Origin of the sequence: Clostridium sp. Marseille-Q5894 (assembly GCF_946902305.1) — a bacterium.
Taxonomy (GTDB): Bacteria; Bacillota_I; Bacilli_A; order Erysipelotrichales; family Coprobacillaceae; genus Thomasclavelia.
This window is the reverse complement of sequence record NZ_CAMPPT010000008.1, coordinates 1-57,671: the sequence shown is the minus strand read 5'-3', so window position 1 is coordinate 57,671 and position 57,671 is coordinate 1. Positions and strand designations below refer to the sequence as shown.

Sequence of the window (57,671 nt, the reverse complement as noted above, 5' to 3'; positions counted from 1 at the left end):
CCGCCAGCCCAAAGTCACTCATTCCATAAATAATTCCAAAATTAACAGCTTTAGCATTTCTTCGCATTTGTGAAGTAACATCTTCTTCAGGGACTCCAAAAACAACACTTGCAGTATGACGGTGAATGTCTTTATCTTCATTAAAAGCCTGAATCAAAGATTGTACATGAGCTAAATTTGCAAGAACTCGTAATTCAATTTGGGAGTAATCAAATGAAACAAGATAATCATTTTCAGGAATAAAAGCTTTTCTAATCAACTTTCCTTCTTCTGTTTTTACGGGAATATTTTGTAAATTAGGATCGGTTGAAGAAAGTCTTCCCGTTTGCGTTAATGCCTGATTATACATCGTATGGATCTTTTTATCAATAAACACTTGATCTTGTAACCCCACTATATAAGTTGATACAAGTTTTGTAAGCATCCGATACTCTAAAACCTTATCAATAATAGGATGGATATCCTTTAATTTATTTAAGACATCAACAGACGTTGAATAACCGGTCTTGTTTTTTTTAGCATGTGGCAGCTGGAGATCTTCAAATAACACTTCTCCTAACTGTTTAGGCGAAGAAATATTAAATTCTTTATGCGCTAATAAATAAATATCCCTTTGCAAAACATCGATTTGCTTAGAAAAATCAGCTTCTAACTGTTTTAAAACCGTTAAATCTATTTTTGCCCCTTGAAATTCCATTTCTGCTAAGATTCGTGAAACCGGCATTTCAACATCTTTATACAATTCATACTGTTCCTTAGCTTTAAGTTTTTCAATAGCCTGATCCTTTAAATCATAAATTGCTTTTGCTTGTTTAATCAAGTGTTTAGCAAGTTCTTCAGTTTCAGGAAGATGTTTTTTGGCTCCTTTGCCATAAACCTGTTCATCATATAACACATCATAGTATTGATAAAACTCGCAAACACTTTTAATTTCATCTTTTAATGATGGATTGAGAATATATGAAGCTAACTGCAGATCAAATGTGTACCCTCTGAGTTTTAAACCGTTCCAAGCACAGGCATTAACACATTTTTTAATATCATAACCATATTTTTCAATCTTCTCATCTTCTAAATATGCTTTAAACTGCTCACATTTATAAGCATCATCAAAAGAAATATAATAACTGCATTCATCGTTATAAATAGCAAATCCTAAAACTGGTGATTTATGATAATTAGTATCATAAACACTAACAACCAAACTAGCTGGTTTATCAATTATTGGTAAGTGATCAACGATTTGCACTTCAATTTCATCTTTCTTTTCCACTTGATGACTTAAAGACATTCTTTTTAATAAAGAATTCATATCATAGCGTCGATAGAAATCAGCCAACTCTTCATAATCATGACCTTCATAATGCCATTTTTCTAAATCTAATTCGATCGGAACATCTAAACAGATCGTTGCAATCTGTTTAGAAAGAACACCAAGTTCAATATTAGTTCGAACTTTTTCGCCCATTTTTCCTTTTAGATCAGCCATATGCTCTTGTAAATTTTCAATTGATTCATATTGATGTAAAAGCTTTAATGCTGTTTTTTCTCCAATTCCAGGAATTCCTGGAATATTATCAGCAGTGTCGCCCATCAACCCTAATAGATCAGTCATTTGTTGAGGCTGTAACTGGTACTTTTCATAAAAGCTCTCAGGTGTAATAATTTCATATTCATCGCTTTTTTGCGGCTTTTTATACTGATAAACAGATTCATTAACAAGCTGCATCATATCCTTATCATTAGAATAAATAGCAACTTTTAAGCCGGCATCTTTAGCTTTTTTAGATAAAGTTCCAATAATATCATCACCTTCATATCCCTCAAGTTCTAAATAAGGAATGTTATGAGCGCGCAAATATTCTCTAACCATTGAAAACTGACAAATCAGCTCTTCTGGTGTTTCTTTTCTTGTTCCTTTATAATTTTCTAATAATTCACTTCTAAATGTTTTCCCTTTGGCATCAAAAGCCACCACGATATATTCGGGATTTTTTCTTAATAAACTTTCTAAACGATTAGCAAAACCATATACCGCATTTGTCGGTACACCATCTTTATTGACCATCAAGTTTCCCATTGCTGCTGTTGCATAATAACAACTAAACAGCCAAAAATTTCCATCTATTAATACAAATTCTTTCATCCTCTATCCATCCTTAACGTACATTTTTAGCCTGGTTTATTACCAGCGATAATTTATCGCGGAAATTCACTTTTCCTTCAATCAAACAAATTTCTCCACGAACTAAGATCTTTTTTAAAACCTGAAAACTACTTGCAAAAACAACTCCATCAATTTCTCCAGTTTCATCATAGCCTTCAACAAAACACATTTCCTGCCCTTTTTTATCAACGATAACTTTTACCCTCGATAAAGCCATTATAACTCTAACCGGTTTATTAAGATAGTTTTTCAATTCATTTATGCTGATAATTTCCTGCTTTATATTTTCTTTTATCAAAGCGATTGGATGCATTGATAAATAAACTCCTAAAACAAGTTTCTCTTCTTCTAAAATTTTCATTCGATTATCTTTAACGATCGTTAAAATTGGCGGTTCATCAATGCCAATCGAATTCTTTAACTGCACATACTCCGTAATCTTATGTAAATTTTCCTTGATCGTACTACGGTTGAGCTTAAACTCATCAAACGCACCAGCCATGATCAAACTATCGATCATTTTACTATTAAGTTTACTTGACTCCATCCGGGAAACAAAATCAAATATATCTTTAAACAAACCTTTCTTTCTTTCTTCAACGATAGCAAGATATCCCGCATATCCAACGTTTTTGATTGCTAAAAGGGAATAACGAATATTACCATCTTCAACTTTAAAACGATTAGTCGAATAATTGATCGATGGTGGTAAAAGCCTAATTCCGTATTTTCTACCCTCTTGAATACAGCTTATCTTACTGCTGTCACTGCTTTGTTCATTAGATAATAAAGCACTAAAAAATTCTAAAGGATAATTAGCTTTTAAATAAGCTAACCAGTACGCTACGTAACCATAAGCAACTGAATGCGACTTATTAAAACCATAATTAGCAAATTTTTCAATCAAATCAAAAACTTTATTACCTTCCTCTTCACTAAAACCGTTATTAATCGCACCAGTTATAAATTCACTTTTCATCGAAGTCATTAAACTAACGGTCTTTTTCGATACGGCTTTTCTTAAAATATCAGCTTTAGCTAACGAAAATCCAGCTACTTTTCTAGCAACCTGCATGATTTGTTCCTGATAGATCATTATCCCATAAGTTGAAGATAAAATTGGTTTCAAGCATTCCAAAGGATATGTAATTGGCTCTTGACCATTTTTGCGGGCAATATAAGCCGGGATATTAGCCATTGGTCCCGGTCTAAATAAAGCAATGGCTGCAATTATATCATCTAAACAATTACACTTCATCTTAATTAAAAGATTTTTCATTCCTGGTGATTCTAATTGAAAAATACCAAAAGTATCACCACTACTAATTAATCGATATGTTTTTTGATCATCAAGATCAATTTCATTAATATTAATTTTTATATCATAATTTCTTTCAATATCTTTGATCATATAATCAATTATCGTTAAATTCTTTAATCCCAAAAAATCCATTTTTAATAATCCTACTTCTTCGATGTAATCTTTCGAATACTGGGTCATGATGCCATCATTCGGTCCCTTAACTAAAGGAACGACCTGATCTAAAGGATCATTAGATAATACTACTCCGGCTGCATGCGTAGAAATATTTCGTGGTAATTTCTCAACAGTAAAAACAGCAGGCATGATTTTTAGCAAAGCGGGATCTTTGTTGACCATAGATTGAAAATTATATGATGTTTCATATACTTCTTTAGCACTCTTGCGATTTTTATAATTAGTGGGAATATTTTTAGCTAAGAGCTCTAATTTCGGTAAAGGAACTTTTAAAACTTTACCTAAATCTTTTATCGCTACTTTAGGTCCATATGTTGAAAAAGTAACAATTTGCGCCACATGATCCTGACCATATTTATTAGTAACATAGGTAACTATTTCATCACGCCGATCATCTTGAAAATCAATATCAATATCAGGCATGCTGATTCTTTCTTCATTCAAAAAACGCTCAAACAACAAATCATATTTTAAAGGATCAACATTGGTAATTCCTAAAACATAAGCAACTAAACTGCCAGCTACAGAACCTCTTCCAGGACCTACTAAAATTTTGTTTATTTTAGCATATCTAACGTAATCAAATACAATTAAAAAATAATCATCAAAGCCCATTTTAGTAATCACATTTAATTCTTTTTTTAATCTTTCCAAATAAATCGTTTTGATCTGTTCACCTTTAAAACGTTTCTTTAACCCGACAACACATAATTGATGCAAATATTCACTTGCTTTACCATTTTTAGGAACGGGATACTTAGGTAAATGCATCTGATGAACGGGAATCGTCGCATTACATAAAGTAATAATATAATTTGTATTTTCAATATATTTTTTATCAAAGATACTTTCCATTTCATAACTTGACTTAAGATATAACTGGTCAGTTACTGGAACGTGATCTAACTCTAAAGTCGATCCTTTAGAAGATGCCTGTAACAATTCTAATGTATAAGCATCTTTACTATCGAGATAACGAACCTCATTGGAAACACAAACGGGAATATTTTCTAACAGAGACAAAGCAATCAAACGTTCATTTATTTTTTTTTGCATAGCAAGGCCATGATCTTGTAAACAAACATAGAAATATTTAAAACTTTTTTTAAATAACTGTAAATATTTCAAAGCCTCGGATTCTAATTCCTTTAAAAGCAACCGTTCAATTATTCCTTCTTTACAGGCTGATAAAACAAATAAATGCTCCTGGTATTCTATCAATTTTTCTAATGCAGCTGCTTTATTAGCATTTCGCGATATATCACTCGCTAGATGTACTAAATTAAAATATCCCGTTGTATCTTTAGCTATTAAAATCAAAGGATATATCTCCTGTTCAATTTCAATACTAGCTTCGATCCCATAAATAGGTTTAATCCCGTATTTATGACAATAGCGGGTAAACTCCATAGCCCCGAACATATTATTTTTATCAGTTAAAGCTAGTGCCTCTAAGTGGAGATCACTAGCTTTTTTACATAAGTCTTCAATTAAAATCGTGCTATCTTGAAAACTATAAGAACTATATACTTGTAAATGACCTAGCATTATCCCCACATCCTTTCAAATTGTATTGTACCACCAAATAGTCTATTTAAAAATGATTATTATAGAATTGCCCGAAATGAAAATAAAATAATCATGATTGCCAAGTATAAACAAAGACACATATAAAGCGTATCAAAAAAAGCAAATGTTGTAACTGCTAAAAGCCAGACTCTAAAACAATATAACGCCAAAACATAATAATGATACTGAACTTGTAAAACACAGAACCTTTTTTGCCAGCCAATAATAATAATTGAAAGTATGGCAGCAATCAAATGAAAGGGAATGATCCACAATGGGCATATTACCTGCATCAGTAAAATTATACCACAAATAAATTGCAATTTTTTAATTCGTATCAACATATAACCACCTATCGTATTATATGAAATTTAATAAATAAAATGAAAAGAAGTGGATAATCAAAAGATTATTCCACTACATTGCATGCTTAATAAGTGCTTTTGCTAATTGATCAGGACAACTCGTTGGCTTACTGCCACAGCGAATTCCTTGTAAACGTTCAACAATATCAGTCACTTTCATTCCTTTTGCTAAAGCTGCTACACCCTGAGTATTTCCCGAACATCCTCCAACAAACTTGACATTATTAACGATACCATTATCAACATCAATAATAATTTGTTTGGCACATACTCCTTGAGGTTGAAATTTAATTTCCATCATGACCCCTCCTTACTTATAACCATTATAATTATAAATAAAAATAATGCAACTATTTTACTTTCTAACTAACTTTACGATCGTAGTCAAGTATGAATTATGACATGATGAATCTAACGCCACGATTTTTTCTAATCGATAATTGTTTTCTAATTCAGCCAAATCTTTAGCCAAGGTTGAATATGACTGACAACAATAGATAATTGTTTTAATTTTTGCAATCTTAATACTATTTTTGATCGTCTCGCTTAACCCAAAACGTTCATTTTGAATTATCAGTGTATCATAGATTTTCTTTTTAGCATAAATAACGATTTTTTGATCAAGATCACCAGCAATAAAAGTAATATTCTCTTTACGCTTATTATTTATTTTAGCATCTTCAATATGATATTTTTTCTCATCGATAGCAACCACTTCTTCTTGATCTAAATTAGATTCTAATAATCCTATTCCACAATTTAAAGAAATGATTTTTTGACTATCTTGTAACATCGCTTTAATACATTGAATTTGTTTATGATATACAGCAATATTTTCTGGTAATTTAGACTTTGCTGAAACTAGATACTTTTTATCATCATTATATAATTCCAAATGACTAGGACCGTATAACTTTGTATAACCGGAATCATCAAACTCTTGATGTTTAGAAGTATTAATAGACATATAAACACTTGCAACATGTGGTATTTCAGTAATTTGACTTACTATTTTACGATCAATTCCATCACGTCCCGTAATAAAAACTAACTGAATCTGTTTATCAATCAATTTTACTTTAATAAATCTTAAACCTGTTTTAAATTTATCATTATAAATCTGACATTTATTACTCGTTAAAACATTTTCTAAAGCTACTAATGTTTCATTGATCAAAGGATGCTGTTTAAAACATTTTGTCATCAATGTTAAATACTTGCTATCACGCTGATAAATACCAAATGTAATCTTTCCCTTAAATTCAACGATTGGTAAATTGACACTAGTAATAAACCCTTCTTGTTTGGGTGAAGCAATAACATCTTTAAAAACAGTTTTGTTTAAATCATATTGGGTATATTTTCTAATTGCCTCGCGAACAGCTTCCTTTTTAGCTGTTAACTGCTTGTAATAATCTAAATGCAGCAAAGTACATCCCTGGCAATTATCATATGCTTTACATCGAGGAATAACACGACTTTTTGATCGTTTAATGATCTTGATCAGCTTTCCTTCATAAAATGATCTTGTCTGCTTTGTTATTTCAACTACAACTTCTTCTTCTGGCAAAGCCCCAGGAACAAAAACAATCTTTCGATCAATATATCCAATTCCTTCACCATTAATTCCTAACTTTTTAATTTCTACATTTTTTTTCATCCTACAATTTCCTCTTCATTTTCAACTTCATCAAGAATAGTCACTTTTAACTGTGCAATTCTATTTTTATGCATTTTTACTATTCTAAACAATACATTTTCTATTTTTACTTCCTCATCTATTTCTGGAACTTTTGAAATCTCTCCTAATACCAGACCACCAATTGATTCAAAATCTTCAGAATCAAAAGATGTTTTCAAACGATCATTGACTTCATTTAAATTCAAACTTCCATCAACCAAATATTCATTATCACCTAAAGAAATAATTTCTTCCTCTTCTTCTTTATCATACTCATCATCAATTTCACCAACGATCTCTTCGACAATATCTTCAAAAGTAACGATTCCACTCATTACCCCATATTCATCAAGAACGATCGCTAATGTTGCATGCTCTTTACGCATCAATGCAAAAACATCAGATACTTCATTAAATTCATAAACGACAAAAGTATCTCGCATATAATCTTTCACCGAAAACTCGTCAGGATCAATATTAAAAAATAATAGATCTTTAACATTTAATACACCAACGATTTCATCAAATGATTCACTATGTACAGGATAACGTGAAAATTGACTGCGCTGATAAATTTCCATCAATTCCTGATAAGAACAATCATCAGCAATACTTTCAACATGTATTCTTGGTGTCATAATTTCCTTGATTTCAGTTTCTCCAAATTCAAAAACATTATGAATCATTTCTTTTTCTTCTTCTTCTAAAACCCCTTCTTCATGACCAACAGTCACGATCGTTTTTAAATCTTCTTCGGTCATTGTTGGTCCATTATCACGATTACCGCCTAAAACCTTAATAAAGAAACCAGTAATTATGTTTAAGAAAAATACTACTGGTGTAAAAATAAAGCAGGCAAAAGATGTAAATCGTGATAGAAACAAAGCAATTGCATCAGCATTTTTAGTAGCAAATGATTTTGGGGTGATTTCACCAAAAATAAGTATTGTCAAAGTTACAACACCGGTTGCTATCGCGACTAAAGTACCAGAATCTCCAAAAAGAGAAATTACAAATGATGTCGTTAATGAAGAAGCGCCAATGTTCACTAAATTATTTCCTACTAGAATCGAACTGAATAAACGATCATCATTAGATAACAATTTTTCTACAATTGCTGCTTTTTTATTTCCTTCTTCTGCTAGATTACGCATTCTTATTTTATTAACAGATAAAAAAGCTGTCTCTGTACATGAAAAAACGCCTGAAAAAATAATTAAAATGACAAATATTATAATATTGACTATCTGGGTCGGGTCCACAATAAATCTTATCTCCTTATATTCATTAATTTTATCATTATCATAGTATAAACTATTTAAAAAGTCAAATTATGTTCATTTGAATCTTATATTTTAAATAAATCATAATTTTTAGGATAAAAAAGTATAGTAATTATTTGATTTTAATCCACAACAAATAAAAAACAGGCAAATAAATTTTGCCTGTTAACCTAACATAATTACGATCGTAGAACCAGCCTCTACATATTCTCCTACTCGTGGTAATTGATCGATCACCTTATCACCCTCACCAATAAATTTGAATTTCAATTCTGGATTACTCACTTCTTTTTTTGTTTTACCAATATAATTTTCTACTTTAACTGTTTTAGTATCTGTGATCGTATAAGCTTTTTGGCGCTGTGAAGAAACCTTTTCGATTCCCATGCTTGGTAAAATATCCACTAACATCTTTCTTGCAATCGGAGCAACAGTCGTTCCCCCATACTGTACACAATTTTTAGGATTATCCATAGCTACATAGAGAACAATTTGTGGATCATCAATCGGTGCAATTCCAATAAAAGAAAGAATATAACCACCATCTACATAACTACCATTTACTGCTTTTTGGGCTGTTCCCGTCTTCCCGCCAATTCGATATCCATCGATATAGGCATTTTTACCCCCACCATCGGTTACTACTGTTTCCAAGGCATCACGTATTTTTTTAGAAGCCTCTTCACTAATAACCGTCCGCAAAGCCTCAGGCTGCTTTTCATAAATAATATCATTAGTATAACTGTCGATTATTTTATCAACTAAATACGGCTGATATAATGTTCCCCCATTTACACAGGCACATACAGCTCTTACCAGCTGCATTGGTGTTACTGAAATTCCCTGGCCAAAAGCTACAGTTGCCTGTTCTAGTTCATTAAAAGCATCATAATCAAACATGATTCCTTTTGATTCTCCAGGCAGATCAATTCCCGTTTTTTCCGTCAAACCAAATTTCTTTACATACTCATATAATTTATCTTTTCCAAGACGTCGTCCTATTTCTACAAAACCAGGGTTCGAAGAATTTTGTAGTACTTCCCTAAAAGTTTGCAGCCCATGACCGCCTTTTTTCCATGACTTGATTCTTGCTCCACTAACAATTTCATATCCCTGATCATAATAAGTATCTTTATCCATATCAAATAAATTTTCATTTAATGCTGATGCAAATGTAATTATTTTAAATGTTGATCCTGGTTCATAAGTCTTCCAAATCGGAATGTTATGATTATAAACATCTTTATCAGCATTTTGGTAATCATTAGGATCAAAATCCGGCTTACATGCCATCGCTAGTATTTTACCAGTAGCTGGTTCCATCGCTAGAGCCCAGATCCCATCAGGATCATATGTGTCATAAGCATTATTTAATTCCCGTTCAACAATATCCTGAATGTCACCATCGATCGTCAACTGTAAGTTAAAACCACTAGTTGGCGCACTATAAACACTGGGATACAATGTCAAAGGATTACTCTTAGCATCCATATAATAATCGATACTACCATTATTCCCATTTAAATAACTATCATATTTTAGTTCTAATCCTAACAGCCCCTGATTATCAATTCCTACAAATCCCAATGTTTGGCCCAAATAATTACCTTTAGGATAATATCTTTTGGTATCCTTGATTAAATAAACTCCAGGTAATTTTAAACTGCTTATTTTAGCAGCAACTTCATCATCTAATTGTCGTCCTTCTGGCTGGATCCGTTGAATAGATACTTTTTTACTTAATTTTTCCTGCATGACTTTAACATCAACTTCCAAAATATCTGCTAATTTTTCAGCTGTCATCGTAACATCTTTAATTTGACTAGGAACAACTACTAATGACGATGTTGTTAAATTGGTTGCTAAAACGTTATTATCACTATCTAATATCAAGCCGCGGTTGGCTTCAACAGGAAAACTTCTTTGCCACAGATCTACCGCTTTATTATAAATATTTACACGATCAACGATTTGAATATAACCAATTTTTAAAATTATTGCTATTACAATAACGACCGTTATAATTTTTACCCATTTTATTTTATGTTTAGTTATTTCATATATCATCTTAATCACCTCTATAATATATGAAAAAAGTAAGGTCATTAGACCTTACTGTAATGTAATAGTTAAAGCATCACCGCTATGTAAAATTGTTCCTTCTGGTAAACTTTGACTGGCAACAAGACCATTTCCACCATCAATACTAATGTTTAATCCCGACAAGGAGCCAAACGTCAATACATCTTTACGCGACCAGCCTGTGAAATTTGGTAATGTAATATCCGATGATTCGGTTTTAATGAAAACACGATCATTTTTAGTGACTTTTGATTTAGCTTCAGGAAATTGTTCGATAACTGTTGAACCATTTCCAATCACTTGGACATTTAAAGTTTTTGATTCTAATTTTGATTTTACAAAATTAACACTTTGATTTATATAGGAATCTAATTTATATTCTTCTGTTGCTGTTTCATTATCAGCAGCATTATAAGAAGAAACGATAGATAAAGCTGTCGGTACTACATTTTTAATAATATTAGCCTGATGCGTAGTAGTATCATTATCAGGACCTTGAAAAACAACTATCGAGATAATTTGAGGATCATCGTACGGCGCCATTCCCGCAAATGATTTAGTATAATCAGTCGTTGAATAAGTACCATTTTCACCTACCATTTGCCCCGTCCCGGTCTTACCAATAATTTGTACACCGTTATCTAAAGCAAATTTTCTAGCTGTACCCATACTTTCATTTACTACTCCTTTTAATAGGTCACGCACTTGCGCTACTGTTGAAGATGAAAATATTTTTTCAGAAAATTGTGTCTTTCCACTATATGTAACTTCATTATTTTCTTTATCGACGATCCGATCAACTAAATATGGTTCAACCATTTTACCATCATTAGCAAAAACACTGTAAGCACGAAGTAATTGTAACATTGTAACTGTTGAACCCTGACCAAAACCTGTTGTTAAATAAGCTGCCCGGCTCTTATCGGTTTCATACAAGGCCACTCCTGAAGCTGATTCAAACCCATCGATATTACTAGATTGAAAGAACCCTAATTTTTCATATGTATCAATAAGATCATCTCGATTAGTATATCCTTTTTCTAATAAGTTACAAATAGCAACATTACTAGAACGATAAAAACCTTCATCATAACTAATACTTCCCCAACCAGCACCATTATTATGGTCTCTGATTGGTCGACTACCACCATAATCATATTTACCAGATTCATATAACGCACTGCCATCGTATAAGCCGCTTTCAATTGAACTTGCATATACGAATGATTTAAATACTGATCCACATTCATAAGCTGTATCAAAGAAAAAATTCTTATAATCTTCAATATTACGTTCATTAGGATTAAATGATGGATAACTAGATAAAGCTAAGATCTTACCAGTTTTAGCTTCCATGATCACTGCAGCTGCTTTCGTCGCCTGCGCCCCACTAGCTTCAACAGCTAGTGAATAATCCAAATCACGCTGTAAAGAACTATTCAAAGTCAAATAGATATCTTGACCATTAACGGCATCCTGCTGTTTTAATATTCCATTAGGCAAGATATATCCTTTAGCATCTTTTTGATAAACTTTGTATCCATTCTTTCCTGCTAAAGTATCATTATATATTGCTTCTAATCCCATCTCACCAACAAGACTTTTAACATTATTTTCTTCAACACTTTTAGCATAACCAACGATATAACTACAAAAATCTCCTAATGGGTAGTTACGAGAAGTCGCTTCTTCAAATTCCAAACCTGTTAATTTAGTCTCTTCGATCTGCTTCTTTTGGTTAGCACTTAAATTATTTCCATAATTTCCAAATTCTACTTGATATTTTCCTTTATCAATAGCTTCCTGCATTTTTTGCGCCATTTCTACAGGATCCATACCAATAATTGGAGCTACTTCATTAGCAGTCTTTGTAACATCCGTTACGTGCGCCTCTTTATTAGCGTAACCTGGTCTTTTACTAGAAACGACCGCAATTAATTTGAATTTTTGAACATTCGTTGCAATTACTTCATTGTCGCTAGTATAGATTTCTCCTCTAGTTGCATATTCAACGGTTTCCACTTTACCTCTACTTTTAGCAAAAGCTTTAATATCACCACTGCTAATCAAGTGTTTACCAGTTACACCTAAGTATACAATATTTACAACTAAAGAAAAAATAACTAGTGCAAAGACAACATAAGCTATCTTTGCACCTTTAAACTGACTCATTATTATTCAGCCGGCGCCTCTGTAGTAGAGGCAACTACAGATTCATTGCTATATGTATAACCTTTTTCACCTGCAATATCATTAAGACGTGAAAAAGATGCTAATTCTTGTTTTAGCATTTCTAAACTATCTATTTCATCTTGGAGCACTTTGATTTCTTTTTCTATTTGCTGTGCTTCTTGATTGCAAGAGGACTCCAATGATCTTACATAAGTGATTCCAAAAATGAAGATAACCATTGAAATGATTAAAAATCTTTGTGAAAAAGCTTCAAACTTTGTTTTCTTAACTCTATGTCTCATAATTACACCCTCTCTATTACTCTTAATTTTGCGGAATGGGCCCGATGATTTATTTCTAATTCTTCTTTTGAAGCAATAATTGCTTTTTTATTTACTAATTTATATTTAGGTAATAAATAATCTGGAATAATTGGCAATCCTGGTGGCACATCTTTTAACTTTGTTACGTCATTAAAAGTATATTTACAAATCTTATCTTCTAAACTATGAAAAGTAATCACCGCAATTCGTCCACCACTATTTAATAAAGCTAAAGAATCTTTCAACGCCCGATCAAATACGTTCAATTCATCGTTCACAGCAATTCTTAGCGCCTGAAAAGTTCTTTTAGCGGGATGCCCACCTTTCCTACGAGCGGCTGCCGGGATTGCTTCTTTAATGATTTCAACTAATTGAAACGTTGTTTCAATTGGTTTGTTTACTCGCGACTGCTCAATTTTACGCGCGATTCTTTTAGCAAATTTTTCATCAGCATATTTAAATAGAATTTCTACTAACTGTTCATACGACCAGGTATTAACGATCGTATAAGCATCAAGAGAATTATTAGTATCCATCCGCATATCTAATCTTGCGTCATAATTATAGCTAAACCCTCTTTCACCAGTATCAAATTGAGGTGAAGAAACTCCTAAATCAAATAAGATTCCATCTACTTTTGTTATTCCTAAATTACTTAATTCTGCTTTAATATTAACGAAATTTGAATATATGATCGTAAAATTATCACTTATTTCACTAAGTCGACTTCTAGCTGCTGCAATTGCCGTTTGATCTTGATCAAAGCAATACAAGTGTCCTGTAGTAAGACGTTTTAAAATGGCACAGCTGTGTCCTGCTCCACCTAGTGTACAATCAACATAAATCCCATCTTCTTTTATATTCAAACCTTCCACTGCTTCATTTAATAATACCGTTACATGATCAAACATTATTTTCTCCTATAAATCAAATCCATCTAATGACTCAGAAATTTCATCAAAATTATCTTTATTTGTATCATAATAGTCTTCCCATCGTGCTTGATTCCAAATTTCAACATGATCGCCAACACCAACTATGATACATTCTTTTTCTAATTTGCCTTCCAATCTTAAAACATTAGGAATATTAACTCTTCCTAATTTATCAAATTCACATTCACTTGCTCTAGAAGTGATAATTCTTACAAAATTACGAGCTTCTTTTTTGGTTTTGGGTAACGTTTGTAATTTTTGATAATAATCATTCCAACCTTCTTGGGTATATAAAGCTAGACAACCATCAAAACCACGAGTAATAACTACACTCTTACCACATTGTTCTCTTAACTTTGAGGGAATAATAAGGCGCCCTTTGGCGTCGATATTGTGTCTAAATTCACCCATGAACATTTTAATCACCCACTTTTTAACACTCAGTAACATAAATTAACACTTCGTACCACCATTATATACTTTCTAAACCATTTTGTATAGACTTTTCTTCAAATAAGATATTTTTGGATATTTAAACAAAAAAAGGACCAATTAACGTAAAACAACGTTAATTAGTCCAATATTTTTATTAAAAAAGCCCTTTTATGCTATTTCTTATAAAACTTTTTGCCCTTTGTAAGTACCGCAATGTTTACAAACTTTATGAGACATTTTGTATTCACCACATTCTGGACATACAACTACAGCTGGTGCTGTAAGCTTATCGTGAGTTCTTCTCTTATTTCTTCTTGTTTTTGATACTCTTCTAAATGGTACTGCCATCAGTATAACCTCCTGTTTAATCTTTAAAATAATCTTTTAATTTAGCTAATCTAGGATCAATGTATTCCTCATTATTTTCACTAGCATTGCTACTATCTAATATTCTCCAACCTTTACCTTCTGATTTAATATTAGCATCATCTTTGACTACTCTCATCGGCACTTCAAGCATAATATTTTCAAATACCACGGGAGTAAGATCAACAATATCTTTCTTCACTTCGTGAACATCTTCAAGAGGTGCCGGTTTGTCAAAAGCAAACACCTCTGTTGAATTAATCTCAAAAGGATACTCAACATCCTCTAATGTCATTGCACATGGAAGAATCATCGTCCCCTTGATATTAAGATCAACATATAAACGTTTATCTTTTAAATCAAGATTACCGGTTCCTGAGACAATAATGTCCTTCAAGTCATTAATTTGTGCATATTGGTCAAATAATTCTGAAGGAAAAGTAAGTCCTTCTTCAAATTCAAATTTTCCACGATGCTTAACAATCCATTGTAAATTGTATTTCAAAATAATCACCCTTCTATAACCGCAATGACAATTATATATAAAATAATACCATAAGTCAACCTAAAAAATACTTGTTTTTATCGTTTATTTTACACTAACATCTTATACCATCTTATCAATATCACGAGGAATTTTATTAGTTTTGATCATTGAAACTAATTTATCAATTTTCCCTGGACTGATTGATTTATTAGTCACTTTTGCTACCGAAACAATAAAATCGCGAATATCATTTTCATTATTCAAATCTTTAGATTGTAAATCATTGGCTAATTTTAATATTTCACTTTTATTAACATTAGTCTTCTTTACAACCTTATCTAAAAAAATATCTTCATCTTTCATATTATCACCACTATATAATATGAAAGAATTCAAATAACGTTACCCTTCTATCTTTAATTCCCTTTTCATCAATTGTTGAATTTCACGCTTTGGTTCATGATTATTATATAATACATTATATATTGCATTAATAATTGGTAATTCAATATCATCATATTTTTTAGCATCTTCATAAATAACTCGACAAGTTCTTATTCCCTCACAAGTCTTTTTGTTATTTTTCATAAAAGATCGGGCATCATTAGTTTTACCAATTTCAAGTCCAGCTTGAAAATTTCGCGAATGAATCGATGAACAAGTAACGATCAAATCACCAACCCCAGTAAGTCCCATATACGTTTCTAATTTTCCACCTTTTTTCATTCCGTAACGAACCATTTCAGCTAATCCCCGAGTTATTAAAGCTGCTTTTGTATTGTCACCATAACCAAGACCACTTAACACTCCGGCAGCTACCGCAATTACATTTTTAATTGCCACACCATATTCAGCTCCGACTTCATCGGTCAAACGATACACTCTGAAATAGTCATTAGAAAATAATGTCTGTACATCTTGAGCTGCTTTTTCATCCAAAGAGACTGCACAAACAGTTGTTAACATTCTAATCACTACTTCTTCTGCATGACTAGGACCAATCAAAGAAACGACCGGATTGATCAAACTTTCGTCCAAAACACTGCGGATCGTATCTGACATCCGCATATTTGTTCCTAGATCAAATCCTTTAGAAGCATTGATAACTGTAATCTTTTTCTTAATAAAAGGTTTTACCTGCTGTAATGTTTCTTTAACAAATTGGGTAGGAATCGTAATCAATAAATAATCTATATCTTTCATCGCTTCTTCTAAATTATTAGTTGCTTTAATTTCCGTTTCTAAAGACACATTTTCAAAAAAAGCACTGTTTTGATGATTGATATTTATATCATCGATTTGATTTTGATCGATTCCATACATCATTATCTCATTTTGATTATCGATTAAAACTCTACTTAAGGCAGTAGCCCAGCTGCCTGTACCTAAAACTGCAATTTTACACATTATTACACATCCTTATATTATTGTATGTATATTATAACAAACATCTTTTCAAAGTACACTACTAATCTCTTTTTCGACAAATAATGTGAATTGGTGTACCTTCAAAGCCAAAAGCTTCTCTTAAACGATTTTCTAAATAACGTTTATAACTAAAATGCAGATATTGAGGATCGTTAACAAATAAAATAAAGGTAGGTGGGCAGGTACTTACTTGATTTGCATAAAAGATCTTTAGTCTACCACCATTAAAAGTTGTTGTTGGATTGATTGCCTGAGCATCAACCAAAACATCATTTAAAACACTTGTTTGAACTCTTTTATTAGAATTAGTATAAGATTCCTGGATCATCGGGAATAACTGTTGAACTCTTTGATGAGTTTTTGCTGATAAAAAAATGATTCGTGCATAATCTAAATACTTAAACTGCGTGCGTAATTCTTTTTCTTTTTTCTGCATCGTTTTTTCATCTTTTTCAATCAAATCCCATTTATTTACAACTAAGATCACGCCTTTACCAGCTTCATGAGCATATCCAGCAACGTGTTTATCTTGTTCAATGACCCCACGATCCCCGTCGATCACAACAACAATAACATCACTTTTTTCAATTGAAGATAAAGCTCTTAAAATTGAATATTTTTCAACGTTTTCATAGACTTTACCCTTTTTTCGCATTCCTGCCGTATCAATGACCCGATACTTTTGACCATCTTTTTCAAAAGCAGTATCAATAGCATCACGTGTTGTTCCTTCGATATTTGAAACGATGACCCGCTCTTCGCCTAAAATTGCATTAGTAAGAGATGATTTACCAACATTAGGTCTACCAATGATCGAAAAACGAATCTCATCTTTATCAAATTCTTCTTCTGTGAAATCCAATTTTTTAATAATTTCATCTAATAAATCACCGATTCCAATTCCATGGCTTCCAGATACGGGAATTGGATCTCCCATCCCTAAACTATAAAAATCATAAATATCATTAATAAAAGAATTATCATCAATTTTGTTAACGGCTAATAAGATCGGTTTTTTTGTTCTTTGTAATAATCTTGCAACATATTCATCTTCTTGAGTGACACCTTCACGACCATTAACAACAAAAACAATCAAATCAGCTTCTTCAATGGCAATTTCAGCCTGCATTTTAATTTGTGCAGTAAAAGATGCATTCTTAAGTTCGATTCCACCAGTATCAATCAATCTAAATTCTTTTGTCAACCATGTAGCTGTTGCATAGATTCGATCTCTAGTTACACCAGCAACATCTTCAACGATAGAAACTCTTTCCCCAACAATTCGATTAAATATTGTAGATTTACCAACATTTGCTCTCCCTACGATTGCAACTACTCCAGCCATCTTATCCCTCACTTTCCTTTTGTTTAACTAATTTTAATACTTCATCGACTACTTCTTCAATCCTTAAATCTGAAGTATCTAAAACAATGGCATCATCAGCTTTTTTTAATGGCGAGATTTTACGATTCATATCTTGATAATCTCGTTGTTCAATATCATTTTTTATAGTTTCTAAATCAGCAGGTAGCCCCCGCTGTTTATTTTCTAAATAACGACGCATAGCTCGGGTTTCCACACTAGCACTTTGATATATTTTAAGCTCAGCATCAGGCAAAACAACAGTTCCAATATCACGACCGTCTAAGATTACACCACCAGCCTTAGCCATTTGACGCTGCTGCTTAACTAAAAATTCTCTAACATCCTGATAACTTGAAACTTTACTTGCTGACATCGACACTTTATCTTGACGAATTTCACTACTAACATCACAATCATTTAAATAAACTCGGTTTTCACTATCCATTGTAATCTTAATATCTTTTAAGACTTCAGATACAGCTTGTTCATCACCTAGATCAATATTGTTTTGTAAACAATAATAACCAACACAGCGATACATCGCTCCTGTATCAATATATACATAATCTAATTTTTTCGCAACAATTTTAGCGATACTGCTTTTACCAGCAGCACTTGGTCCATCAATTGCAATTGAAATCTTCTTCATATTATCCTCCCTCTTTCTTGAAAAAAACTAAGGTGAACCTTAGTTTAAAAGAATAACTGGTATCCTATCATACCACATAAACAAATAAATACAATAACTAAAAATATAATTACATAATTTAAAACATTAACAATACGATCATTTTTCTTTTTCTCGACCACTTCAACACGGCTCCCATCATCTTTTTCTTTACTTTCAGTTTGGACAACCGTTTCATTTTTAATCGTTTTTATATTGTCATCTTTTTCTTTTTGCTGTAAAGCTTTTTCTACTTCACGCTGATCTTTTTCCTTGATTTGGCGTAACATATCTTCTAAAGAAGCAGTTTGTTCAGGCACATCATCCTCATTTGGCTCATCTTCAAAAACATTTGTCTCTTCTTCTAAGATGATCTTTGCTTTTTTGGCATCTTCAGCCGGTGACATGCTTGCTAAACGCTCCATCAAAGTCATCTTCTTTTTAGCTTCTTTATCTTCTGGCTGTTCCGTGTTTTCTAAACTCTCAGCTTCTTTATCAGGATTTACAAAATATCCTTTAGAAAATTGAGAGGTGGCAACATTGTCAAACTTATCAATTCGAACTACTTGTTTTTCTGGTTCTCTAATTTTATTTAAAATATCCATCCTTGTATTGTATTGTGCTTCTTTTCCAACACCAGCTTTAGCACTGCGCAACGCTCGATTGATTTCTTCACTGCTTTCTTGGCGCATCTGTTCAAATGTTTTAGCTTCTGTTAGTGTATCTTCGATTTCTTTTTTTTCATCTTTATTTCCAAAAAGTCGATTGACAGATGTTAAAAATTCATCTTCTTCATCAGTATCTATCACCGCGTCAATTACATCATTCATACTATCGCGAGTTATTCCTGCTTCATCTTTCAAACCACTTCTTAAATTACGATATTTATCAATTCGTGAATTAACCACTCTTAATCACCCTTTCAACGAACATTATAGCATACTTTTTAGGTAATTCCTTTATAAAATAATGGAAAATATATTTAATTTAGGCTATAATATGAGAGTACAAAAAAGGAGGAATTTATAATGGCTAAAATTACAGTAAATGATTCTTGTATTGGTTGTGGGGCTTGTACAGCTGTTGCACCTGATGTTTTTGAATTAGGTGATGAAGGTTTAGCAGTTGTAGTTAGCGAAGATAACACTGACGGAGCTAAAGAAGCTGCTGAAAGCTGCCCTGTTGAAGCAATCGAAGTTGAATAATTTATTAAAAACCAATCGTTTTGATTGGTTTTTTTATATCTTATAAAGACTTTAATAACATTAACGCTGTTGCTTTATTTGAGGCTAATGGAATATAGTGCACATCACATAATCTCATCAAAGCATTTATATCAGGTTCATGGGGTTGCGCTGTAAGTGGATCACGGAAGAAGAAAACCATATCCATTTGGCCTAAAGCAATTAAGTTTCCAATCTGCTGATCGCCACCATATGGTCCTGATAAAAAACGTGTTACTTGTAAATCGGTATTTTCCATAATCTTTTTACCAGTTGTCCCGGTACCATATAAATTATGTTTTGCAAACAATTTTTCATTTTCTTTAACAAAATCGATCAATTCTGTTTTCTTTTGATCATGTGCTATCAAAGCAATATTCATCTTATCCCTCCTTGAATTTAGATTCTATCGGTCTTACTACATAATAAACAATAGCACTAATAACTCCTTTAATAAAGTTAAATGGGAAATAAATTATAAAAATCGCTTGTCCATAAGGAGATAAAAAATTTAAAAACCCAGGTATAGAGATATTGGTTCCATACTGCTGATTAAAAGAATTTATATCTAATGCAAAAGGTAATTCACTATACCATGTCGGTTTTTGCATTAAATATGTTGGTGTTACAAATAAATAGTTTAATATAAACAAAACAATTGCAAATATTAACATCGTTATAAACATATTTATAATATATGCCAGCCATTCTTTCTTTAATTTTAAATTTTGTGATAAAAAATAATAAACACAACAAATCGTCAAAGAAGCAATCAATGCTGTAATTTGACCAATTGCAATTGGACCAACTGGTCCTTTAAATAATATTGAAACTAAAAATTTACAAACACAAACAAATAACGCCGATTTAAAGCCCAGCATTGAAATTGCCATGATCACGACAACCTCTGATAAATCCAAATTCAGCCATGGCGCAAAAGGATATGGAATTTCCAATAATCCCAATATCATTCCTAAAGCAGCCAAAGCAGCTGATAAAACTAATTTTCTTGTCTTAGTAATTTCCATAATAATCTCTCCTTAAATAAAAAAATATCATGAAAATACTAATCTCCATGACAAAAGTACATATATCATTAACTAATAAATGTCATTCTTCCATCCAGACTTTACTGTCGGTGTAGGAATTTCACCTACTCAGCTTGCGCTCGCGGACTATACCGCCGGTCGGGAATCACACCCTGCCCTGAAGACTTTCTTTTCTTTTAGAAATATATCATATTTATCTTTCATTTACAACAAAAAGGTGCTGTTTTTACCAGCACCTAATAAATTATTGTTCTCCTAAAGTTACTTGAACTGTTTTTTCACTACCATTACGATTAATTACTACAGAAACTTTATCACCTGGTTCTTTTGCATATAATGCAGTTAAGAAACTCTTATAAGTAGTAATTTTTTCACCATCAAATTCAACGATAATATCGCCTTCTTGAATACCAGCTTGACTAGCTGCTCCACCACTACTTACTTTAACAACGTAAATACCATCTGTTAAATCTGTATTGATACGATAGTAACGTAATTGATAACTAGAATATCCAGATAAAGAAACACCAGAAATTCCAAATTGTGGTCTTGTAACTTTTCCGTTTTCAATAATTTGTTCAACACTTTTAATTACATCATTAATAGGTAAAGCAAATCCCATTCCTTCAACTGATGTATCAGATAATTTCATTGAAGTAATTCCGACTAATTCTCCAGCCATGTTGACTAAAGCTCCACCACTATTACCTGGATTAATAGCAGCGTCAGTTTGAATAACGTTCATATCCCAATCATCTTGACCATCATCATTTAAATCTACAGACACTGTACGATCTGTTCCACTAACAATACCTTGAGTAACAGTACCAGCATATTCAATTCCTAATGGACTACCAATTGCTAAAACTGTTTCTCCTTTATCTAATAAACTTGAATCACCACATTTAATTGCACTCAAATCAAAATCAGCTGTTAATTTTAAGACTGCAATATCACTATAACTATCACTACCTAAAACAGTTGCAGAAACTGATTCTTGGTTAGAAAAAACAACTTGGACTTCACTTGAGCCATCGACAACATGAGCATTAGTGATAATATAAGCTTCTTTACCATTAACGCGATATACTACACCACTTCCGCTACCACTAGCAGTTCCATTTGAATAAACTAATACTCCGACAACACTATCACTGACTTTATCAATAACATCACTTGTAGAGCTCTTAACATCATAATTAACTTGCTCAACTTTTGCTCCGCTACCTGATAAAACATTTGAACTACCATTATTCAATTGTGTAAACATAAAGACATTAACGCCTAATGAAACTACAACTAAGATTACTAAAACTATTTGGAATAATTTAAAATTATTAGATTTAGTAATTCTATCTTTATTTTTTTCTATTCTTGTTTTCATTGGCTCAGGACCAGATGATGAATTTGGCATTTCAATTTTATCATCAATCACTTTATCTGATCCATAGTTAGATGCCGCTTCATGTGAGACATTTTCATCAATCACTTTTTGAGTTTCATATCCTTTCGATGTATCTTCTTTAGTTACTTCCCCTAAAGTTTCTTCTGATTTAAAGTTAGATATTACTTCCGATGATTCACTTTCTTTTGATATATCATTTTCAATCATATCTTCTTTTATTGAAGCTTCATTACCTTCTAAATTAGACGCTACTTCTTGAGTTTCATTTTCTTTCAATACATCTTCTTTAGTTACTTCTTCTAATTTAAAGTCTGATGTTACTTCCGGTGATTCACTTCCTTTTGATATATCATTTTCAGTTACACCTTCTTTTATTGAAGCTTCTAAATTTGACACTTCTTCTTGGCTTTCGTTTTCTTTAGTTACTTCCTCTTTTGTTGAAGTCTTTTCAGCTTCTAAATTAGACATTGCCTCTTGAGTTTCTTTAGATTCTAGCGGTCTATCTTCAACTGTTTCTTTTTCATCTATTAATTCATTTGTACGATTTTTATCTTCCATCTTGAACACTCCTTTACTTTACAAAACCATCATAAATAAATAATTTGTTCAAATTATTTTTATATTGTGTGAAAAAACGGTTTACTTGTAAAGGATCTTTATTTTGTCTCTAAAATCGGCAAAGTTATTGAAAATGTTGAACCAATTCCTAGCTCACTTTCTACTTCGATCGTACCATTATTTAGTTCTACCATTCTTTTTACAATACTTAATCCTAATCCTGTTCCAAGTTTTTTGCTTCTAGATCGATCAACTTGAAAGAAACGATCAAAAATCAAAGGTATATCTGTTTTAGAAATTCCAATTCCTTCATCCTGTACTTTGATCATTAAATTTTGATCATCATCATACGCTTTTATTGAAATAACACCAGAATTAGAATACTTTATTGCATTAGAAACCAAATTATTAAGAACTGTTTTAATTATAGTATCATCCAACATCAGATCATGAGATATTTTAGTTTGATAAATCAATGACAACTGTTTATCTTTAGCAAGCGGTTCAAATAATTCTACTGTATCTTTTATTAATAAATTTACATCAATTAATTTTGGTGATAAAACTACTCGAGGCTGTTCTAAACGTGAAAGTTCCAAAATATCTTCAATAATATTTTGCATGCGATAACTTTCCTTTAAAAGTATACCCATAAATTCATCAAAAGTTTCTTTATTTTGAATTCCTTCCTTTTTTAAGATCTCAACACTACCAATAATCGCACTCATTGGTGTCTTTAATTCATGAGAAATGTCAGAAAAGAATTGTTTTTGCATTTTTTCGATTTCTTTAACTTGAGAAACATCTGTAAACAAAATAATACTGCCATCAAAAACAATATCATTTCTAAATACTGGTGTCGTTTCAATTTGATAATAGCGCTCATCAATCGTTATAACAGTTGAAAACTTACGTTCAAAGATATAACTTTGATCAACAACACTTAATAACTGTCCCTTAAAAATATCTTTATAATATTTCCCTCGCAAATGTTTTATATTAAATGCTTCTCTAAAACTTTGATTTGTAAAAATTATAGTTCCTTCTTTATTAATAAAAATCATTGGTAAATTCATTGTTTTAATTAATGAATTAAGTATTTTATGATTAAAATCTTTTTCTCCTTCAACTTCTCTTATCTCATTTTCCTTTTCACGACAATAAAAATCGATTTGATGTAAATATGTTGAATTTGTATCATAAATAATATACAACACTACCAATGTAAAACCAGCTAAATAAATAAATGCATAGCTAATATTCCATATCAATAAGATACAAACAACAATAAATGAAAAAATAACTTTTTGATAATTTTTATTCATCTTTTTTCACCAGTTTATAACCAACTCCTCTTACAGATTGAAAACAAGCTTGACTTTCTTTTAATTTAGATTTCAATTTAAAAACATGAATATCAACTAATCTAGTATCACCATCATAGTTAAAATTCCAAATTTTCATTAATAACTCCTGCCGTGACAAAACTTCTTCTTTATTATCCAAAAACATCTGTAATAGATCATATTCTACTTTAGTAAGATTTATTTTATTTTCACCAACATAAACCTCATGCTTAGTTAGATCCATTTTTATATCCAAATATTTTAAAATTCCTTTAAAATGTTTATGATAACGACGTAAATGGGCTTCTATTCTGGCAATTAAAATATTAGCTTGAAAAGGTTTCGTCAAATAATCATCAGCACCCGATTCAAGTCCCAAAATTATATCATCTTGATCACTTCTAGCAGTAAGCAGAATCATTGGTTTGATATAGCCGCTATCACGACATTCTTTAATGATTTTTATCCCATCTTTATACGGTAGCATCCAATCCACCAAAATCAAATCATAATCATTAGAAAGAATTTTTTGACACGCATCTTTACCATCATAAAGACTATCTACCTGATAGTCTTTATTTTTTAATTCATGACTTAATATTTTATTAATAGATATATCATCTTCAATAATTAATATTTTATTCATCTTTCCCTTCATACCTTTCAATAATTCTTTGAACAACAGGATGTCTTACTACATCCATCGCTGTTAAATGAACAAATGAAATTCCTTTAACATCTTTTAAAATTTTTAATGCTTTTACTAACCCCGATTCAACTCCACGTGGTAAATCAATTTGTGTAATATCTCCCGTAATAATCATTTTTGAATTAAATCCTAGACGTGTTAAAAACATCTTCATTTGATTATCTGTCGTATTTTGGGCTTCATCTAAAATAACATATGCATCTTCTAAAGTACGTCCCCGCATATAAGCAAGAGGAGCAATTTCAATCACTCCTTTTTCAATTAATCTTTCTGTCTGCTCTAAACCAAGCATATCGTGTAAAGCATCATACAATGGTCGTAAATAAGGATCGACTTTTTCTTTTAAATCACCAGGCAAAAAACCTAAATTCTCCCCTGCTTCTACAGCTGGTCTTGTAAGAACGATTTTCTTTACAATATTATTTTTTAAAGCATCAACAGCAAAAACCACAGCCAAATATGTTTTTCCTGTTCCTGCTGGTCCAATCCCAAATACGACATCGTTTCTTTTTAAAGCATAGTAGTACTCCTTCTGTCCTAAAGTTTTAGGATATATCATCTTGCCACTTGCCGTTTTAGTAATTCTAACATTATATAATTCATTAATTCTACTTAAATTATCTTCTTTAGCTAATTTCAATGCATAGACCACATCTCTACGAGTAATATTGATTCCTTTAGAAATCAGCCCCAGCAAAGCAGCAATCACGTTTTTAGCTTTTTTAAAATTATCATTATTTTCTCCAGTTAAACTTAGTTCATCACCACGAAGTGATATTTCTACTCCTAAAGCTTCTTCAATCATTTTAAAATTTTCATCATGATTTCCACAAAAATTATTTAATTGAGCTATACTATATTCTTCTAATTTAACTTGTTCTGTCATTTAATTCTCCTCTTTTGTTGCAATATCTTCAATTAATATATATTGCATTTTTAATACTCTCTTGCCATCAATTATACCATAAGATAAAACTTTTTCTCTATCTATTTTATCAATAGTACCTAATTTAGCACGAATTGTATATAATAAATAACTAAACCCCTCACCCTCATCCATTTTTTTCTTATCAATACTCGCTTCATAATCAATATAAGTATAAGCTTTGATGATTCCTTGAGTCTCTATTATCTTATCAACTTCACTGGTAGAAGTAATTGTATTAGATACTAATAAATCGCCTTTTTTTACATAATCATTAACTTTTACCATAATATTGCCGCTGCTTACATCTATCTCCTGAATTACACCATCTTTACTAGCATATATATTTTCAAAACTTTTTTCCATTTTTTTAGCACTAACACTATTAGTATATTTAATAAATAGAACACTGCCTTCTTGATAGATATTCAAATAATCTATTTTTCCTTTAAATTTTTCTTTCATATCATCATAAATATCATTCAACTGTTCATAAGAGCGTTTTTTATCACCAATACCGATATGATTATCAGATAAAACCTCATTTACTAATTTTGTCGTACTTGGATTATTCCCAATTATTTCTACTCTAAAAATAAACTGATTGCATAAAAAGATAGTTAAGATAAAACTAATAACTCCAATCATACTCAATTTACGATAAAACAATAATAATAAATAATATAAGATTCCTACACTTTTTATAACTGTTAAATGATATTTTCTAACTTGTATTCTTTGATAAATAGGAAGGTAAAATCGATATGTAAAATCATCGATTTTATTTAATTGAAACACTGTTATACGATCATCTTTAAATGACTTTAATAAAGTAATAATATCCTCTGTAACTACTTCATATAAATCATATCCAAATTTCATATAAACCTTAAGCAGTCAATCTTCCCATAAATAATAACTTCTTGATCACTATAATATCTAATTTCTAAATCTTTACCTGTTACTCTAAGAATATTATTCTTCATCTTTATTTCAATAATGTTATTTTCTAACAGCATCAAACACTCATAAAATTTAATTGATAAGCATTTATTTTCCATATATATCATCAAATCACCTATCTAATTATATGATTTATTTTTAACTAAATGCGTTTATTTCAATTAAATTCTCTTACAAACAAAAAAGGGCTTAAAAGCCCAAATTTTTTTATCTTTTACCTTTGTTGTTTTTTCTTGCTGCTTCAGATTTTAATTTTCTTTTTAAACCTGGTTTAACATAAAACTCTCTTTTACGAGCTTCTGCAAGGGTTCCTGTTCTAGAAACTTGTCTTTTGAAACGACGTAAAGCATCATCTAAAGATTCATTTTCTCTTACTACAGTTTTTGCCATCGAACTATTCCCCCCTTTAACTCTAAAGTACGTACCTATTATATATATATTTTTCGTTAATTGCAAGAAAAATAAAGAAAAAGATGAGGTAATGTTTAAAATTAACCACATTTTTGTCATTATTTAACATTATTCTTCTATTTTTTCATCCCCCTCTAATTCTTTTAATAATTTCATAGCATACTTATAATATTTCATTTTACTGGAATTTAAATGAATTGCATAACCAATATCTTTTAATGCTTCTTCATATTTTAATAATCGGGACAATGTCATTGAGCGGCTATAATAATAATCATCTTTTTGCGGTAATAATTCAATTGCCTTATTTTTATCTTCTAATGCTTCATGAAATCTTTTTAATGTATGTAAAAAGATTCCTCGACTATAATAATATTTTGATTCTTGGGGAAATAATTTTATTGCTTGATCAATTTCCTCCAATGATTTTTCATAATTTTTATTTTCAAATTCTTCCCAACTATGACGATAATGAATTTTAGCGTTTTGACGCTCTATATATGTATATATATCATCTTTTTGAAGTATATTTTTCTGATTAGATTGATTATTTTTTATCTCTAACGATTCTTTTAACTTATTAAATTCATCTTGATATTTTTGACACCGTTTTTCTGTTTGAAGCTTCATATATTCAACCGGATCATTAAAATTTGCTTCTTCATGAAATTTTTCAGCGATTTGAAACATTATCTCATCAAAGCCATCTATTTCCACTAAACTCCCTTTGTTTTTTCTTACAACATTATATACTCTTTCATCTGGTTTATCACCAACATAGCACCAGTAAATACCCTCTTTGCATAAACCTGATTCCTTTTCCAGCAGCGACATTAAAGTATGATCACCACCTGCATAACCAATAACGATTGGAATATATTACTTAAGAACTTTTTTCAAAACACCTTCCCAATTTTTCGCTAGAGCATCCATATCTTTTCTTCTATTTAAAGGATTGAAATATAAACTGCGATGAATCTTAGCTACTACTGGTCTTTTAAATTCACCAGAAATATATGGCGCTAAACTTTCATGACTTACTACTTGGGGATGCTTATCCGTGTATATTAATAGAGCATCTTCAATCAGCGAATCAAAATTAGTAGTTATAACTAAATGATTTCTCGTATTCGCAAGTAAAATTGCAAGTGGAAAATAGCCATAACTTGGTGTTTTACCTTCTAATTCGTTTTCCAAAAAAGAATATCCATCATTCGTTCTTCCCGCAAAACGTAAATCAAAAAGATCAAAATAATCATCATTTTTAATAGTATAATCCTGGTTAAAAAAACGCTTATATATATCTCTACCGTATTGGGGATCTAAATCATCAGCACATTCTTTTATATATTCACTGCCTCTTTCATCAGCCCATAAATACTGATGCCACTCTTTCATCAATTGTTCACCAGTACGAATCCCAGAACTTCTAGAAGCTCCTGCTCCTAAAATAAAGCAATATTTTTTACCTGTCACACTATAGCCTTCATATATTTGATCTAGAAATCTATTTACCATCATAATAATTTCTCCCTCGTATATAATTACTTGATTATAGTAATTATATCAGATTTTAACTATCTTATCATCTAATAAAAATCTCTACTTTAATAGTAGAGATCTTTATTATACTTTCTTACCGACAACTTCAGCTATCTTACTGATTTGTTTTAATAACTTCTCATATTTCTCTGGTCTCAATGACTGTGGTCCATCACATAACGCCTTTTCAGGATCGTTATGCACTTCTATCATCAATCCATCTGCTCCACCTGCTACTGATGCTTTTGCCATTGGTTCCACTAACCACCATTTCCCTCCAGCGTGACTTGGATCGATTACGATTGGTAAATGTGTTAGTTTCTTCACTACTGGAATTGCTTGTAGATCTAATGTGTTTCTTGTATAGCTTTCAAACGTTCTGATCCCTCTTTCACATAATATTACGTTTGGATTCCCGCTGGCCATGATATATTCTGCCGACATGATCCATTCTTCAAATGTTGCACTTAATCCTCTTTTTAATAAGATCGGCTTTTTTGTCCCTGCTCCTACTTTCTTTAATAAATCAAAGTTTTGCATATTTCTTGCTCCAATTTGAATCAAATCTACTTTTTCATTAAATTCTTCAAGATACTGTGCATCCATTAATTCTGAACAGATTGGCAGACCAGTTGCTTTTTTAGCAGCTACTAAAATATCAAGTCCTGAAGATCCCATTCCCTGGAATGCATATGGTGAAGTTCTTGGTTTGAAAGCTCCACCGCGTAAAATATTAGCTCCGGCTGCTTTAACAGCTTTTGCAACTTCAATTACCTGTTCTTCACTTTCTACCGAACAAGGCCCTGCGATCAACGCTAGATTTTCACCACCGACTTTAACTCCTGAAACATCGATAATCGTATCATCTGGATGAAATGCCCGATTCGCTAATTTATATGGTTCTGATACTTTCATAACCTTTTCAACACATTCTTCTACTTCAATTGCTTTAGGATCAATTTTAGTCGTATCACCTACCATTCCAATGATTGTTTGAATATCCCCTTTAGATACATGTGGTTGAGCTCCTTTAGCTACAATTAAATTTTTAATTTTTTCAATACCTTCATCACTTGTGTGTGGCTTTAAAACAATAATCATTTTCTTTTCCTCCTATAAATAAACAAAAAACTCGTCCTAATCAAAGGACGAGATAACTTCGTGGTACCACCTTTATTCACTAATAGATCACCCTATCAGCCTCATCAAGTACGCTATTTATTATATAGTTCATACTCTGACACTTTAACGGGTGTAACCGGAGATGCCTACTCAATTCAACATTCTACTCCTTGATGTATTCAACTATTTATTTGGATACCGTCACACCAGCCCGGTACTCTCTTTGCCTAAATGCCTAGTCTACTATTTCAATTCATCGTATTTAATCTATAGATTTATGATACTCATTATTCGTTTAAATGTCAATTAATTTGCTATTTATTTTAAAATAATCGTTCTAAAAATTTTCTTACATTACTAGCAGCATCCTCTTGGATTTCTATAATTCTTGCTCCTCTACTTTTAGCAACTTCTCTTAAATCCACTGCAATCGCTGTATGAAATGAACATCCAATTACTAAAAATATATCATCAGGTTTTAAACTATATACCATCTCATATGCTTTTTGATAATTTGGAGCGGGATCACCATATAATACTGGTTTATTATACAACGACCAGGCTACATCCATTTCATCATCTTCCGGCAATCCACCATGTAATTCTAATGCATCACTTCCAGCAAGCTTATGTAACCCATCTATATTCATAGTAATAATTGGAATATTATACTCTTTTAAAGCATAATGGGCATCATTAGGCTTTGCTCCATTCATATTAGCTTTTAATTGTTTGATTACTTCGTTATATTCCTCGTGATGAGTTTGAGCAAAATTTCTAAACAATTTTTCTCTAACTTCAGGCTTTTCCATGAATGTAGGAATATTGCTTTGTTTACTAATTCCTGCTCCTGTAAAAGCTAAAATCTTCATACATATCCTTCTTTCTGTTATGAAGTGACCTTTGTCAAGTGAAAATTACACATTCATAATAAAATTATTTAATTTTATCATCAATGGCATACAAAAGCCCCAAAATACTAGATTTATCGACAGTTAACCACTCTGTTATACGGAGATTGGCTACTCCAAGGTTAATGGTTCGTCAAATAAGTTCTAACTATCTATATACGTGAATCATCTATAATTTATGATATTCCAGATCGCGACTTCTTTTATATCTTATTTATGCCACAAAGAAAGGACCGTAGATAACTAAACCTGCTTCTCCTTTTTTGAGGCTTTTCTATGCCATTGATTTTGTGTTCTTTTTTTCTCGATTTTTGTCCTCCATTTCTTATTTTTTCTTTAAATTTTCATAATTGTATAGAAAACATCTTTTTACATCTTCTATATTCTTCCTGTTTCCATTCCCCATATAAATCCTGCTAGTTCCCTTGCCACTGCCATGATAGCTACATTATATGGTTTCCCTCTTAATACCATCCTTCTAAATCTTTTTTGTAATCTTTCTACTGCCTTATCTGCATATGCTACGATTTCATCCTCCTGTCCTTTTTGTCTTTTTTTCAACGCTTTTGATTTCTTTCCAACTGTTCCTCTTACTAATGCCTGTGTACATTCTACCAGTGTCTTTCTAACCATCGCATTCCCCATCTTGGTGATTGGTGTATTGCTGTATTTCTCCGCGCTCGAATTCTCTCCTGGAAGCATTCCCAGATTCGCCATAAATGCCTTTGCTGTTGGAAATCGCTGAAAATCACTCACTGTGACATGTATCTTCATTGCTGATAATGTATCTATTCCTTTGAAACAGGAAATTTTAGAAACCGGTTCCTTATATTCCTCTTCTTTTGAAAACTCTTCTATCCTTTCATCATATTTTTCAATACGTTCATTTAAATAATCATAGACTTTTAAATATTCATTTAATGTTTCTCTTACGATTACTGGCAATTCTATCGTTTCAAGCCATTTGATATGGGCCACTGTCCAGTTGCTTTTCCCCTCATATCTTAATCCTCGTCTCAATACCAATGCACTGATCTGCTGTTTGATTCTCTTTCTTGACTGGATGACATCTTCTCTTAGACCTATATATTCCTTGATTTCATTGTCATGTTCTGTTGGTACATGAACAGCTTTGTATGAATCGTGCATAAGATTAGTGGCAATATTAAAGGCATCCATCTTATCATTTTTTACTTTTTTATTTTTGACTGATCCATGCATTGTTGATGGTGCTAATATAACACATGGAATATCATGGTATGCAAGTTCATGATATAAGGAAAATCCTAAACATCCAGCTTCATATCCTGTTAAAATATCCACCTCATTTTCTTCACTCATTCTTTCTTTAGCTGACTTAATAAATTTAAGAATATTCTTTACTTCAGCAGCACATTTTGTCTGTGCAATAACTTCTCCTGTTGATGAATTGATTCCACATAAACTGTACGTATTTTTATGGACATCCATCCCAATATAAATTATACTTTTCATAGTGACCTCCTATTGTCGTTATGGTATCGACTTTCATAATTTTGTTTTTTTACTAATCTTATTATGAATCGTAATCCACTTTTTGACAACTTAGGAGGTCACTTCATATTATCTATTGTTAATATTAAAATCTTATATGATCAGCATAGCACTTTAATTGAATTTTTCAAACAAAATCATCGCTTTCTTTTTCAATGTCAAAGATAATTATTTTAAATAATTTTATATCTTTTCTGATTTTTTTAATCCATGAACATTAATCACATGTTCTTTTTAACATTTTATTTTCATTTATTATTGTACTAAACAAAAATAATTAAAACATTTTATAATAATCCCTAATGATTTTTTAGATAACGATTATCATAATATAAACTTACTTTTAAAAACTCCCCATATTAATCGACACCCTAAAGCATAAAAAGATTGAATTCTATTAGCATAAATATAGATTTCAATCTTTGATCATCGAATAAAAACTGATAATACTTCTTACTATTAAAAGTTGATTATCCAACGTTATCTTGATCATTTTAATAGGTAATTAAAATAATCTCAATTTCTGACATACGCTTTTAAAACTTTGATTTCCTCATCTGGATCTTCTGGTCTAATTGTAAATTGTTTTACACTTGCAGGAATAATAACAGTCTCAACATAATGTAAGATAAACGGATCAAAGGCATTTATAGGACTTTCAATCACTGCACTTGTTCCTTCTACCAGATTTAACATATTAACTCCATCATTTGTTTGATGAAAAGTTTTTGTACGACTTGTTATAACTCTGGTTTCAATAAATTCTAATTCATGTAATCCTGTTTTAATTTCGGTATAGTCATCATTATTTTCAATAAGTTCAAAATGATTAACTAAATTATCTTTCACCCATGTTGTTGTACGATTCCATTGAATATTCTTTTTGCCATCTTCAATATGAATCGGACGGGGAAGACCATCTAATCCTAGCCGATCCCAATCCCAAAGTTTAAATGTAAAAATATATGGTGTCGCACTAACTTCCAAAACCATACAATTTGCTGATGAACAATGAACTGTTCCAGCGGGAATAAGATAATGATCATGTTTTTTTGCTTCAAAAAAGTTGATATAACGTTGTACATTGAATGATTCTTCGCCAGCTTGAGCTCGTTTTAATTCATTGATCATCTCTTATTTTTGAATATCTTCCTTTAGCCCCAAAAAGACTCCGCCACCTTCTTGACAATCCAAAATATAATAGCTTTCATCTTGAGTATAGGTCATCCCAAAATGAGATTTAATATATTCAGTTAAAGGATGAACCTGCAAACTTAAATTTTGTCCTTCCATAGTATCAAGAAAATCAAATCTAATCGGAAATTCTGCTCCAAAACGTGCAAAATTCTTTTCTCCTAATAAATTTTCTGGTTGATATTGAACAACATTCATAGCTGGTGTCTCAATAACAATATCGCCATATTTCAAATAAAGGCTATTCTCTTCTGGAACACCGTCAAAACTCCAGGCAAAGTTATCTTCATTTGAATCTAATCCACATACTTCTTTCATCCACTGTCCACCCCAAACACCAGGATCAAAATATGGGACTAATCTAAATGGTCTTCGACTTATTTGTTTTAATCCTGCTCTAAAAGCTTCACCAGAAATCATCTTAGGTTGATCAGCCTTATTTGTATCTAAATAAAAATCAATTTCATCATATAAATCACGTTTAAGTTTATCAGCTATTCTCCATTCAATAAAGAAACCGCGTTTATATTTTCTTAGAATATCTTCATCATTATTATGACATTTGAAGTTTGGCATTCCTTTACGGTATCTTAATTGAATTTCCCATCTTGCCAAATCTGCATAAACGAGAAGATCACCTTTTGTAATTAAACTTGCTCCAACACCATAAATAAGGCAAATTCCAGCACAATTACTCATCTGTGTTTGAAATATGCTTCTTTTTTTCTCATCAATAAAATCCCTCATTTGTCCATAGTACATTATTCCTCTTACACGATCATCTGTTAAATGCTTCGACATCATAGAGGTTAATACTGCCTCATCATAGAACATATCAGCACTTTTAATAACACGATCAGGTTTTAATCCCTTTATTAATGCTGTTAATACTTCTTCATCGTTTACACCTGGATAACAATCTACAACTATTATTTTTTTATCACCTAAATGTTCTAAGATTTTCTTTGCAATTGCTTCATATCCCTCAATCCCATCATCATATCCAATAATATTTGTCACCGGATACTTATCATAATTCGATTTTCTATTTAAATAACGCAAAATATCACCATTCCTTTCTTTAAGTTTTATTTTTAACCTGTCAAAATTTAACAGCCGTGCCATTGATTATTTTAAGTTAGCTGAATTTTTCATACTATATTTTTAGTTCTAATATTATTACAACGTACTTAACTAATAATAATCGATAAAATTATACCATTTTTTTAACGAATTATTTTAAATATTTTCAAATAAAACATCAATAAATAAACTAGTTAAATGACCTCAGCTTTTATTTATTAAAACCACATTTAAATATAGTGATATTTATCTTTCTTTTTGATAAAGAAAAACAACGTAATAATTAAAGCAAGTACTTCAGCAATAACTACAGATAGCCAAATTCCATCTAATCCTAATATAAGCGGTAAAAACAAAACAACAATAATTTGAAAAACCAGCGTTCTTAAAAACGCTAAAATAGCTGAAATCAAGCCATCCCCTAATGCTGTAAAAAATCCTGAACCCCAAATATTAAAGCCACTAAGCAAAAAAGAAAAAGCATACAGTCTAAATCCATGACATGTCATATCAAATAATTTTTGATCATATGCAACAAAGATCTTTGCTAATGGTGAGGCAAAAATTTCAGCTAACCCTGTCATCATAACTCCAGTTAGAGCAATAATTATTAAACTTTTTTTAAAAAGATTTTTTAATTCATTATCATTTTTTGCACCATAATGATAGCCAATTATCGGAGCTGTCCCTATTGAATAACCAATATAAATAGCTGAAAAAACAAAACTTGCATACATAATCACCCCATAAGCCGCAATTCCATTTTCTCCTGCAATTTTCATTAGCTGAAAATTGTATAAAATATTAATTATTGAAGCAGATATATTGGTCATTAATTCTGACGAACCATTGGTACAGGCTTTTAATAAAATCCGTTTATAAAATCTTGTCTTCACCAGTTGTAAAAGACTATTGTTCTCTTTGATAAAATAAACAATTGACATGATTGCCCCGATAAACTGCCCAAATATCGTTGCAATCCCCGCTCCAGCAAGTCCCCATTTAAAAACCACTACAAATAAATAATCTAAAATAACATTTGTCATTCCTGAAACAAGTGATACTTTCAAACTCATTTCCGGCTTTTGCGCTGTCACAAAAAAACTCTGAAAAATAATTTGTAACATAAATGCAGTTATTCCAGCCGCTAAGATTCGTCCATAAATAATACAATCTAAAAGCATCTGCGCACTAGCCCCGAGCATTAAAGCAATGGGTTTCATAAAAATAATTGCAGTTATTGAAACAATGATGCCTATCACTGCTGCAACATAAATAATCATCGAAAAATATTCTTGTGCTTTTTGTTTTTTCCCCTCACCTAATGTAATTGCAACTACAGCACTGCCACCTGTTCCTAACATAAAACCAACAGTTGAAATCGCCATCATAAAAGGATACATCATATTTAATGCTGCAAATGGTATTTTCCCTACAAAATTGGAAACAAATAAGCCATCAACAATACTATAAATAGATGTCAATATCATCATTGCAATCGAGGGAATAGTAAAACGTAATAATCTTTGAAATGTGAAATGATCAGATAATTGTATTTTCATAATTGCGTAACCTTTTCTTTAAAAAATGTTAAATATTTTTTTGTCAATCTTACTAATTCTCGTCTTTCTTCAATGTCCATTTCCTCAAAGGCTGCATTTTCCATTAATGCAATTGGCATGATTTTTTTATTCAACAATTCATGACCATATGATGTTAAATAAATTCTTTTATCTTTTTTTACTTGTTTAATATAGATTACATCATCTTTTTCTAACTTTTTGATTGCTGAATGAATTGTCTGTTTACTAATTGAGCACATTTGACAAATATCTTTTTGTAAACATCCCTCACCATTTTCCAATAGAAAAAATAAAATAAAAAAAGCACTGTCTGATAAGCCGATTTGTAAAGCAATCTCATGATAAAAATTATCTGCTTCTCGATATAAGCAAAAATATTCTTTTAATTCTTGATTCTGTTTAAACATACTGCCTCCTCATAGTCTGAAATCATACTTATATATTAGTACGATTTAGGACTATAGTCAATATCATATAAAATTAAAACAGCTTATTTTTAAAGTATAAGCTGTTTTAAACTATTCTATCCAAAAAATAATTTTCTGCTTTTTAAATTATTTGTATTGATCCAATAATTGAAAGAATCGTAAAAATCAAAATCAATATTCCCGCCCAGTTTTTAAAATAATTTGTCACCTTAAATTCAATTTTATATTTGCTGCCATTTCTATATTCTCTAATAATCAAAATAATAGCAGTTATTATTACAATAATAATTATTGCATTCAAAAATATTCGAAAAAGTGCATTATTGATATCCGCCAATTGAGCAACCGCATTATTTATTATATGAATTGAAATTGCTGGAACAATTGAATTGCTTTTTAATGTTAATTGACATAAAAACAGTGATGTTACAAAAGCTGGTATTGTTTGAGGCAAATTCCCATGTAAAAGCCCAAATAAAATCGATACAACAACAATCGCAAATACATTTCCATATTGTTTTAACTTACCTAACATAATTCCTCTAAATAATAATTCTTCGGTTATTGGAGCAACAATAATCGTACTAATACATAAAAAAATATTCGTTACAAGATCATATTTAGCCAAAAATTCTGGAGTATCAAATATTATAACTCCTGATAATAGCTCCATGATATACCCTATAATCATACTAGCAAGCCACGCGGCTCCTAATGTCATTACTACAAATTTCAAATAAGTTAAAACATCAAAATTTTCATCTGTTTTATAAGATATTTTTAAAGAAAATTTTTTTTGATAACGTTTTATTACATAATATGTTGCTACACATGACGAAACAATGAGTGAAAAATAAGTGGTAAGATCTTGATCAAATCTCATCGCTAACATAATTACCCCAATAATCAATGCTAGTATTTCTGCCAACAGCATCTGTATAATAACCATCACACTCAAACTCTTGGCATCTTCTTTAAAGTTTATCTGTTCATCCATATCCCAAATTCTCCTATATTTATATATTTAATATCATAATATCATGATATTAAATATATATCAACAAATTGCAAATAATCTAAATCTTTTATACTATAAAAGAAAAATTGACAAAGTATTGATTTAAAAAATTAACTTTGTCAACATTCTAATAACCCAATGCTATTTTTTTAAATATTCACATACACGCCTTAAATCTTCTCGAATAGGCAGATGCTGTGGGCACATTTTTTCACATGAACCACATTTTTTACAATTTTCTGCTTTCTTTTCTACCGGCATGTTTTCAAGATTTTCTTTTGATTTATGATGTTGATTATAAACATAAGCATTATTCCAATGTTTAAAATTAGCAGGGATATCAACCCCAAAAGGACAAGGCATACAATAACCACAGCCAGTACAGCCATTTTGCGTTTGTGATTTCAACGTATCCTTAACATTTTGAATTAAAACCAATTCATCTTCATTTAGATATCTAAAATTTTCAAATGTTTCTAAATTATTGATAACCTGTTCATAAGTTGACATTCCACTTAAAACAACCTTAACATTTGGCAAACTAGCTACATATCGAAGTGCCCATGATGATATACTAGCTTCAGAATCATAATTTTTAAACTTTTCTGTGATATCTTCTGGTAAATTTGCTAATGCCCCGCCTTTAATTGGTTCCATTACAATTAAAGGAATATTATATTTTTCTGTTAATAGATATCCTTTCATTCCTGCTTGAATATCCATATCTAAATAGTTTAACTGTAATTGACAAAAATCCCAATCATGATATTCTAAAATTTCTTTAAAAACAGGATATTCATCATGAAAACTAAATCCAAAATAACGAATTTTTCCTTCATCTCTAAATCTTTCACATAAATCTAAAATATCATATTCTAATACTTTCGCCCACTTATCCCTATCTAAAGCATGTAATAAATAAAAATCAACATAGTCAACATCTAGCCTTTTTAATTGATCTAAAAATATTTTTTCAGCTTCCTCTTTACTAGAAACATTCCAAATTGGTAGTTTAGTAGCTAAAAAGAAATCTTCCCGATTATATTTCTTTAGAACCTTGCCTACAAATGGCTCACTATCACCATTATGGTAAGGGAAAGCTGTGTCAATATAACTTACACCAGATGTAATCGCCTTATCAATCATTTTTTCAGCTTCATTTTCATCAATATTACCATCTTCATTCAAAGGAAAACGCATACATCCAAAACCTAATAACGATGGTTCAATTCCCAATTTTTCAAATCTTTTCTTTTTCATTTTTTCTTCCTCCACATTCCTACACAATATTATTATACTGCTGAAATAACATTTTTACTATAATTAAATATTCTTAAGAAACTACTATATGATCATATGGTATTATATAGATATTAGAGGTGTTTTAAATGAAAAAAAATTGTATATTATTTGACTCTACTTTAATTATTTTATCAATATTATCAATAGGATACTTTGTCCTCGTTATTGCAAATTCGCGTTTTATTCCAGCATATCTCGCTTACCCAATATTTTCTTTTATCACTGGATTTTACGGCAGCTATGAACTAAAAACACATTTTAGTATTTTATCTAAATTACCACTTAAATTAAATTATATCATTAAAGGAATCGGAATTTTTAGTTTATCCATATTTATAATAATCGAAGGATCAATAATACACGAAATAAGTAATCAATATAATGAAGCAAGCGATTATATAATCGTATTAGGAGCCCGCTTGAATGGCAGTACTCCATCTAATTCATTAAAATATCGCTTAGATGCTGCCATTGATTACCATCAGACATTTCCAACAACACCAATTATTGTTAGTGGCGGTCGCGGTAATGGTGAAGAAATCAGTGAAGCCAAAGCAATGAAAAAATATCTTGTTGATAAAGGTATTAATGAAAGTTTAATTATTGAAGAAGATAAAAGTACAAATACAAACGAAAATATCATTTATAGTAAAAAAATTATTGATTCATTAAATAAGAACAACTACAGTGTGACGATCATAACAAACGGCTTTCATTGTTATCGAAGCAAACTGCTTGCAAACAAGCATAATTTAACTGCTCATACATATAGTGCTAAAGAAAACTTATATACAGCACCACATTATTACATAAGAGAATTTTTTGGTTGTCTAAAAGACATTCTATTATCTTAAATATTCCAAAAAAATCACATAATTGTTTATATTTATTATAGTATTCTATAAATGGAGGAATAAAATATGTTTAGTAAATTATATATTACAATTAAATCCGATAATGAATTTGATGACAGTATTATCGATCCTATTTCTTTTATTTTAATCGATTGGGGAGTTGATGGTAATTTAATTGATTGGGATATATATCCAAATCGAGCAAAATTAGAAATTAGCACAGACGATAGGAATTATAAATCATATAGTATTACTTACCAGGGAATGAATTCTATTATGGAATTATGTTATAAAGATGAATTTGTAATGACTATAATTGATAATAACGGCCCATCAGAAACATATACAATGTATTTTAGCGAACCTAACTCAATTAACTTTGCTACTGATATATCTGAACTAATAGATTAAAATATTTTAATTTTTTTATATTTTCTCTTTACATTTGATAAAATATTAGATATAATCATTCTTGCGTTAAGCACTAATAGCTTAATGATGAATATATGGCGGACGTGGTGAAGTGGTTAACACACCAGATTGTGGCTCTGGCATTCGTGGGTTCGATCCCCATCGTCCGCCCCATTTTATTTTAATCGAAAAATTTATAGCATAGATGACACTGTATAGCTATATAAAATTTAAAATTGTAATATTTTCGTCCAGCATTTATTGCTGGGCTTTTTATTTTATATAAATATGCGTGATTTATTCCTCTTTATTAGTAGAAAATTATTTTTTCTATTTAAATTTGTAAAGTCGAAGAAATACTATTTATCTCCGACTTTCTTATTGCATTTTTCTATAATTAATGATTATTAAATAAAATCATGATAATTATATATAATGCCCATTTTTTATAATAACAATTGTGATAGACCATTAGTAAGCATGTATTAATTACGCAAATACTTGATAATTCAATTCTTGATATTTATTATTTTTTATTCATAAATATTTAATCTTCATTCACACTATCCATAGTTTCTGCTAATTTAGTTAATTTAATTGTAGAGTAAATAGAATAAATTATTCTAATTAAATCTACTATTATAAAAATAATAAAAAATACATCCATCTCATTATCTATATAAAAGATCAATAATAAAAATACAATATCTATTATCAATCCAATAATAATCTTTTTGTTTATAAAATTTTTTTTCACTAAATACCCCACCTTTTAAATACAGTCTAAATATTAGTGTTTATTGTAGTTTAAACCCTAGTTGTTACTGTTTTCCAATTTACATTAGGATAAGTGTTACATTGTTGTGAATGTGCAGGAAGACAATTAGGATTTTTATGTAAAAACGACTCTGCTTTATATTTTACATTTGGTTGAAGAGAATTTAATATTTCTTTTGACAGCGTAGAACAAACATCTTCACCACTATCCACCATTTTAGTAGTTTCAACTACCGTTTTTACCACAGGCCAAATACTATTTTGTGATTCAAGACTTAATTCATTTAATTCTGCCATACCTGCAGGTAAAGATTTTAATTCTTCATATATTACATTTTCATTATTTATTGGTGTTTGATATATTATTACTCCATCATTTCCATTTGATATTATTATCGTTGCTATATCATTTTCTATAAAATAACTCTCCACCCTATCAAGATTGATTTTTTTATTTTCAACCTCATTTATTGTTTTAATAAATATATTGAATAATAATTCATCATCACTAGCAGCAAGTACTGCTTATAGATAAAAAGAAACTAAAGTTAATGCAAATACAACTAATGTAGTTAAAAATTTTTTCACACTTATTATCCTTCCCTTACTTGTTTATTTACAATTTACCAAGGATAGTGTATGAAATAGGAATATGCCCATCTCAATTGTATTATGATATATCATCCCCTTACCTTTCTTAATTATATTATACTATTAAGTGTAAAGTTATAAAACTTTTTTCACAAACAAGTTATCCTTGAAAACAAGCGAATTATCCATGTTAATGAATAATTTTTTATACAGTAAATTAATGTGCTATAATAAGATGCTTTTTTATCATTACTATTCACAATCGTTAAAAAATTCAAAAATCCAATTAAGAACAGGCAAATAGATACAATATTAAAATAAATTTCATACTTGATAATGTATCAATTTTAGGATTCTTTACTTTTTTATTTATTATTCTGTTTAAATTACTAGAATCCATTTTTGAAAGTTTAGAAAGGTTGTAAGTTGAAATATTTTTTTCTTCCATAATAGCTATCAGTGCTCAAATATTCATAATTTTCCTCCTCGTTTTGATATATAATTTTTTGATTTTAATAATATGTTATTTTTATGCTTCAGCGAAGCTGAATAGAGAGCTTACTTAGCAAAATTGCCAAGTAAAAATGATAAAAAAGAAATTGAAAATATTATTATAAATAAAAAAAGAAGCTAAGCTTCTTTACATTTCCATTTCATCAATATCTGTATTTATTTCTACAAATTCAGTAGACTTATGTAAGTTCCTTTTCTTGATTATGCCATCAATCATTATATTCATTTGTTCTATTCTTTTTTCAAATTCAATTGACAATTTATCTATTCGTTCTGAATTCATATCCGTATACATTTGATATTTTTTTAATTTTTCTTTGAACTCAATAACAATACCGTCTAATTTACTTAAATCAAATCTAGAAGGATCTTGTATATAATTGAGGTAATCATTAAAGCTTTTATTTACATTTGAAAAAAATTTACCATAATCATTAGTAAAGTCAATTTCATATGTTAATTTTTCGCATTGCATTGATTGTCCGTTATCAAAAATCGGTACTACTTTAGACCATTCTAACGTCTTTACATTTCTGATTATTCCATAATTTTTCATATGTCTATCTTTATTTAAAATTAAGCTATCAAGAAAAAACATATTTTCAATTTCTTGCCTTGCATTAGAAACATTATGTTCTTCTAATATTTGAATGTAATGTTCAAAATCACTAATGTGGTTTTCTTTCTTTTTTGATCTGTAAACATCAATAGCAGTTATTATCTCTTCATCATCTTTTATAAAGTTAATGCACTTGGACACTATTTTATTATCGATAATATCAATATCATAATGACAGTGTTCAAATCCTAATCTTTCACATATGGCAGATGCAAGCCATTCATTGATTGGCTCTTGTCTACTTGCAGTGTAAGTACTTTTAACTAGTATTCTATTTTTACCTTCTATTATCCATGCTTTTTGGAGCATACCATCTGTTGTATTGTTTGGAGAATATATCTCCGGTTTAATATTTTGAGATGAACTTAAAGATACCATTAAATATCCTTTGTATTTAAAATCATTATTGAAAAAGTTTATATCTTCCCAACTAATATTTTCATTTTCAGGTTTTATCCAGTACTGGTCGCTTAATGATAGGGCATAAGCCTTATTTAATAATTCATTAGTGGAAGAAATATTTAGACGTTCTAATAGTCTTTCTATATCTTTTCTCCAAGAAGGAATGCCCCTTCCCTTAAACCAATTGTTTAGTTCTTTTTTTAGATTTTTGGATTTATCTTTATAAGCGTTATATAAAGATAAAGGAGAATAATCAATATTGATAATTTCATAGATATGGGAGATAGTATTACTGTCTTCATCATATTCCATGTAAGTTATTTTTTTATTTTGATTCATTAAATAACATTTCATCGATATAAACACCTCTCTTGATTTTTCTTATTATATCATGATATGAGTTGTTAGGTAATTTATTTTCTGTATTATTTTGTCAGTAGTTATTAACCATAACAATTTTTTTACTTTTAATGCTTTAGCGAAGCTGAATAAGGCGCCTACTTGGCAAAATTGCTAAATAGGAGTTATAAATAAATATATCAATTTTTACTTAACAATTTTGCTAAGTATTGCATTTAATTTGTTATCAAAATGTTCATATAATGAATTTTGTGCATCAGCGTGTTTTGTTGAATAAAGTTATATAATATTTATTAAATTTTTTTCAATTTTATCATTTATAAAAATGGATGAAGTTATTAAGATCAGATTTACAAATAAGTAAATCAAATAAAAAAACCATAATTAATGCCTATAATCGCAATCATGTAAAATTAAATATAAAAAAATGTATAGAGTTTGGCGAATGATTGTTACTGATGAAATAGAAGAATTAACACATGAATGAAAGAGAAAACAAATATGCATGAATTATTATTAATATTTTAAAATCGAAATTGGTACAAATAATAATTTTCTCTTTAAATTTTTATTTACAAAAATTTAAAAGAGCTCTTTTCGAACTCTTTAACTACGATACATCATATTCATTTTACGAATTTCTGGCTATTCAAATAATTTAGGGGTCTCAACTTTAGGGGTCTACTTTGGGGGGCAACTTTAGGGGGATGGACTTACAAAATATCCATTAAAAAACAACAGCTAGAATTAACTAGTTGTTGTTTCTTTTTCTAGTTCCTTTATCATTGATATTGTCTAGATACTATGAAAGGAACTATATGAATAATGATATCATGAATTTTTTAAATATTGAAGATAAAGATATTATCATTACCAAAGTTTTAATTAATGAAAATGTTAAAGAAATCCATTTGGAAAAATCTCTTAAAGTTGAATATTGTCCTGCCTGTTCTTCTAGAATGCATTCAAAAGGCAGATATATCAGAAAGATCAATCATCCAATTTTACAGGACGGTTATCAGTTGATACTTTATGTTACTCAAAGAAAATGGCGATGTACCAATCCTCAATGCAATCTTTACTTCAATGATCAATTTAACTTTATCAGTAAATACAAACAGTCTTCCAATATTACCCCTTATATGATCCTTAACGAAATGAAAAACATTCATATCACTACTGCTGATGTGGCCAGAAAATATAATATCTCTGATACTGCTGTCCACTATATTTTTCTTCAGTATTTGGATATTAAACGTCTTCCTCTGCCTGAAATCCTATCTGTTGATGAAGTATTTTTAGATATAGACTACAGACATCGCTATGCTCTGGTCCTCATGGATTTCAATACCTTAGACATTGTCGATATTCTCCCCAACAGATGGGAAGAAACAACGAATGCTTATTTTTTGTCTATATCTTTAGATGAACGCAAAAAGGTCAGATATCTTATCTGTGATATGTATAACCCCTATATCAGCTATACAAAACGCTATTTTCCTAACAGTATAGCTGTTATTGACAGTTTTCATGTTATTTCTTGGATCCTTACAAAAATCAACAGCTATATCAATGACATCAAAAAGAAATTTCTGGTAAGAGATAAAAAACTCTATGAAGAATCCTGCAAAAAGCATAACAGACCCTTAGATTTTAAAAACATGCCTGCTTCTAAAGAAGTGTATTTACTCAACAACTTTAAATGGCTGTTATTAAAAAATGTAGAGAATATAGATTATCATGATAGACCAGAATATAATCATAAGCTCAAAGCCTATTTAAACACTTATGACTACGAAAAAATGTTTTTTCAACTAGATAATAATCTTATGAATATAAGACGTCTAAAGGAAAAATATATTGAATTCAACAATACAAAAGAAAAGGATTTAAACAAAGTCGCTGTTCTTTTAAATGATCTGATTATTCTTTATTCTCATTCATCATTAGCTATGTTTAGAGAATTTTCTGACTTATTAAAAAAACATAAACAGGAAATCATCAATTCTTTTATTTATATCACTGATAATAATGGTAACGAAAGGTTGTTCCTTTAAACCTGTTCATATATTTTTTAGGTTGCCCCCTAAAGTGCCCCCTAAATTTCAACGGACTTTTTTTTAGCCCCCTAAAGTTGACCCCCAAATAATTTGGCTTTCCCCCTAAATTATTTGGTTACCCGAATTTCTTCTTTAATCTTATCCCTTAATTCTAACGGTTTAAAAACTTCAATATAGTTAGCTAATTGTAAAAACCATCCTACAAGACTTTCATCATAAATAGCATTTTCAATCGAAATATCTACAAATTGATGAAATTGGTTAACTATAAAAGCACTCTCTTTAAAACGATCACGCAACATTTCAAAAACTTTATTACTATTAACTGCATATACTCTAATTTGTAAATTTACTAAGACGTTCTTTGCAATATGTAGAGGATCATTAAACTGCCAAATTTTATCCTTAAATGACGCAACTTTATTTTGGACATATTTAGGCGTTCTTACCACCCTCAATTCAGCCAAACGATCAATACGATAATATTCTAATTCTAAATTCTCACCACTATTAATATGATATCCCACCATATAAAGTTGATTATCAATAATATCAATATTAGTTGGAAACATCAAAACAGCTTTATTAGCTATAACTTCTTTTAACTCATTTTCATTTACAACATAATCTAATCGTTTAAATGATACACAAGCAAAATTATTTACAGCACTAATTATTTTATCTAAATAAGTAAGAGTGTTATTTTGAAAATCTTCATCACTTAAATCATCTAATAAACGATATTGATTGATTTTATGTAATGATGTGTCCGACAATACCTTTTCAATTAATTTAGAATTACTTTTTTTATCTAAACATAAACACTTCCGTAATAGCCTTGTTAATACAATTAATTCGACATCATTATAAAATGTCTTTTCAACAAATGCACCCCTTTTTTGCTTTGTAGTATACTCAATTCTTCCACTTTCAGAAGCATTGAAAGGTGCTAATAATTTATCTTGATGATCATTAATAATATCGTTGAATGATTTTATCGATTCAATATCAGCCTTAATAGTATTACTTGATATGCTAGTTCCTAACTCACCTATTCTTAAAATCAGCTCATCTCTAGAAAGAGCATGATTTTCATCCGTTAATCTCTTTAAAAGATATTCTGTTAACAAAATTCTTGTACCATTGCTAATATCTCCCATACATTTTCCTCCAGTACTTTAATTCTACTTTATCTCTTCAAATATGTAAAATATCAACTGGTTATATACATTAATTTTTTGGTACATTTAAAAAAATAATAAATAAAAAATTCAAAATTTTGAACTTTCTTATTAAAAATAATTATTCTTCTACTTAATTACTTTTTAAATTTATATACATCTTATATTTAAAGATGTATTAAATGATGCCAGATTAAATATTTATCATTCTTTTTTACTATAAATTAATCCTCAACATTCCTTTTTGACCAACTATTCACATTTAACCATTATTTTACAATTACTGTACATTAGTTATAATCACTCATTATCAAAAATAAAATTGATCCGTCCAATTTCTAATACAAAATAAAAAAGAGATTTCTTATTCGCTGATAAATATACAGTTTTTGAAATCTCTTATTTTTAGTTATTGATAGTCAAAATCATCTCTTATCTTTTAAAATTTATTCTATTACCAAAATACAGTAATTGATTACTATATATTAACTAGAAAAGCGTTCCCTGCTTTCCCCAATTTTGATACTCATCAAATGAAACATATATATCTTTAGGATCAATATTAGTTGTATCCTTGATCATTTTTATTAGTTCTTCAGTGAATTTCTTTTTAGCTTCAAAATCAATTGATTTGTATAATTTTATAGCTATCATCATACATGGAATATCTTCACCTCTAAAATACATAATTTGATTATCTTCTAAATGAAGCATTAAATTTTCCTCTTTTTTACCAGGTAAGATCGTAATTAATTCACCTGTCTTTTTAGCAATATCATTCTCTTGTCTAAGAGTTAGTTTATGATTTGTCGTAAATGAAATAAATGGCATATTTATCTTCTAGTATATTATAAATAACCACTGCATTAGCTATCTATAAATATACCTTCTCCTTTCTATCAACCATTTAAACCGTGGCTGATTACGGTAAAAAAATATAAAGAATTGAAATATATGAAATAAACCCATATTTATGATTTTAACAACTTTAAATATTTTTACTATACTTCATCTTTAAGTATGCTGAGTTTTAAGTTTGTAACCTATATTAAATTTTATAAATTAAATATAGCAGTTATTACATCATTAATAAAAAATTTTACTTTTAAAACAATAAACTTATTTAACTCACTATTTAAATAAGTATATTAAAACACACAAATATCTTTATTATTAAAGTCATTATGTGCTCTATTAAAATATTGCTTATACTAATTTCTAAGACTAAACAAACATATTAATTTCTAAAAAAGATAACTACTTAAATTTTCAAAGTTTTCACATACTTCTAGCTAATTCAAATTATCAAACTTTTCATAAAAACCATTCGAATCCTTATCATTAGCTCTTTATATAATTTTGCTATATATTATTTTAACATGTTTTTAATCTATTGTTAATAAGCATTTAATCTCAATATTATAATTCATAAATTCTTCTTATATTTTAGTTACTAATGCATATCCTAAACAAAAAATCAAAGCATTTACCTAAACAATTTGCTTTATCTAAAAAAATGTGGTAATATAAAAGGGCAAAAGTAGCAATATAATTTTCAAAGTATCACAAGTATTAGAAGATTGTATTCCTTTATGTACCGGCGCAATCCAATATTTGTGATTTAGAGTTACATAGAGTATTTCCTTTTTGCACATCTTTCAAGGAGGTACCAGTGAATGAGTACAGGTAAAGTTAAATGGTTTAATCAGGAAAAAGGTTTTGGATTTATTACTAATGATGAAGATGGAAAAGATATCTTCGTACACTTTTCAGCTATCAATGCTGAAGGATTCAAAACTTTAGAAGAAGGTCAAATCGTTGAATTTGACATTAACGAAACTGATCGTGGACCACAAGCTCAAAACGTAACAGTTAAATAATTTGGGCAAAATGAACCCATTGGGTCATGTCATTAAATTGGCATATAGAGAAATTAGTTAAACTAGTTTCTCTTTTTTATTTTAATAAACATAACTTAATATATTCTATTTTGTAATTTATGTTTTAAGATATTTATTGATTTGTGAATATTTCAAAAATTATTTGTATCAAAAATATTAAATTTTTCTTTTAATAATACTTATTAGATTATTGATCTTTGAATATTTATTAAAGCATAATTATTTAATATATGATAGAATAAAAAGTACGGAGGTTTAGTAAATGAAAATATATCGTGGTTTAGAATACAGTTTAAAAATAAAAAAAGTAATTATTGATAGTATAAAAGCTGCTAAAAATAATCCTTTTTCAGAATATTATTTTATTGTTGATGATCCATTATTTTTTGAAGAAGCTTTTTTTAAATATACTGATACTTTGTTTAATTTAAAAATTATTAATTATAATAATTTATTGAAAAAGCTCTTAGATAATTATCATCTTTATCAATATGAAAAATTATCTATATTAGAAAAAATATTAATTACTAAAGAATTGATCGAAGATTCAAATAATCTTTTTAATACAGAAAATAAGATGCATTTAATTTATGAGTTAATAAATATATTTGACTTATTTTACCTAGAAGAAATCAACGACCCACAATTAAATAATTTACCGCTACTATCTAAAGAAAAAATAACAACGATCATTAAACTCTATCAACTGCTTTTAAAAAAAATTCCTGATTTTAAATGTTATCAGTATGAAAAATTATTATCTAATAAAATAAATAATAACATTGCAAATAATCACTATATTTTTATAACTGAAAAAATATTAAACAAACGCTGTTTTCAATTAATAAAGGAAATCGATAAATACTGTGATGTAACTATTTTAATCAATGACTGTAATGATTCTCGTGATTTAAATACCCCTTTTAAAAAAATTAAAGGTGATGATTATTTCGATAATTTTGATTCTTCTTATCTTAATCATTTAAACAACTATCTATTCTCGCTTCAAGCCCCAAAATTTCCTCATAAAACACCTTTATACAGCTTAGCACAGACAACCCCAAAAGCTCAAATTGAAAGTGTCGTTTTAGATATCTATCAAAAAATCGTCGATAATAAAATGCATTATCATGATTTTGCCATATATTATCCTAATCAAGAATATTTAGAGCTGCTTACTGAAACTCTTGATAATTTTAATATTCCTCACAACATTAAAAAAACAATTATTTTCAAAGAATTTGAAGCTTGTTTATCATGGCTTAAATATTGCTGCAGTAATGATGATAATGATCTGCTTGAATTATTGGAAACAAAAGTTATTAATGGCTATAGTGATTTTAATTATTTAGATATAATCAAAAAAAATTATTTAGAAACTGGTGTTATTGAAGATCCTTTTACAGCAAAATATAATTTTACTAATTGTTGTACTTTAACTGATTTTAGCTCTGTAATGCTATCGTTTATAAAAAATGAAATTATTTATAGTCAAAATCAGGCTGCATTGATCAATTTTTTTAATAATTTAACTAGTTTACAAACATTTACAATAAAAGATTTTTATTATCTTGTTGAAAAATTAAAACCGGTTTTAAAAGAAGATAAACAAATTTGTAGTGACCACCTCTACTTATTAAATTATAATCAATGTTACAGCGGCATTCTTGAATGTTCAGATATATATTTAGTTGGTGTAAACGAAACAATTGTCCCAGCTCAGTATAAAGACACTGGTATCTTATTAGATCAAGACTATCAAATATTAAATTTGCCTGACTTAAATTATCAAATTGGTCTAAATCAAAATAATATTTTAAAAGCACTAAACAGTAATACCAATTTTACTGCAATTTGCTTTAGTAACGCTACTATTGATGGTCAACCATTATTAAAATCTTCTTTATATAATCAATTAACACAAATGTTTTCTATTACAAAAATCGATCCTCAAAACGATTATTTACATCATAGCTTAAAAAACAAACTATATCTTTTAAATAAACAAGATCCTGATTCTAAACAATTAAACACCATAATCAAACATTATAAACAAAGTAACAATCAACCAGATCATTTATCTATTCCTTTATTTTCTTCACAACTTTCATCAAGTAAACTAGAAACATATAACAGCTGTCCTTATAAATATTTTAATCAGTACGGTTTAAAAATTTATCCATTTAAACAACCTCTTTTTCAAATCAATGAAATTGGAACTATTACTCATTATGTTTTAGAAAAAACCTCACCATTATTTAAAGATAGTCATGCTGTGCAAAAAATTGATCATAGTTATATAAAAAAACTGATTAATAAACATGTTGATGAATACATTGACATTAATGGTTTAAATGATAAATTAAAATATGGTACTAATCATTTTATTATTACAATGATCAAAGAAGATTTAATTAATACTATAATTGTATTAATTAATCAAATGAAAATTACTGATTTTAAAATTATTAATAATGAAGTAGAAATAAATTATAATTATCATGATTTTAAATTTAATGGCATTGTTGATCGCGTTGATCAATATAATAATTATTTAAAAATCATCGATTATAAATCCAGTAATAAAGATCTTGATATTTCTTTAGCTATCCAGGGATTTAATATTCAGATGCTGCTATATTTGGACGCTTTAACAAAACAAATGAAGCTAGATAAAGGCGCGTTACTATATTTTAATACTAAAAAAAGAATTCTTGCCAGTTCATTAAAAATAACCGAGGAAGAAAATAGTATTAACTTTTTTAAACAATACAAGATGAATGGTTATGTAAATGAAGAAGTAATCGAAGCTATTGATAATTCTATCGAAAAAGAATCGACGGTTATTAAAGCTAAGTTTGTTAAAAAAGACGATTGTTATAAAGGAAATATTTTAAGTAGTTTTTCTTTTGAACGTCTTCTAGCTTATGTCAACAAGCACATCCAAGAATTATATCAAGAACTTATTTCCGGTAATATCCAAATTAATCCTAAGGGAAGTGATGATGCCACGACTCATACCAAAGTAAATCCATGTAACTATTGTAATTATCGAAGTCTATGTAATTTTGATGTTTTCTATAATGACTATACATTAGTAAACACTGAAAATCTTGAATATTTAATCAAGGAGGAAGTTAATAATGTCGATTAACTCATTAAATGATGGCCAATATGAAGCTGTTATTACCCGTAACTGTTCAATTCTGGTTTCGGCACCTGCTGGTTCAGGAAAAACAAAGATCTTAGTAAATCGTATCATGGCCTTAATTGAAGAAGATGCTTATAACGTGGATGAACTACTAGTTTTGACATTTACTAATGCTGCTGCCCTAGAAATGAAACAGCGTTTACAAACAGCATTAGAAAAACGTCTTCAAGAAAATATTTCTGAATCACTAAAAGTACATTTATTAAAACAAAAGCATTTATTACCTAAAGCTTATATCACTAATTTTCATGGCTTTTGCAGCACTTTATTGAAACAGTATGGTTATTTAATTAATTTAAACAGTAAGTTTGATATTTGTACCGATCCAGTTATTATCAAACACCAAATTCTTGATCAATGTATTCAAAAATGGAGTAATGATGAAGCTTTTATTGAATTTATGAGTACATATTTTCCTGAATATTATTTCAGTAAATTTAAAAATGCTATTTTTAAATTTGAAAATCTAAGCAACACCATTTACAATTTTGATAATTATCTTGAAGAAATTAAAACCACGATCTATCAACATATCATCAATGGTAATGATGATGCCTATAATTCTTGGCCAATTAATCAAAAGATTATCGAATTATTAAAAATGCAGGCTAATATGGGTTTAAATAAAGTTTATGAACTAGCCGCTTTTGCTAGTGATCATAATTTATCATTTTATTATCAAAACCCTTTTGGTCCTGATAAACCTAAAAAGGCTGATTTGCCAAGCCCGTTTGACACACATCTAAAGTACTATCATGATGTTATTGAAGCTTTAAATAGTAATCAAATAGATAAAATAATCATCGCTAGTAATGCTACTTTAATTAAAAGCTATGATAGTAGAGGGTTATTTAATGATGATAATGAAGAATATAAGACAGAATATAATCGTCTTAAAAATAATATTGTGAAATTTTATAAAGATAAATTTAAAGATCTTGTTTATGATGATTTTGATGAATTTAAATCAACTTTATCATCATCCATCGTTCCTTTAGAAAAACTTGTTGCTTACTTAAAAGAATTTAAACAAGCTTATAGAGAGTATAAACAAAATCATAATATTTTGGATTTTAATGATTTAGAGGCTAATGCCTTAGAATTATTAGAACCAAAATATGGTATTGCTGATTTATTATATAAACAGTTAAAAGAAATCATGATCGATGAATATCAGGATACTAATCAAATACAAGAAACTTTGATCGATAAGATTGCTGATTTAAAAGAGCCTAAAATAAATCGTTTTATGGTTGGAGATATGAAACAATCAATTTATCGCTTTCGAGAAGCTGATCCCGAAATCTTCAATGAAAAATATTTAACTTTTAATCACCTTCCTAATACAAAAAGAATAGATCTTAAATTTAATTATCGTTCTAATAAAATTGTTCTTGACAGTGTTAATTATATTTTTAATCAAATTATGGATACCAACATTGGTGGTCTTGATTATTATTTAGATGAGAGTGCTAAATTAAATTATGATTTTTTAAGAAAAGAAGGTGCCCAAGAATTAAGTGACTTATCTAAAGTAAAAAAACAAGCGACAAAACGCCTTGATGAAGAAACACGGTTTACTAGTGAAGTACTTCTATCATATCAAACTAATACAAGTTCAGGTGACGCCGAACTTGAAGCAAAAATGGTTGCTAAAAAGATCCAGGATATTGTCGGTAAGCTTGAATTAGATAATTTTGATAAAACTACGCGACTTACCAATTATAAAGATATTGTCATCTTAATGCGCAACACTCGCAGTTTTATTGCATTTAAAAAAATATTTTCGCAATATAATATTCCTAGTCATATTGTTTTATCCCAAGGTTTTTTACAAGCTCCCGAAATAATTAGCATTATCAATGTTTTAAAAGCATTTGATAATCATTTAGATGATATTGCTTTTACTAGTTTATTAAAAGGAAATTTTGTAATTAGCTGTTTTGATGAAAATATGCTCGCTGCTATTAGAAGCGATGATAGTCTATCTATGTATGATAATGTAATAAAATATATTGAAACAAAGCAAACGAATTATCAAAACCTAGAAAAATTCATTGATTATTACCATGGTATGCGCCAATATTTTAATCAACATACTGTAAAAGAAGGCCTAAATAAATTTTATCAAGATAGTGAATACTTAAGTTTTTTTGCCTCTTTAATAAATGGTGTTCAAAGGATTGCAAATCTTGAATTACTGCTTCATAAAATGGAAGAAATGAAAGATGATTCTTTACATACAGTTGTCACTAAATTTGATCAAATGATGAAAAATGGTGTAAATATGTCTCCAGCAATGGTTGCCAGCAATGATGATAATGTTGTTTCTTTTATGACGATTCATAAATCTAAAGGATTAGAATTTCCTGTTGTATTTGTTTCAAATCTTCAAAATAAATTTAACCAGCAGGATGCCCGAGAAAGAATCATCAGTGATAAAAAATTAGGTATTGCAATCAAACCGCGCTTAAAGCAACAGCTTGAGCCTTACCAAAATGTTGTCATCGAATATGAAAATAAGTATCGTAAAATAATCGCCAGCTATCAGACTAACGAAGCTATAAATGAAGAAATGCGCATTTTTTATGTTGCTTTAACTAGAGCCTCTCAAAAACTTATTTTAACTGGTTTAATTAAAGAGCCCCAAGATATCATTAAATGGCAAAAATATGTAATTAACAATTATAATGACATGATTATTAATTCCCGTTGTCAAGACAAAGTGATTCTATATGATAATGCGAGAAAACAGAATAGTTATTTGGACTGGTTGGGCATATCTTTAATGTCCCATGATGATATTATTAATCAGGGTCTTAACAAAAAATTATTAAATAATCAAAATACTGACGAAATAATTGATGAGATCAAACATAATTTTCAAACTATCATGATTAATAAAAGTAAAAATTTAATTCAGGAAAATACTAAACATAGTAAATTTTCAATTACAATATTTAGCCATGAAGAAATTGAAAGACAAATCATCATCACCAATAAAAAAGAAACAATTTTTAATTTAAACGACTATTACCGTTACAATAATTTTAAATATCCTTACTTGATCAATTCAGATAAAGCAATTGCTGTCACGAGAAAAATCGAAGATGGTGATCGCATCTTTGAAGATGTAAGCTATGATATCGATGATTCTAATATTGCTCCAACTACGCGAGGTACTATTATTCATAGTGTTCTTGAACATCTTGATATTAAACCTGATTTAGATTTAGATACCAATCTAACTTATTTAAAAGAATCTGGTCTTTATGATGCAGAATCATGGCAAATAATTAATAAATATTATGATTATTTTAAAAATTTTGTAAATAGTGATGTATTTAAATTAATGTGTAATACCAAACATCTATATAAAGAAAAAGAATTTTCAATGTTGGAAGATGGTCAAATTATTCATGGTATCTTCGATGTCATTTGCATTGATGATAATGATGTTACGATCATTGATTATAAAACCGATAATATTAAACAAACCACTTCTGATGATATACTGAAATCGTTACATAAACCACAAATGGATTATTATAAAGAAATATTAGCTCGTGTTTTTCCACAAACTAATATTAAAGCAATCGTATATTATCTACATATTAATAAATATGTTATCTTGTAGTCATTCTGTTTATCAAAGTTGTGTTACTATCGTAATTATCCAATAATGTTAAATTCATTTAATAGATAAATAAAAATGATTTATTTTTAAGATAGGTCAGTAATCATAAAACTGAGTAATATCACACAATTATATATTTATCACAAGAAGATTTAGCTCAAAATTTATGTTACATGATAGACGATTTCTAATTGTGAAAACAAAAAAGTTATCCAGATATTATGAAAGAAAATTTTGAAGAATTCCAATATTGTTGTTTAAATTGCCAACAATATTAATTAGTTTATCTTACGCCAAAAAGGGGCTGTAACGAGTAAATAATTATTTTACAGCTTCATAAAACAAAAAAAGCGCTCAAGCGAGCGTTTTTTTGGTATAATATTTTCATGTCAAATATTAATATTAACACTTCAAATTATAACTCATTTCAATCTTATTTGCTACTGGATTTTTCTTTTTCTTTTGAAAAAGATGTTCCCCATGATGATATTTGTAGAACTGTTTTAGAAGTCGCTCGGGAGGTAAATATAAATAAGTATGTCGACTTCTCTCACAGAAATACACATGGTTATGATTCCTTTATGATGTTCGTTTTAGTTCTGCTTGCTAAAGCTGAATACGGCTATGCTTCTACCAGACGCCTTGAACGTCTTTGTAAAACTGATATTAGATATATGTTTATCGCTAAGAATCAGTGTCCCAGCCATATGGCTTTCCAAAGATTCATCAATGATGATTTAAAGATGTCTATCGATGATATTTTTTATGAAATCAACAGGTATATTGTAAAAAAGATGAATATCAATACTGATGTCCTATGTATCGACGGGACTAAATATGAAGCTAATGCTAATAAAAATACTTTTGTTTGGCGTGCTAATACGATCAGAAACAGAACTAAACGCTGGAAAAAGACTAATCAGTGTATTGACAGAATCAATAGATATTTTAAGAAAAATAATATCAATCTAAGATATTCATTACTAAAAGAGCCAAGTATCGATTATTTATTGAATATCAGTGATAGGATAGAAGAATACATGAAAGATGAAGATATTGATTTTGTACATGGCAGGGGCAAAAGAAGAAGTGATATTCAAAAATTATATGATGAATTAAAAGAACACGCGATGAAGATGTTTGAATATACAATTCATATGGACATTCTGGGAGAAAGGAACAGTTTTTCCAAGACAGATCCTGATGCAACCTTTATGCATATGAAATATGATTATTATAATCATACAAATGTATTTAAACCGGGATATAATATCCAAATAGGCGTGAGCGATGGAATAATTAGAAATATTTATATCAGCAGTGACGGTAATGATATAAATACATATATACCATTTATGGAAAAATATTATGAAGCATATGGATGTTATCCTAAGAAAACACCGGCTGATGCAGGATACGGAAGTTATGAAAATTATGCATACTGTAAAGAACATAATATCGAGTTGTATATGAAATATAGTGGATATTACAAAGAGAAAGAAAAAACAAATGATAAAAACAGATTTAAAAAAAACCATATGAAAAGGACAGAAGAAGGAGGATTCATATGTCCGGCAGGACATGAATTTGAATTAGAAAAAGTCACAATTGATGAACGAAGTGATTATGAGAAATTAAATTTTCTGTTTAGAAATAAAAACTGTGAAGGGTGTCCACTAAGAAGCAGATGTACAAAATCAAAATCAGGACGAACAATTAATCATAACTACCAGTTAGAGGAATATCAAAAAGAGGTCAGAGAGAATCTGGAAAGCGAAGAAGGAAAAAAACTAATAAATAAGAGAAGCAGTGAAACAGAAGGAACATTTGGTGATATAAAAACAAATCAGGGATATGGAAGATTACGACGGAGGGGAGAAAATGGTGTAAAAGAAGAGTGTTGTTTAGCGAATTAATTTAACTAACTTTTTTCAAATTAAATTAGACAGTATTAAATGTAAAATCATCACGATTAATTAAATTTGTTATACTATTTTAGACAATATCCGCACTTTATTTTATACT

Annotated in this window: 52 protein-coding genes, 1 tRNA gene, 1 riboswitch and 1 other annotated feature (1 of these 55 running past the window's edge); of the genes, 9 read left to right on the top strand and 44 right to left on the bottom strand. The window is 29.5% G+C overall.

Going from position 1 to position 57,671, the window contains the following annotated elements; all coding sequences use genetic code 11:
• From polA to OC535_RS11780, 18 genes are all read right to left on the bottom strand, one after another.
• Positions 1-2,146: the 5' portion of a DNA polymerase I gene (gene polA, locus OC535_RS11865; protein ID WP_498823916.1), read on the bottom strand. Its footprint begins 464 nt before the window's first position; the window shows 2,146 of its 2,610 coding nt (coding positions 1-2,146); the start codon lies at positions 2,144-2,146; its stop codon lies beyond the left edge, outside the window.
• 13 nt (positions 2,147-2,159) lie between these two features.
• Positions 2,160-5,213 (bottom strand): DNA polymerase III subunit alpha, encoded by a 3,054-nt coding sequence (gene dnaE / locus OC535_RS11860; RefSeq protein ID WP_498823915.1) that lies wholly within the window; start codon positions 5,211-5,213, stop codon positions 2,160-2,162.
• A 59-nt stretch (positions 5,214-5,272) separates the two neighbouring features.
• Positions 5,273-5,578, bottom strand: coding sequence for a hypothetical protein (locus tag OC535_RS11855; RefSeq protein ID WP_024721900.1), 306 nt, complete (start codon positions 5,576-5,578; stop codon positions 5,273-5,275).
• 73 nt (positions 5,579-5,651) lie between these two features.
• On the bottom strand, positions 5,652-5,897 hold the full coding sequence (locus OC535_RS11850) for a TIGR03905 family TSCPD domain-containing protein (protein ID WP_024721899.1): 246 nt from the start codon (positions 5,895-5,897) through the stop codon (positions 5,652-5,654).
• A gap of 57 nt (positions 5,898-5,954) precedes the next feature.
• The gene (gene rlmD, locus OC535_RS11845; protein ID WP_024721898.1) at positions 5,955-7,259 is read right to left on the bottom strand and encodes a 23S rRNA (uracil(1939)-C(5))-methyltransferase RlmD; all 1,305 of its coding nucleotides are present in this window, start codon (positions 7,257-7,259) and stop codon (positions 5,955-5,957) included.
• Positions 7,256-8,542, bottom strand: coding sequence for a hemolysin family protein (locus tag OC535_RS11840; protein WP_024721897.1), 1,287 nt, complete (start codon positions 8,540-8,542; stop codon positions 7,256-7,258). The genes rlmD and OC535_RS11840 overlap by 4 nt, the downstream gene beginning before the upstream one ends.
• Positions 8,543-8,728: 186 nt before the next feature.
• Complete coding sequence (locus OC535_RS11835; RefSeq protein ID WP_227052924.1) at positions 8,729-10,630, bottom strand: penicillin-binding transpeptidase domain-containing protein; 1,902 nt, start codon at positions 10,628-10,630, stop codon at positions 8,729-8,731.
• 45 nt (positions 10,631-10,675) lie between these two features.
• A complete protein-coding gene (locus OC535_RS11830) occupies positions 10,676-12,817 on the bottom strand; it encodes a penicillin-binding protein (protein WP_498823914.1) in 2,142 nt (713 codons plus the stop codon).
• Positions 12,818-12,819: 2 nt separating this feature from the next.
• Positions 12,820-13,119, bottom strand: a complete 300-nt coding sequence (locus tag OC535_RS11825) for a hypothetical protein (RefSeq protein WP_498823913.1) — start codon at positions 13,117-13,119, stop codon at positions 12,820-12,822.
• Positions 13,120-13,121: 2 nt separating this feature from the next.
• Positions 13,122-14,054 (bottom strand): 16S rRNA (cytosine(1402)-N(4))-methyltransferase RsmH, encoded by a 933-nt coding sequence (gene rsmH / locus OC535_RS11820; RefSeq protein ID WP_498823954.1) that lies wholly within the window; start codon positions 14,052-14,054, stop codon positions 13,122-13,124.
• 6 nt (positions 14,055-14,060) lie between these two features.
• On the bottom strand, positions 14,061-14,486 hold the full coding sequence (gene mraZ, locus OC535_RS11815; protein WP_498823912.1) for a division/cell wall cluster transcriptional repressor MraZ: 426 nt from the start codon (positions 14,484-14,486) through the stop codon (positions 14,061-14,063).
• 204 nt (positions 14,487-14,690) lie between these two features.
• Positions 14,691-14,858, bottom strand: a complete 168-nt coding sequence (gene rpmF / locus OC535_RS11810) for a 50S ribosomal protein L32 (protein ID WP_024721892.1) — start codon at positions 14,856-14,858, stop codon at positions 14,691-14,693.
• Between the two features lie 16 nt (positions 14,859-14,874).
• The gene (locus OC535_RS11805) at positions 14,875-15,381 is read right to left on the bottom strand and encodes a YceD family protein (protein WP_024721891.1); all 507 of its coding nucleotides are present in this window, start codon (positions 15,379-15,381) and stop codon (positions 14,875-14,877) included.
• Between the two features lie 102 nt (positions 15,382-15,483).
• Positions 15,484-15,726, bottom strand: a complete 243-nt coding sequence (locus OC535_RS11800) for a stage VI sporulation protein F (protein ID WP_024721890.1) — start codon at positions 15,724-15,726, stop codon at positions 15,484-15,486.
• A 39-nt stretch (positions 15,727-15,765) separates the two neighbouring features.
• Positions 15,766-16,770 carry an NAD(P)H-dependent glycerol-3-phosphate dehydrogenase gene (locus OC535_RS11795; RefSeq protein ID WP_024721889.1) on the bottom strand — a complete coding sequence of 335 codons (1,005 nt, stop codon included), beginning with the start codon at positions 16,768-16,770 and terminating at the stop codon, positions 15,766-15,768.
• Between the two features lie 61 nt (positions 16,771-16,831).
• Positions 16,832-18,136, bottom strand: a complete 1,305-nt coding sequence (gene der / locus OC535_RS11790; protein WP_024721888.1) for a ribosome biogenesis GTPase Der — start codon at positions 18,134-18,136, stop codon at positions 16,832-16,834.
• 1 nt (position 18,137) lies between these two features.
• Complete coding sequence (cmk, locus tag OC535_RS11785) at positions 18,138-18,806, bottom strand: (d)CMP kinase (protein WP_024721887.1); 669 nt, start codon at positions 18,804-18,806, stop codon at positions 18,138-18,140.
• Positions 18,807-18,850: 44 nt separating this feature from the next.
• Positions 18,851-19,732, bottom strand: coding sequence for a hypothetical protein (locus OC535_RS11780; RefSeq protein WP_024721886.1), 882 nt, complete (start codon positions 19,730-19,732; stop codon positions 18,851-18,853).
• Positions 19,733-19,852: 120 nt separating this feature from the next.
• Between OC535_RS11780 and OC535_RS11775 the strand changes: the two genes are divergently transcribed.
• A complete protein-coding gene (locus tag OC535_RS11775; RefSeq protein WP_024721885.1) occupies positions 19,853-20,029 on the top strand; it encodes a ferredoxin in 177 nt (58 codons plus the stop codon).
• A gap of 40 nt (positions 20,030-20,069) precedes the next feature.
• Here OC535_RS11775 and OC535_RS11770 read toward each other — a convergent pair whose 3' ends face one another.
• The 20 genes from OC535_RS11770 to OC535_RS11675 all read right to left on the bottom strand — a co-directional run bounded on the left by OC535_RS11770 (position 20,070) and on the right by OC535_RS11675 (position 39,087).
• Positions 20,070-20,429 (bottom strand): methylglyoxal synthase, encoded by a 360-nt coding sequence (locus OC535_RS11770; protein ID WP_024721884.1) that lies wholly within the window; start codon positions 20,427-20,429, stop codon positions 20,070-20,072.
• 1 nt (position 20,430) lies between these two features.
• Positions 20,431-21,075 (bottom strand): ECF transporter S component, encoded by a 645-nt coding sequence (locus OC535_RS11765; RefSeq protein ID WP_024721883.1) that lies wholly within the window; start codon positions 21,073-21,075, stop codon positions 20,431-20,433.
• 77 nt (positions 21,076-21,152) lie between these two features.
• Positions 21,153-21,265: riboswitch (FMN riboswitch) on the bottom strand.
• 75 nt (positions 21,266-21,340) lie between these two features.
• Positions 21,341-23,059, bottom strand: coding sequence for a S1C family serine protease (locus tag OC535_RS11760; RefSeq protein ID WP_227052919.1), 1,719 nt, complete (start codon positions 23,057-23,059; stop codon positions 21,341-21,343).
• A gap of 98 nt (positions 23,060-23,157) precedes the next feature.
• Positions 23,158-24,384 (bottom strand): sensor histidine kinase, encoded by a 1,227-nt coding sequence (locus OC535_RS11755; RefSeq protein WP_024721882.1) that lies wholly within the window; start codon positions 24,382-24,384, stop codon positions 23,158-23,160.
• Positions 24,377-25,051: a response regulator transcription factor gene (locus OC535_RS11750; RefSeq protein ID WP_227052918.1), complete on the bottom strand. Its 675-nt coding sequence runs from the start codon at positions 25,049-25,051 to the stop codon at positions 24,377-24,379. The genes OC535_RS11755 and OC535_RS11750 overlap by 8 nt, the downstream gene beginning before the upstream one ends.
• Entirely contained in the window at positions 25,044-26,000 is a 957-nt protein-coding gene (locus tag OC535_RS11745; protein WP_024721881.1) for a PhoH family protein, read from the bottom strand. The genes OC535_RS11750 and OC535_RS11745 overlap by 8 nt, the downstream gene beginning before the upstream one ends.
• Positions 26,001-26,921, bottom strand: a complete 921-nt coding sequence (locus OC535_RS11740; RefSeq protein ID WP_024721880.1) for a sporulation protein YqfD — start codon at positions 26,919-26,921, stop codon at positions 26,001-26,003. It lies immediately after the preceding gene.
• The gene (locus tag OC535_RS11735; protein WP_024721879.1) at positions 26,918-27,109 is read right to left on the bottom strand and encodes a YabP/YqfC family sporulation protein; all 192 of its coding nucleotides are present in this window, start codon (positions 27,107-27,109) and stop codon (positions 26,918-26,920) included. Before OC535_RS11735 ends, OC535_RS11740 begins: the two co-directional genes overlap by 4 nt.
• Positions 27,110-27,209: 100 nt before the next feature.
• Positions 27,210-27,392, bottom strand: a complete 183-nt coding sequence (rpsU, locus tag OC535_RS11730; RefSeq protein WP_003534573.1) for a 30S ribosomal protein S21 — start codon at positions 27,390-27,392, stop codon at positions 27,210-27,212.
• 129 nt (positions 27,393-27,521) lie between these two features.
• Entirely contained in the window at positions 27,522-28,247 is a 726-nt protein-coding gene (locus OC535_RS11725) for a tetratricopeptide repeat protein (RefSeq protein WP_498823911.1), read from the bottom strand.
• A 45-nt stretch (positions 28,248-28,292) separates the two neighbouring features.
• A complete protein-coding gene (locus OC535_RS11720) occupies positions 28,293-28,934 on the bottom strand; it encodes an SIR2 family protein (RefSeq protein ID WP_498823910.1) in 642 nt (213 codons plus the stop codon).
• Positions 28,935-29,039: 105 nt separating this feature from the next.
• Entirely contained in the window at positions 29,040-30,056 is a 1,017-nt protein-coding gene (aroF, locus tag OC535_RS11715; protein ID WP_498823909.1) for a 3-deoxy-7-phosphoheptulonate synthase, read from the bottom strand.
• 40 nt (positions 30,057-30,096) lie between these two features.
• Positions 30,097-30,343 (bottom strand) — a binding site (T-box leader).
• A gap of 57 nt (positions 30,344-30,400) precedes the next feature.
• Entirely contained in the window at positions 30,401-30,949 is a 549-nt protein-coding gene (locus OC535_RS11710) for a Sir2 family NAD-dependent protein deacetylase (protein WP_498823908.1), read from the bottom strand.
• A gap of 417 nt (positions 30,950-31,366) precedes the next feature.
• Positions 31,367-32,482: an IS110 family RNA-guided transposase gene (locus tag OC535_RS11705; protein WP_227053805.1), complete on the bottom strand. Its 1,116-nt coding sequence runs from the start codon at positions 32,480-32,482 to the stop codon at positions 31,367-31,369.
• Between the two features lie 555 nt (positions 32,483-33,037).
• On the bottom strand, positions 33,038-33,652 hold the full coding sequence (locus OC535_RS11700; RefSeq protein WP_498823907.1) for a class I mannose-6-phosphate isomerase: 615 nt from the start codon (positions 33,650-33,652) through the stop codon (positions 33,038-33,040).
• A 3-nt stretch (positions 33,653-33,655) separates the two neighbouring features.
• Positions 33,656-34,777, bottom strand: coding sequence for a class I mannose-6-phosphate isomerase (locus tag OC535_RS11695; RefSeq protein ID WP_498823906.1), 1,122 nt, complete (start codon positions 34,775-34,777; stop codon positions 33,656-33,658).
• A 251-nt stretch (positions 34,778-35,028) separates the two neighbouring features.
• On the bottom strand, positions 35,029-36,360 hold the full coding sequence (locus tag OC535_RS11690) for an MATE family efflux transporter (RefSeq protein ID WP_498823905.1): 1,332 nt from the start codon (positions 36,358-36,360) through the stop codon (positions 35,029-35,031).
• Positions 36,357-36,788 (bottom strand): MarR family winged helix-turn-helix transcriptional regulator, encoded by a 432-nt coding sequence (locus tag OC535_RS11685; protein ID WP_227053161.1) that lies wholly within the window; start codon positions 36,786-36,788, stop codon positions 36,357-36,359. Before OC535_RS11685 ends, OC535_RS11690 begins: the two co-directional genes overlap by 4 nt.
• A gap of 142 nt (positions 36,789-36,930) precedes the next feature.
• On the bottom strand, positions 36,931-37,806 hold the full coding sequence (locus tag OC535_RS11680; RefSeq protein ID WP_498823904.1) for a CPBP family intramembrane glutamic endopeptidase: 876 nt from the start codon (positions 37,804-37,806) through the stop codon (positions 36,931-36,933).
• Between the two features lie 162 nt (positions 37,807-37,968).
• Positions 37,969-39,087, bottom strand: coding sequence for an aldo/keto reductase (locus tag OC535_RS11675; RefSeq protein WP_498823903.1), 1,119 nt, complete (start codon positions 39,085-39,087; stop codon positions 37,969-37,971).
• A 128-nt stretch (positions 39,088-39,215) separates the two neighbouring features.
• On the opposite strand from OC535_RS11675, the gene OC535_RS11670 reads away from it, so the two are divergent.
• From OC535_RS11670 to OC535_RS11660, 3 genes are all read left to right on the top strand, one after another.
• Positions 39,216-39,983 carry a YdcF family protein gene (locus tag OC535_RS11670; protein WP_498823902.1) on the top strand — a complete coding sequence of 256 codons (768 nt, stop codon included), beginning with the start codon at positions 39,216-39,218 and terminating at the stop codon, positions 39,981-39,983.
• A gap of 66 nt (positions 39,984-40,049) precedes the next feature.
• Entirely contained in the window at positions 40,050-40,394 is a 345-nt protein-coding gene (locus tag OC535_RS11665; protein WP_024721871.1) for a hypothetical protein, read from the top strand.
• A gap of 98 nt (positions 40,395-40,492) precedes the next feature.
• Positions 40,493-40,568 (top strand) — tRNA-His (locus OC535_RS11660).
• Positions 40,569-40,941: 373 nt separating this feature from the next.
• On the opposite strand, the gene OC535_RS11655 is transcribed toward OC535_RS11660, so the two are convergent.
• From OC535_RS11655 to OC535_RS11640, 4 genes are all read right to left on the bottom strand, one after another.
• Positions 40,942-41,151, bottom strand: a complete 210-nt coding sequence (locus tag OC535_RS11655) for a hypothetical protein (RefSeq protein WP_024722697.1) — start codon at positions 41,149-41,151, stop codon at positions 40,942-40,944.
• Positions 41,152-41,201: 50 nt separating this feature from the next.
• Positions 41,202-41,603 carry a hypothetical protein gene (locus OC535_RS11650; protein ID WP_498823901.1) on the bottom strand — a complete coding sequence of 134 codons (402 nt, stop codon included), beginning with the start codon at positions 41,601-41,603 and terminating at the stop codon, positions 41,202-41,204.
• Between the two features lie 445 nt (positions 41,604-42,048).
• On the bottom strand, positions 42,049-42,210 hold the full coding sequence (locus tag OC535_RS11645; RefSeq protein ID WP_081721197.1) for a helix-turn-helix domain-containing protein: 162 nt from the start codon (positions 42,208-42,210) through the stop codon (positions 42,049-42,051).
• Between the two features lie 192 nt (positions 42,211-42,402).
• A complete protein-coding gene (locus OC535_RS11640; protein WP_498823900.1) occupies positions 42,403-43,650 on the bottom strand; it encodes a HipA domain-containing protein in 1,248 nt (415 codons plus the stop codon).
• A gap of 824 nt (positions 43,651-44,474) precedes the next feature.
• Between OC535_RS11640 and OC535_RS11635 the strand changes: the two genes are divergently transcribed.
• Entirely contained in the window at positions 44,475-45,713 is a 1,239-nt protein-coding gene (locus tag OC535_RS11635) for a transposase (RefSeq protein ID WP_498823899.1), read from the top strand.
• 110 nt (positions 45,714-45,823) lie between these two features.
• On the opposite strand, the gene OC535_RS11630 is transcribed toward OC535_RS11635, so the two are convergent.
• Entirely contained in the window at positions 45,824-46,876 is a 1,053-nt protein-coding gene (locus tag OC535_RS11630; RefSeq protein WP_498823898.1) for a hypothetical protein, read from the bottom strand.
• Positions 46,877-47,386: 510 nt separating this feature from the next.
• Positions 47,387-47,728, bottom strand: coding sequence for a phenylpyruvate tautomerase MIF-related protein (locus OC535_RS11625; protein WP_024722688.1), 342 nt, complete (start codon positions 47,726-47,728; stop codon positions 47,387-47,389).
• Positions 47,729-48,573: 845 nt separating this feature from the next.
• On the opposite strand from OC535_RS11625, the gene OC535_RS11620 reads away from it, so the two are divergent.
• From OC535_RS11620 to OC535_RS11605, 4 genes are all read left to right on the top strand, one after another.
• Complete coding sequence (locus OC535_RS11620; protein ID WP_024722687.1) at positions 48,574-48,777, top strand: cold-shock protein; 204 nt, start codon at positions 48,574-48,576, stop codon at positions 48,775-48,777.
• A 283-nt stretch (positions 48,778-49,060) separates the two neighbouring features.
• Positions 49,061-51,952: a PD-(D/E)XK nuclease family protein gene (locus OC535_RS11615; protein ID WP_498823897.1), complete on the top strand. Its 2,892-nt coding sequence runs from the start codon at positions 49,061-49,063 to the stop codon at positions 51,950-51,952.
• Positions 51,942-55,646 carry a UvrD-helicase domain-containing protein gene (locus tag OC535_RS11610; RefSeq protein WP_498823896.1) on the top strand — a complete coding sequence of 1,235 codons (3,705 nt, stop codon included), beginning with the start codon at positions 51,942-51,944 and terminating at the stop codon, positions 55,644-55,646. The genes OC535_RS11615 and OC535_RS11610 overlap by 11 nt, the downstream gene beginning before the upstream one ends.
• A gap of 386 nt (positions 55,647-56,032) precedes the next feature.
• Positions 56,033-57,562: an IS1182 family transposase gene (locus OC535_RS11605; protein WP_498823895.1), complete on the top strand. Its 1,530-nt coding sequence runs from the start codon at positions 56,033-56,035 to the stop codon at positions 57,560-57,562.
• Positions 57,563-57,671: the final 109 nt, after the last annotated feature.

Coding starts and splice junctions, on each gene's coding strand:
- OC535_RS11725 (WP_498823911.1), bottom strand. CDS start 28,247: ATGTCGCTGCTGGAAAAGGAATCAGGTTTATGCAAAGAGGGTATTTAC.
- dnaE (WP_498823915.1), bottom strand. CDS start 5,213: ATGCTAGGTCATTTACAAGTATATAGTTCTTATAGTTTTCAAGATAGC.
- OC535_RS11700 (WP_498823907.1), bottom strand. CDS start 33,652: ATGATCAATGAATTAAAACGAGCTCAAGCTGGCGAAGAATCATTCAAT.
- OC535_RS11705 (WP_227053805.1), bottom strand. CDS start 32,482: ATGAAAAGTATAATTTATATTGGGATGGATGTCCATAAAAATACGTAC.
- OC535_RS11740 (WP_024721880.1), bottom strand. CDS start 26,921: ATGAAATTTGGATATGATTTATATGAAGTAGTTACAGAGGATATTATT.
- OC535_RS11635 (WP_498823899.1), top strand. CDS start 44,475: ATGAATAATGATATCATGAATTTTTTAAATATTGAAGATAAAGATATT.
- OC535_RS11620 (WP_024722687.1), top strand. CDS start 48,574: ATGAGTACAGGTAAAGTTAAATGGTTTAATCAGGAAAAAGGTTTTGGA.
- OC535_RS11615 (WP_498823897.1), top strand. CDS start 49,061: ATGAAAATATATCGTGGTTTAGAATACAGTTTAAAAATAAAAAAAGTA.
- OC535_RS11605 (WP_498823895.1), top strand. CDS start 56,033: ATGTCAAATATTAATATTAACACTTCAAATTATAACTCATTTCAATCT.
- rpsU (WP_003534573.1), bottom strand. CDS start 27,392: ATGGCAAAAACTGTAGTAAGAGAAAATGAATCTTTAGATGATGCTTTA.
- OC535_RS11685 (WP_227053161.1), bottom strand. CDS start 36,788: ATGTTTAAACAGAATCAAGAATTAAAAGAATATTTTTGCTTATATCGA.
- OC535_RS11645 (WP_081721197.1), bottom strand. CDS start 42,210: ATGGAAGAAAAAAATATTTCAACTTACAACCTTTCTAAACTTTCAAAA.
- OC535_RS11825 (WP_498823913.1), bottom strand. CDS start 13,119: ATGAGACATAGAGTTAAGAAAACAAAGTTTGAAGCTTTTTCACAAAGA.
- OC535_RS11735 (WP_024721879.1), bottom strand. CDS start 27,109: ATGATATATATGGAAAATAAATGCTTATCAATTAAATTTTATGAGTGT.
- OC535_RS11765 (WP_024721883.1), bottom strand. CDS start 21,075: ATGGAAATTACTAAGACAAGAAAATTAGTTTTATCAGCTGCTTTGGCT.
- OC535_RS11775 (WP_024721885.1), top strand. CDS start 19,853: ATGGCTAAAATTACAGTAAATGATTCTTGTATTGGTTGTGGGGCTTGT.
- OC535_RS11710 (WP_498823908.1), bottom strand. CDS start 30,949: ATGAAGATTTTAGCTTTTACAGGAGCAGGAATTAGTAAACAAAGCAAT.
- OC535_RS11640 (WP_498823900.1), bottom strand. CDS start 43,650: ATGAAATGTTATTTAATGAATCAAAATAAAAAAATAACTTACATGGAA.
- OC535_RS11720 (WP_498823910.1), bottom strand. CDS start 28,934: ATGATGGTAAATAGATTTCTAGATCAAATATATGAAGGCTATAGTGTG.
- OC535_RS11795 (WP_024721889.1), bottom strand. CDS start 16,770: ATGTGTAAAATTGCAGTTTTAGGTACAGGCAGCTGGGCTACTGCCTTA.
- rpmF (WP_024721892.1), bottom strand. CDS start 14,858: ATGGCAGTACCATTTAGAAGAGTATCAAAAACAAGAAGAAATAAGAGA.
- OC535_RS11625 (WP_024722688.1), bottom strand. CDS start 47,728: ATGCCATTTATTTCATTTACGACAAATCATAAACTAACTCTTAGACAA.
- cmk (WP_024721887.1), bottom strand. CDS start 18,806: ATGAAGAAGATTTCAATTGCAATTGATGGACCAAGTGCTGCTGGTAAA.
- OC535_RS11610 (WP_498823896.1), top strand. CDS start 51,942: ATGTCGATTAACTCATTAAATGATGGCCAATATGAAGCTGTTATTACC.
- OC535_RS11745 (WP_024721881.1), bottom strand. CDS start 26,000: ATGACAGAACAAGTTAAATTAGAAGAATATAGTATAGCTCAATTAAAT.
- der (WP_024721888.1), bottom strand. CDS start 18,136: ATGGCTGGAGTAGTTGCAATCGTAGGGAGAGCAAATGTTGGTAAATCT.
- OC535_RS11760 (WP_227052919.1), bottom strand. CDS start 23,059: ATGGAAGATAAAAATCGTACAAATGAATTAATAGATGAAAAAGAAACA.
- OC535_RS11835 (WP_227052924.1), bottom strand. CDS start 10,630: ATGATATATGAAATAACTAAACATAAAATAAAATGGGTAAAAATTATA.
- aroF (WP_498823909.1), bottom strand. CDS start 30,056: ATGATTATTGTTTTAAAGCCACACACAAGTGATGAAGGTATTGAAAAA.
- OC535_RS11850 (WP_024721899.1), bottom strand. CDS start 5,897: ATGGAAATTAAATTTCAACCTCAAGGAGTATGTGCCAAACAAATTATT.
- rlmD (WP_024721898.1), bottom strand. CDS start 7,259: ATGAAAAAAAATGTAGAAATTAAAAAGTTAGGAATTAATGGTGAAGGA.
- OC535_RS11665 (WP_024721871.1), top strand. CDS start 40,050: ATGTTTAGTAAATTATATATTACAATTAAATCCGATAATGAATTTGAT.
- OC535_RS11800 (WP_024721890.1), bottom strand. CDS start 15,726: ATGAAAGATGAAGATATTTTTTTAGATAAGGTTGTAAAGAAGACTAAT.
- OC535_RS11690 (WP_498823905.1), bottom strand. CDS start 36,360: ATGAAAATACAATTATCTGATCATTTCACATTTCAAAGATTATTACGT.
- OC535_RS11855 (WP_024721900.1), bottom strand. CDS start 5,578: ATGTTGATACGAATTAAAAAATTGCAATTTATTTGTGGTATAATTTTA.
- OC535_RS11750 (WP_227052918.1), bottom strand. CDS start 25,051: ATGAATAAAATATTAATTATTGAAGATGATATATCTATTAATAAAATA.
- OC535_RS11755 (WP_024721882.1), bottom strand. CDS start 24,384: ATGAATAAAAATTATCAAAAAGTTATTTTTTCATTTATTGTTGTTTGT.
- OC535_RS11630 (WP_498823898.1), bottom strand. CDS start 46,876: ATGGGAGATATTAGCAATGGTACAAGAATTTTGTTAACAGAATATCTT.
- OC535_RS11670 (WP_498823902.1), top strand. CDS start 39,216: ATGAAAAAAAATTGTATATTATTTGACTCTACTTTAATTATTTTATCA.
- OC535_RS11675 (WP_498823903.1), bottom strand. CDS start 39,087: ATGAAAAAGAAAAGATTTGAAAAATTGGGAATTGAACCATCGTTATTA.
- OC535_RS11680 (WP_498823904.1), bottom strand. CDS start 37,806: ATGGATGAACAGATAAACTTTAAAGAAGATGCCAAGAGTTTGAGTGTG.
- OC535_RS11830 (WP_498823914.1), bottom strand. CDS start 12,817: ATGAGTCAGTTTAAAGGTGCAAAGATAGCTTATGTTGTCTTTGCACTA.
- OC535_RS11770 (WP_024721884.1), bottom strand. CDS start 20,429: ATGAATATTGCTTTGATAGCACATGATCAAAAGAAAACAGAATTGATC.
- mraZ (WP_498823912.1), bottom strand. CDS start 14,486: ATGGGTGAATTTAGACACAATATCGACGCCAAAGGGCGCCTTATTATT.